Source organism: Pontibacter indicus (assembly GCF_900156345.1).
Taxonomy (GTDB): domain Bacteria; phylum Bacteroidota; class Bacteroidia; order Cytophagales; family Hymenobacteraceae; genus Pontibacter; species Pontibacter indicus.
On sequence record NZ_FTPP01000002.1, the window covers coordinates 1,032,901 to 1,090,571 of the forward strand.

Here is a 57,671-nt window from a genome sequence, read left to right on the forward strand (position 1 = left end):
AATCAGACAAAAAACATTTGAGAAGGCGTTTAGAGGGCTCGACAAGGACGAAGTAAATGCTTTTTTGCTGACTTTATCGCAGCAGTGGGAGAAGCTGCTCGATGAGAACAAAGACCTGCGCAACAAGCTGGAGGCGTCGCACCGCGAAACGCAAAAGCTGCGCGAGGTGGAATCTTCATTGTACAAAACCCTGAAAACAGCCGAGGACACGGGCAACTCCATTTTGGAGCAGGCCAACAAGTCGTCGGAGTTGAAGATACGCGAGGCACAGCTGCAGGCCGACCAATTGCTGAACACGGCCCGCAACCAGGCCCGTATGGTGCTGGAAGACAGCACCAAGCAGGCAGAGCGCGTGATGAGCGAGATGCAGCAGGAGATCAAAGCTCTGGAGCAGGATTACCAGCGCATGGAGTCGTACCTGGAGAGCATGGTGCGTGACCTGCGCAACCTGGCCAACGAGGCGTTGGAGAAGGCTGAAAAGGCAAAGTCAAAACCTAAAACCAGTACAGCCAGTATTCTTTCAAGAGCGGCCGAGCTTCGGGTAGAACAGCCCGAACTGCTGCGTAATCTGAAAGATATGGAAACGACAACAAACCGAACAATACAACTGCCAGCGGCTACGGCCACGGCTACAGCTACAGCAGCAACCGCTATACCTGTTACGGCCGGCAACGGCTACGAGCCACTTGGCGACCCGGCCCCGGACGTGACACAGCCGCATCCGGAAATTCCGAACCCGGTAACACCAGTGCCAAACGTGCCATCGCCAGAGATCGAGCAGCCTAAGCCAGACTATCCGGGCACCCCGAGCGGCCCTGAGATTGAGCAGCCTATACCTGAAATTCAGCCCATTAAGCCTGAGCAGCCCGAGATTCAGCCTCCGATGACGGAGCCATCGCGCAACAGCCTGGCCGACTGGGCACAGCGCCGTGAGCAGAAGCCTGCCGGTTCTTTCTTCGACGAGATAGGCTAGTTCGGACCAGATGGGACAGATTGCACTGGAGGGGATGGAGTTCTTCGCCTTCCACGGTTTTTACGACGAAGAGCAGAAGATCGGCAACAAGTACGGCATCGACCTGTTCATCGAAACCGACCTGCGGCGCGCCGCCGAAAGCGACGACCTGGATGAAACCGTGAACTACGAAGTGCTGTATGCGCTGGCGCTGGAAGAAATGAAAGTACCGGCCCGGCTGCTGGAGCACCTGGGGCACCGGATCATCGACAGGATCTACGAGCGGTTCCCGTTTGTGCAGTCCGTCAAAATAAATGTGTACAAGTTCAACCCTCCACTGGGAGGAATCTGCAAGTGGGCCAAAGTTACGTTAGCAGAAGCCCGATAAGTTTACTTATTGATTGAAGAGCAGCCGGTGCAGGAATGTGCCGGCTGTTTTTTTGTGGGCTATACCAACCTAAGCAGTTCAGCTGCCGCCGCAAAAGCCGACTTCCTTCCCGCCTTTACCTCGTCGGCTATACCTGCCAACTGGTCTTTCACCTGCTGGTGCGCATAGAAATTATCCTCCAGCCCCTGGCGGATGGCCTCGTACATCCACTGCAGGTTTTGGTCGTGCCGTTTTTTCTCGAAAAATCCGTTTTGATGCGTCAGCTCCAAATATGAGTCGATTGTTTGCCAGATCGTGTCGAGCCCAGTTTGTTCCATGGCGGAGCAGACGGAAACTTTGGGCAGCCAGCCAGAAGCGGCCACAGGGTATAGGTGCAGGGCATTCTGGTACTCGGCGCGGGCGGCTTTGGCTTTCATGGCATTTTCGCCGTCGGCTTTGGTAATGGCAATGGCATCGGCCATTTCCATGATGCCGCGCTTGATGCCTTGCAGTTCGTCGCCGGCGCCCGCCAGCATCAGCAACAGGAAAAAGTCGACCATGGCATGCACCGCTGTTTCGGATTGGCCCACGCCAACCGTTTCCACAATGATGGCATCAAAACCGGCTGCTTCGCAAAGGATGATCGACTCGCGGGTGCTGCGCGTCACACCACCTAGCGACTTGCCGGCAGGAGAAGGGCGAATGTAGGCCTGGGGATTAACGGAGAGCGATTCCATGCGCGTTTTGTCACCCAGGATGCTGCCGCCGGTGCGCTGTGAGGTTGGGTCGATGGCCAGCACGGCCAGTTTCTTGTTCTGCGCCTGAATCAGGTAATTGCCGAAGGCTTCAATAAATGTACTCTTGCCCACACCGGGTACGCCGGTTATACCTATCCGTACCGATTTGCCGGCATGTGGTAGCACCTGGTTAATGACGTCCTGTGCCAGATCCAAATCAGAGGCCAGCCGGCTTTCCACCAGCGTTATGGCCCGACTCAGCATGACACGGTCGCCTGCCAGAATGCCCTCTACATACTTATCAGCACTGAAACGTTTTGCCAAGGCAGTATAGCGTTAGGTATAACATCGATTGCCTTACAAATTTAGACTTTATGCGTTACCAAGCCACTATTCTTTTGCGTTTCACTCTTTTTGCGTAGCAAGTAGCAGGATGCCTTCAGTATGTAATTGACAAAGGACTATTGGACAAAAGAATCTTTAAACGCTCTTTCCGATTTGCAATCCGAAAGGATACTAGCTACGGATTTGCAATCCGCCTGGCATAGGCAGAAGCTACGGGCAAAAAGCAGATTGCGATTCCGTAACAGCAATCAGGTAGAACTTCTTTCCAAAAAATCTTTTGTCCTTTGTAAAGCCATCTTTTGTCATGTTCTTTCTGAAGGCATCGTGCTACGTGTGTCGTGCTACGTTAAAAGCCTACCTTACATTAGCAGACCTGCCTGCGCCAGATTGTATACCTTGCGGGAAGTTCGGCAAACCCAAATCACTCTTGCGGCCGCCTAAGTGAAAACCTGTGTCTACATAATTGCTGGCCTTGCCCAAAGCATTCGGGTTGTTGATGACGCCCAGATGAATATTGTCCTGACGGGCAACGTACATTTTACCGTTTGGCCCCATTTGTATTGCCCCGATTCGCGGACTGCCGGACATACCTACTACCTCAGCGGATTTAGCAATAGCCGCTTCGTCGCCCGCCTGTAAGTTGAACTGAATGATCTGTGCCTTACCGCCTCCTTTGCCATTTGCGGTGCCATAGAGCTTGGTGCCATCCGGCGAAAAGCACACGCCATACGCTTCTTCGTAGCCCTTCAGCAAAACAGGATCTGATACCTCGCCGGTACTGCGGTTGAAACGAAGGACTTCGAAGTTGCTCTCGCTATCCCACAGGGCGGCGGCCAGGCGGGTGCCGTCCGGAGAGGGAACGAGGTAGCCAATGGCTTTGCGGTGCGCGCCACCATGCACGGTGCCCACATTGCTCATCACTGGTTCTGTGCTTACGCCCTCAGCCGTCACCAGGTAGGCCATATAAGCGTTGCTATTCCAGCGGTGCGCGATCACCCACCAGTCGCGGTTGTTGCTGTGGCGTATGGCCGTGAGCTTTTCGGTGGCCGGTGCGATCATGAACACGTTACGGGCGGTAACGGCCCCGTTTCCCTCGTCTTTGTTCATGTTCACCACGCTGTAGCGCAACCCGTTGGACTGTGCCTGTATGTCGGTCGTGAAAATGTAGAAGACGCTATCTACAGTAGGCTTGGGGACAATTAGGGCGGACTGGGTGGAGGACTTCATGCCCATCAGGCCGTTCCCGTTCGGCATCACGCGGTGGTCTTTGTTCCAGACGGTGATCCCGTTGGTATAGAACAGCAGGTTGCCTGCCTTGTCGGAGATGGAGGCGCTGCCTTCTTCGGTATGCAGTCGGCTGTTGACCACTGCCGTTGCCGTATCGCCTCTAAAGATAATACCGGCTCCCTTACCGAAGTACCAGTTAGACGTTTCGCCCTGCGCAAATGCTGTGAGAGTGGACAGGAGTAAGGCCGTAGCCGCCACTATATGTTTAAACTGAATCATAGCCTGTTTTTCTGTATAACGCTCCTATTACAAACTGAGTGCCAGTTTCTGGAATTGCCCGCAGGTCAGGTAGAGCAGGCAGCTTCTATACCTGAACTGTAACGAAATAACCGCTTCCTATTATACAGCTATAGTGCAGGTATAGATTAGCGGTTTTGTAGCATGGCAGGCTGCCGCTCCGCAATGGGACGCAACTCAGGGTATAGCGAGAGCAGTTTGAGGAACACACCGTTTGTCCAGCCGAAGCCGTCCTGGTTGGGGTACTCGCCGCCGCCCGCTTCCAGCTCCAGGTTCTCCACATTATACTTCTCCACCATTTTGCCCGTGTTCTCGTGTACCTGTGTGCCCAGCGAAATCCAGCGGGTAGCAATGGTGCGCGCCAGTTCTTCGTGGTTGTAGTTGCGAAGTGCCTGTATGCTCATCCATTGCAGCGGCGCCCAGCCGTTCGGTGCGTCCCACTGCTGATCGGTTTGCACCAGCGTAGTTGCCAGTCCGCCAGCCTTCAGGAAGTCACGCTCCAGCCGTTCAGCTACTGCCGCCGCCTGGCCTCGCTTGGCCATGCAAAAGTAAAGCGGATAGACAGCAGCCAGTGTTGGGGTGTTGGTGGTAGTGCCCTGCACGAAATCGAAATCATAGAAAAAACCGTCCTCCTCGTGCCACATGTACTGGAGCACCGCTTTGCGGCGGGCTTTGGCTTTCTGGCGCATCAGTCGGGCCTCGGCAGGATTGCGCTCCAATTCAGCCATCTCAGCCAGCGTCAGTTCCATGTGGAAAAGCAGCGCGTTGAGGTCTACGGGTAGGATGTCGGTGGTATGGATGGTGCTCAGGTTTTGCTTGTCAGCGAACCAGCGGCTGCTAAAGTCCCAACCCGACTCGGCCGCCGCCCGGATGTGGCGGTATACCTCTTCCGGATTTCGGCCGGACTCCCGGGCAATGTGTACATCCTCTTTGTAGGCCTCCGGTCGGGGTGCCGGCTGGTCGTCCCAGTAGCGGTTGAGGATGCTGCCATCCGGCAACAGCACCACACGCCGGTGAGCCGGGTTGGCAGAGGTGAGCTGTTCGGCCCCATCCATCCAGAAGGCATACTCCTTGCGCAGGGCGGGCGCATACTTTACCAGCACATCGCGGCCCATCTCCTGGGTGAGCAGGTGCAGCATGAGCGCATAAAAGGGTGGCTGCGAGCGACTCAGGTAATAGCTGCGGTTGCCATTGGGTATATGACCGGTAGTGTGGATGAGATGCGTGAAGTTGTCGACCATGTGCTGGATCAGGGCTCTTTCTCCGCTTACCTGCAGGCCCAGCATGGTGAAGAAACTGTCCCAGTAGTAGATTTCCTGAAAGCGGCCGCCCGGCACCACATAAGCGTGTGGCAGTGGTAGCAGCGAACCACCACCCTCATCTGGCATGCGGGTGAGCACAGGCCAGAGCTGTCGTATATGCGCTGTTACCGAGAGGCTGGTGTCGGTCGTGAAATTGGAGGAAGGTTGTGTGGGCAGCAAAAAATGCTCCAGCACAAAAGATTTGAGATCGAAGCCGGGCTGCTGGCGCTGCTCCCGATAGGCCTGTAAAATATGTGCTGGCTCCTGTAGGGGCACGCAGTCTGCAAAGGTTTTGGAGTCCGGGAAAACGGGAAGCAGCTGCACATCATGAAAAAGCTCCTGCAAATCGGTTTCCGGTCGGTATTGTGCCTGTACTGGAAGGGCGAAAATATAAGATAAAAGCAAAAGAATCAGATTTAATAAGAAGTATGATTTTTTTGATTTGCCTTGCATCATGGTCAGCGCTTATTTATATGAATATGTATTCATACGAATGAAGGGAGCAAGGGGTCAAGTATACTATTATGCAGCCTCGTACACAAGCCATCTGTCCCTATAGTCCTCTTTTTCCCGAATACTTTTAGGAAATTCTTGAAATAATCAGGATCAACTGAAATTGGTGAAAGTGTTGCTAATGCGGTATAAACAGAAGAGGGAGCCTGGTTTTCAAGCTCCCTCTTCCGCTAAGATTACGTGTATAGGTAGCTCACAGCCACCTTGTTTGTTCATACCTGAGTTCTGTTCCGGAAATTAGTTACCCGTAGTGCTTCCCGTTGTAGAGCCTGTCGTAGTACCACCAGTGGTAGTCGTGCCTGTCGTTGTGCCGGTGCCCGTTGTTGTACCTGTCGTGGTTCCGGTGGTAGTACCAGTCGTTGTCCCGGTGGTAGTACCAGTCGTTGTACCTGTGGTAGTTCCTGTGGTAGTCCCGGTAGTAGTCCCGGTAGTGGTACCGGTTGTAGTGCCAGTAGTTGTTCCCGTCGTGGTGCCGGTTGTTGTACCAGTAGTCGTGCCGGTTGTTGTACCAGTAGTCGTGCCGGTTGTGGTCGTACCTCCGGTAGTAGTGCCTGTTGTGCCACCTGCTGTAGTGCCCTGCATATCCGTGGTGTCATCCATCATGTCGGTGTCTTCCATATCTGAATCCATCGTGTTGTCTTCCATGGTATCAGTTTCGGTATTCGTACCTTGCTCCCCGCTGCAGGAGGACAGTAAAAAGGCTGAACTTATAAAAAAAGAAGCTGCTGCTGTTTTCCAATTCATTTTCATAGCATATTGGTTTTTAGGTTTCACATCCTCTCTTTTACGAGAGATTAAAGGAAGAGCCTAAAAATTCAAGCCGCAATTATTGGGAGGCAACTACTTAATTATCAGTAAGTACTAATGTCGGGTAGACCTTAATAAGGCAGTGTTAGCGCTTGAAAGGATGTCGCATGAAGGATATCTGCCCCATGGCGTCTTTTTCGTAGCGGGCCAAGGTATAGGGTTCAAATTGAGAAGAGAAATTCTGCTGGCCGGGTTGCACCTCGTTTGGAGCAGGTTGGCTGTTCAGGAAGAAATAGACCCGTGTAGTGCCATACTTGGTGTGCGGCATGTAGTTGCCATATTGCTCCATCTCTTGCCACAGCGTATCAGATAATGTAACGGCATAGATCCGCACGATAGGCCCGGTATTATTTTCGTTGCGGTAAAAAGCCACTTCCTTAAAGTCGCCATCCAGGTCATCGACGCTGGGCAGTGAAAAAGAATCGTAAATGAAGTAGAGGATGAGAGCAGCCGTGAGGCCTATTAAGGTATACTTTGTTGGTTTTGATAACATGATGTAAAATATAATTTCACAAAGGTACGGCTTAAAAAGGGCTAAGGCAAAGTGCCGGCAAACCGTATACCTGTCAGAAGCGGGCGTTTGCCTGAAATCACGATCTCCCGAAAAAGAAAAAGCTGCAGCCGACCCACGCCGACTGCAGCTTTCAACTCTTCACATGTAACTATTCCTCCACTCGCTTGATCAGCTTCTCCAAGATGTTCTGAGCGGCTACCGAAATAATCGTTCCCGGACCGAACACGCCTTCGGCACCTGCTTTAAAGAGGAAGTCATAGTCCTGGGCAGGTATAACGCCGCCCACGATCACCATGATGTCGGCACGGTCGAGCTTGCGGAGCTCCTCTATGAGCTGCGGCACCAGCGTTTTGTGGCCTGCTGCCAGCGACGATACGCCCACGACGTGCACGTCGTTTTCGGCGGCCTGCATAGCTACTTCCGCCGGCGTCTGGAACAGCGGCCCGATGTCCACGTCGAAGCCGAGGTCGGCGAAGGAGGTAGCGATGACTTTGGAACCGCGGTCATGCCCGTCCTGCCCCATCTTAGCGACCATGATGCGTGGCCGGCGGCCTTCCAGTTCCTCGAACTGATCGGCCAGCACCTTTGCCCGCTCGAAATTCTCATCGTCGGAGAGCTCGGCAGAATAGATGCCTGATATGGATCGTATCACAGCTTTGTGTCTTCCGTAAATTTTTTCAAGTGCGTCAGAGATCTCACCTAAGGTGGCGCGCACGCGGGCAGCATTCACAGCCAGCTCCAATAGGTTGCCCTCGTTGTATTCGGCAGCTTTTGTCAAGGCAAGAAGCGCTTCCTGCACTGCCTGGTCGTCTCGGCTTTCCTTTACCTGTGCCAGACGGCGCAGCTGCGACTCACGCACCACGGTATTGTCAATGTCCAGAATCTCAATTTCCTGTTCCTGCTCCGGCTTATACCGGTTCACGCCTACGATCACATCCTTGCCCGAGTCGATGCGGGCCTGCTTGCGGGCAGCCGCCTCCTCGATGCGCATTTTCGGCAGACCGGTTTCGATGGCTTTGGCCATACCGCCGAGCTCTTCCACTTCTTCGATCAATGCCCAGGCTTTGTGCGCGATCTCGTGCGTGAGTGCCTCCACGTAATAAGAGCCTCCCCACGGATCGACCACTTTGGTGATGTTGGTTTCCTGCTGCAGGTAAATCTGCGTGTTGCGGGCAATGCGGGCCGAGAAGTCGGTTGGCAGGGCAATGGCTTCGTCCAGGGCGTTGGTGTGCAAACTTTGGGTGCCGCCCAGGGCAGCAGCCAGGGCCTCCACACAGGTGCGGGCCACGTTATTGAAGGGGTCCTGCTCGGTGAGGCTCCAGCCGGATGTCTGGCAGTGCGTGCGCAGCGCCAGCGATTTGGGGTTTTTCGGGTTGAACTGCTGGATCAGCTTGGCCCACAGCATACGGGCCGCGCGCATCTTGGCGATCTCCATGAAGTGGTTCATGCCGATGGCCCAGAAGAAAGACAGGCGCGGGGCGAAATCATCGATGTCCATACCTGCCTGCAGACCGGTGCGAACATACTCCAGGCCGTCGGCCAAGGTATAGGCCAGCTCGATATCGGCGGTAGCGCCGGCCTCCTGCATGTGGTAGCCCGAAATGGAGATGGAGTTGAAGCGCGGCATCTTCTGCGAGGTATAGGCAAAGATATCGGCGATGATCTTCATGCTCGGCTCCGGCGGGTAGATGTAGGTGTTGCGCACCATAAACTCCTTCAGGATGTCGTTTTGGATGGTGCCGCTCAGCTGCTCCGGCTTCACGCCCTGCTCTTCAGCCGCCACTATGTAAAAGGCCATGATCGGTAGCACAGCCCCGTTCATGGTCATGGAAACCGACATCTGGTCCAGCGGAATCTGATCGAAGAGGATCTTCATGTCCTCCACAGAGTCGATAGCCACACCGGCTTTGCCCACGTCGCCCACCACCCGCGGGTGATCAGAGTCGTAGCCACGGTGCGTGGCCAGGTCAAAGGCTACCGAAAGGCCCTTTTGTCCGCCTGCCAGGTTGCGGCGGTAAAAGGCGTTACTTTCCTCGGCTGTGGAGAAGCCGGCGTACTGGCGGATGGTCCAGGGCTTCTGTACATACATGGTGCTGTAGGGACCGCGCAGGTAGGGCGGCAGACCGGCGGCAAAATCTAGGTGCTCAAAAGACCTGGCGTCTTCCAAGGTATAGTAGCTTTTTACCTTTATCTGCTCCGGCGTTTTCCAGGTTTTAGGCGGCATCAGGTTCTGTGGCCCTTTCTCCGCTTTGGCTACCTTGTTGATGTCTATATTAGAAAAGTCAGGCTTCATATTTTATTTTTGAATGAGTGAATGAGTGATTGTGTTAATGAATCCAATTATAAATCATCTCCTCTCTCTTTGATATTAACTTCTTGTAATGGGTAAGCACGGTTAGGAGACCAAATCATACCGTTGTTCTGTCAATGCTTTGCCAAAGGCAGTGGAAGGCTTTTCTTCCGTTAGCTGAAAGCCATAGCGCTTGTATAGAGCGATGGCGGGTTCCTGTTCGTGAGTGGTCCAGAGGTAACAAGAGGTATAGCCCTTTTCCCTGTAGAAATCCATGAACAGGTCCATGAGCTTTCTGCCCAGCCCAATGCCCCTGAATTCCGGCTCTATCAGGAAGCACCTTAACTGAGCCGCATTTCCGGGGCGGTGCATCAGTATGAGCGATCCGGCAATCCTGCCTTCATACTCTGCTAGCCATACCCGGTCTTTGCCTGCGTCGTACTGGCTGAAAAATTCGTGCAGCCCCTGGGCAACGTAGCTTTCAAACTCAATTCCGTACTGGCACTCGTTACTGTAAAGGGCACCGTGGCGATACGTGATATAGCCCAGGTCTCCTGGTTTTAATTCTGTTCTGATAATAAGGTCACTCAGTTGCATTGGTTGATTTTTGAATGAGTGATTGAGTGAATGAGTGATTAGGTATAAGTTGGTGAATTCTGCTTTAATAAACGGTGGTATGAACTATTTACAATTTGTGCCAGCCATTTGGGCTAAAAGGCTAAATCAACAAACCAAATGATAATTCACACAATCAAAAATAAAAAATCACTAACTCACTCAATCACTCAACCACTAAACTCATTAACTCGCGTGTTCAGAAGTAATCACCCAGCGGCCGTTGAGTTTCTTCCAAAGCTGCGATGAAACGCCACCCATCAGCTTTTTGCCCTGCAGGTCGATTTTCCAGCGGTACACGTAGTATACGGTTTCCGGCCCCACCTGCTCGATGTGCAGCGGCTCGTAGGTATAGTCGCCCATTTTGCTGCGGTCGGTGAAGTCGTTCTGGAACATCTCCAGCACTTCCTGCCAGCCCTGCTCGGTGCCGTTGCGGCTGATCCACAACATCTCCGGCGACTCCCAGTAAAAGTCCATGGCCTTCTCCAGTTCGCCTTTGTTCCAGGCTGCTACCTGCCCGTCGAGGGCCTGCTTTACTTCGGTAATCGCGTCGTTCATGATCGCTGTTTTTGTCTTTTATGAATATGAAGAGGTTATTACAGGTAGCCCTATACCTGTTGGCAGGTATAGCACACGGTTCCTACTGCTTACCTCCGTTGTTTTCCTCCCGCTCCAGGCGTTTGTGCACCAGCTCCAGAATGGTCGACATGTCGCAGTCCTCGAAAATGAACTCGTCGTACCCGTGGGCAATCATGTCGTCTTTCATGTGCTGCGGATCGTCGGCCATGATCATGGTGGGTTTCGTTTCGTGCTGTCGGATCTTGGAGCCGAACTCGCGGGCATATGTGGCTTCTGAGGTCGATACTACCACCACCTCCGCGGCTGCGTGCAGCAGGCGGTCAGCTGCTGACTCTACGTCCTCGTACTGCTGCATTTCGGTTTCGAAACCGGCGCAGCTGAAAAACTCCTTCGCAAACGAAGCGTTGATGTGGCGCTTCGCCTCCTGACCGATTACGGCGATAATGGCTCGCGGACGGCGCTTGCGCTTACGCAAATGCAGTTCGGTGGCCATGCGCATCACCTCCGTTGGGTAGGCGGCGCGGGTTGTGTCGAACTCGGCTCGTTGGATCAGTTCCTCCGGGTCAAAGTCGATCTTTTCTTTCGGGTTCGGGAATTTGTTCGTGCCCACCAGCACCATGCGGCCTGTGGCAATGTCGCGGAACTTCTGGCGGCTCACTTCGGTGATCGAGCCCAGAATAAATCCATTTTCATAAGCGGCCTCAAAACCTCCCTGTGCCTCTACTTGCTTGAACAGTTCCCAGGCTTTGGCAGCCAGCTCGCTGGTAAGCGACTCCAGGTAGTAAGAGCCTGCGGCCGGGTCCACAGCCTTGTCCAAGTACGATTCCTCTTTCAGGATGATGGACACGTTGCGGGCGATGCGCTCCGAGAACTCGTCGGAGTCTTTGAACGTGCTGTCGAAAGGTAAAACGGTGAGCGAGTCAGCGCCGGAGATAACGGCCGACATGGCCTCGGTGGTGACGCGGAGCATGTTCACGTAGGGGTCGAGCGTGGTCTGGTACCAGCTGGAGGTGGTGCTGTGAATGCGCAGCCTGGCCGCCAGTGCCGGATCAGCCTGGTAAGCCTCTACCACCAGAGACCACAGCAGACGTAGGGCGCGCAGCTTGGCAATCTCGAAAAAGTAATTGGTGCCGGCCCCCATGCAGAACAGCATGTTGCGCAACACCGACTCCAGTGGCTGACCGGCTGAGGTAAGGCGGTCGGTATAAGCAACGGCAGCACTCAGGGTATAGGCTACTTCCTGCGTGAGCGAAGCCCCGATGCTGCTGAAGTTGGTGCCGCAAACCGTTACCCCATAAAAGTCAGGGCTTTCTTTGGTCAGATCAAGTATCTCGGCCATGGTCTTGATTTCGGCCTCGCTCAGCTGGCCTTTTCCTGACATCGGGTCGTAGTTCAGGAAACCCTTCAGGTTGCGGTGCGAGATGTTCTGCTCCGAGAGTAGGGTATAGAGTCCTTTGAGGAAATCGTGCGGACTGCTACCCAAGGTATAGCTGACAGACTGTGAGGTCAGGTCGATCTGCTCGACCAGGTAAGCCACGTCGAAAGCCTGCGGATCCTCTACGATAAAGAGCACGCCGTCAGCGCCTCTGCTCAGGGCGTCGGCCGCCTTGTCGATGGCCGGTTTGCCGTTGCCCAGGGCTTTTATTTTCTGGATGTTCTGCCAGTTGTTGTCACTGCCGTTGGTGCCGCGCAGAAAAGGAAACTCGCCTGGTTTCTGCTGCGCAAAGGGCAGGTGTTCCGTGTCTTCGCGGGTATAGTAGGGCTTGATCGTAATGCCTTCATAGGTATGCCTGTTCAGGCTTTCGAGTGGGGTTTCGCGCAGGTCTTTCTGTGCGCGTGTTGCCCAATCGCCTGCCGTGCCCGGCTTGAATTCTGAGAATAGCTTCTGCTCGTCAGTCATCGTGTAGGGGTGTTAATTCCGTGTAAATATATACTTTCTCGCGCAGCTTATAAAAAGCGGGGAGAAGCTCCGGCAGTTTTTTGGCCACTGCCTACTTAGTCTACGTGAAGCACAAAGTGCCGGTATAGCCAAAAACCGAGTAAGAGCCACACCAGGACGATGACAACCGCCATGATATAATTTGGTTTCCGCTGCAGGAGCTGTTGCCTGGCCTTTGCGCGGTACTCGGTCACTACCTCCGCAGGCAGAAGTTTAATGGATAGCCAGATGCCGAGCGGGAGCAGGAGCAGGTCGTCGAGGTAACCGAGCACAGGTATAAAATCCGGGATCAGGTCGATGGGGCTGAAGGCGTAGGCGACCGTGATGATGAGCACCACCTTGGCAAAGAAGGGCACGCGCGGGTCGCGGTAGGCCAGGTATAAGGTATAGATGTCCTCTTTGAGTTTCCGGACAGCAGCTTTCCACTTTTGCAGCATGGATTGTTGTACGGCAATCCCGAAAAATATGTAGCTTTAGAGGAAGTAAGCCCTTGAACTTTCTTTAGAATTACGGTTAGTTAGTTTTTCTACATCTCGTACTATATTGATTAGTTCTATGTAGTTCATATGTGATGTTATACTAAGTTTTATCCGTTTGCTTCAACTGTCACAAAAGCATTGCTTGTAACATCAATACTACGCAAGTATTCTCTTCTCTCGACGGCTTCACTTAGCTTCGCTAAACTATCCACTCTTTTCTTGCCAAGAACTTCTGTATTATGAATTTTGACAGCGGTACCTGTCATACATACCATCAGCATGCCTTTGTCACCTCCGACCTCAGCATAGTCAATATCAGCACCGATAACAGCATTTCCACCGAGCTGGATACACTTAAGCCGCAATTGAGCCAGGCAGAGATTTTCGCCATTACTAATTTTGCTACTATATGCTCCAGACTGCATACCGAAGAAATCAGTAAAGCTTGACTTAAGCTCTGATAGAACTCCTGTACCAGTCGTAGATTGCCCCGTTACCATGTCAAGCACATCGTATTCCCAACGATGCGGTGACTGAAGCGAGATTACAGGCACGCTATCAACTATAGACTCTATCAGCTTATCTAAAGAGTTACGTTCAGTGAAGAATTTTCCTTTGGCTACCTCATATAGCCTTTGAGCGCATTTCTCACAGTAGTAATCATGACTAGACCCTGAAAACTCTTTGATAATAGGTACAAACCTTCTGCTAATAAGTTTATTAGTGCCTATTAAACCACTTGTCTTTAGCTTCGAATCACAGTTTGGGCATTCGGTAAAAGTTGCTGTAGCCTGTTCCATTTGTAAAATTGGGAGATTAAGATTTCAAAATTGTTTTATAAAGTGAGTTAATAGGTAAGCTAGATTAGATGAAATAGATCCTGTTTCAATTATGGAATTCAATTACTAATTCACTTATGTTCCTTAAATAGTAGTGAAACTATCTAATTAGAGAATTAACAGTAGACATATAAATATTAGTTAGTAAATATATGTAAATTTTTATATAATATGTTAAATTTATAATTAGGTCAATTCTTAGGTACCTAAGTATTTGACTTCCTATGTAAGCATATTACAGGTTTCAAAAGTTGTATTGAATTTCCTCATGGAGTAACATAAGTTGATATATCATTTGTGAATAATATGTAGCTTTAAAGGAAGCAAACTCTTGAACCTAAATATGAAACGTTCCTCTACTCTTCTCCCTAAAGTACTGCCCCTCTGCCTGGGTATGCTGGTGTCCGTGCCCGGCCTTGCGCAGGACTCCAAACTACTGGCCCGGGCCAATACCATGGCTGACAAGCTCGAACCGAAAGTGATCGAATGGCGCCGCGACTTTCATCAGTACCCGGAGCTGGGCAACCGCGAAACCAAAACTGCTGAGAAGATCGCCGCGCATCTTCGCAAGCTAGGAATAGAAGTAGAGACCGGCGTGGCGCATACCGGTGTAGTGGGCGTGCTGAAAGGCGGGAAGCCTGGCCCGGTGGTGGCCCTACGCGCCGATATTGACGGTCTGCCGGTGACGGAGCGAACGGATGTGCCCTTTGCCTCGAGAGAGCGCAGCACCTACAATGGGCAGGAGGTAGGCGTGATGCATGCCTGCGGGCACGATACCCACATTGCCATGCTGATGGGAGCCGCCGAGATTCTGGCAGGTATGCAGAAAGACCTGAAAGGAACCGTGAAGTTTATCTTTCAGCCGGCTGAGGAAGGATCACCGATAGGCGAGGAGGGAGGCGCTGCCCTGATGGTAAAAGAAGGCGTGCTCGACAAAGGCCCGAAACCGGAAGTCATCTTCGGACTCCACATCAACTCGCAAACAGAGGTCGGCACCATCAAGTATACCCCCGGCGGCACCATGGCAAGCGCCGACATTTTCCGCATCAAGGTAAAGGGCAAACAGTCGCACGGTGCCTACCCCTGGTCAGGTATAGACCCGATCGTGACATCGGCTCAGATCATCAACGGCCTGCAAACCATCATCAGTCGCCAGACGCAGTTGCCGGAGGGCGCTGCTATCATCACGGTGGGCAGCATCCATGGGGGTGTGCGCAACAACATTATTCCGGAGGAGGTGCTGATGGAAGGCACCATCCGGGCACTGGATGTAGAGATGCAAAAGAAGCTGCACGAGAAGATTAAGCTGACCGCCACCAAAATCGCTGAGAGCAGCGGGGCCGTAGCCGAGGTAGAGATCATCCCGCAGACCCCTGTCACCTACAACGACCCAGCCCTGACCGAGCGCATGCTGCCTACGCTGCACACCGTAGCCGGACGCGACAAGGTGGTGCTGGCCAAAGCCGTGACCGGTGCCGAGGACTTTGCTTTCTACCAGGAGAAAATTCCGGGCCTATTCCTTTTTGTGGGCGGCATGTCCAAAGGCAAGAAGCCGGAGGAAGTAGCCCCACACCATACCCCTGATTTCCTTATCGATGAAAGCGGGCTGAAGCTGGGTGTGAAGACGTTGACCAGCCTTACTTTGAACTACATGGAAGGAAAAAGTAAGAAATAAACAGGTATAAAAAAGCCTCCCTCAATTTGTGCTGAGGGAGGCTTTTTGTTGTAAGGATTACTGCAGCACGAGTTTGCCTGTTTCGATGGGCGAGAGCTGGCTGGTTAAGGTATAGGTATAGAGCCCTGAGGCCAGTTTGGCTGGGCGGGCGAAGTCGTTTCTGCCTGGCCTTAAGGTATAGCTGGCCACCACCTTACCCGTTATATCGCGCACCAGCAGGTGGAGCGCTGGCAGGTCGGGCGCCTCGAAAGTAAATTCCCCGCGTGCCGGGTTCGGGTATAGCTTCGGCCTTTCGGGAGGGAGATCGTCACCGGAGGAAAGCGGACGGCGCTGCTCGCCTACGTAAATGTAAGCGAAGGCCCAGGCGAATTCCTTATTCCGCCCATACTGGTAGGCAGGCTGTTTGTTGTCTGCCCAGCTTCGCAAGCCAATCAGGTATGGCGTTGCCCGCTCCAGTGCCGGAGTTGGGGTGAAGGTATAGCTGATGGCGTAGCCGTTCGTTGTGTCCCTGAATTGCAGGGCAGTGTCTACCAGCTGCAGCGTGTCAATTTCTCCGGACTGGCGCGCAATAAGTGGTAAGATATCCTGGCCGGGAATGTTCCGCAAATAGAATTCTAGCTTGACCGGCTGCCCGGGCCACGTTTGTATAGAACCGTCTTCATTCACTGTCAGGCGATCCTTGTTGATCAGGCTGATTTCGGGCTGCTCCAGCCGCTCCTTCACAAATAGAGTCATTTCCACGACCGTAGAGCCTAATTGTGTGCCATCCCTGAACTCTGTAATGCGCACATTAAGAACATACAGGCCGCTTGCTTTAGGGTTTGGCCAGTGTAGTTCGCCAAACTCGTTTATCCTTAGCCCCTCAGGCTGTTGGTATCCAGGTGCAGCAACTATTCCATTCGAAGGGTTTCTATACTTAGGGATCACGAGGTCATACATCAGGTAATCACCATCGGCATCGTATGCCAGAAGGTTGTGTGTCCAGGGCTCACCTGAAAATACTTGTGCAACTCCCGTCCCGGCTAGTTTTGCGCTGTTCAGGTTTTTCAGTGGACTGCCTGCTTTCACATTGGTATAGATGTAAAGGAAGAGCTGATCCGTTGGGGCTGCCAGGTTCAGGATGCCGCCATACCTGTTCTCTCCGATCCAACTTACGGTGTAGTCACCTACCGAGGCATAGGTATGCGACCACCTGTAAACAGCAGTATAGAAACTTTTACTATACATGTTAAAGGCAGCTCTTATAACAGTCGTAACACTACCATCTCCCATATTCATAAAAACTCGTGGGTCATCAACTGTTGATCCAATGTAATTATAAGTCGTCATCTCAAAATTGAGCTTTAGCGGGTTCTGTGGGTCGGTAGTATAGCTGATGTAGCCACTGTAATTGTGTGTGGCCTGTACTAGCACAGGCGCCAGCAACAGAGCGAGTATACAAAGTAAAGGTTTGATATTCATAGGTATAGCCTTAAAGGTATAAAACAAAACAGTAAATCCTTAATACGCTATTTTTATAATAATATTACGTAATTATTGTATATATTTGCTGCTTCTGATTTTTAGCTATACCTGTTTGGCAGCCCTACTGCAGCACCAGCTTCCCGTTCTGGATCGGTTGCGCCTGGCTCGTCAAGGTATAGAAGTAGAGTCCCGGGCTTAGTGTAGCAGGTCTGCTGAGGAGATTCTGACCAGGCTGCAAGGTATAGCCGGCCACCTTTTTGCCATTCACATCATGCAGGTGCAGGTATAGGTCCGGTAGTTCAGGGGCCTCTATCATAAACTTGTCGGTAGCGGGGTTGGGGTAAAGCTTTATTTTGTCTGTTGCCAGTTCGTCTTCAATCGACAGAGGTATAGGTTCCGAGACGAATACCTGCAACACAAGTTCCTGGGTAGTAGAGGGAGAACTGTTGCTGGTACGCAACTGCATCGAAGTGCTGCTGATCGTGATGGTATAGGGCTTGCTGCTGACTTGCGCCTGCGAGGGGTTAAAAACAAGCTCTCCCACTTTACTGTCAGCCGAGTCGCGGGTAACGAAGCTGAAGTGCCCGGCCCCGGCTTTCAGGTTGCTGTCGATGGTTAAATTCACTGTGTTGCCCAAACCGTTGTAGGCAAACAACATCACTTTTGTGTCCTGCCCAGGTAGGCTACTGATATGGCCTTCCGGGGTGTATTTTAAGTTGCCTGACGCCAGCATACCCAGTTTTACCTCATCAGGTTGCCAGATTAGAAGGGAGACTGGGAGCGTCGCGATGTAAATTTGGGGTAAGTATGGTGTGCCAGGATTTCTGAATGCGAAGTTGAAATTGATCCCATAGGGTTGTCTTCGGCTGAGCGCCTCAGGGGCAGTGAAGGTGAACTCGGTTACAAAAGTGTTGATACTGCGAAGCGTAACATCCTGTAATCCCAGTCCCTGCAACTCACTGACCCAGGATTTCTCGGCTATCTGGGGGAAAAACAACCGAAGCGTCACCCGCTCTCCGGGCTTGACCAGCAGCCTGCCGTCTTTCAGGAAGGTGAGTTCTGCCCTGTTTTCTATTTTTATTTCCGGAAACGCGATTGGGTCGGCGAGTACCAGAAACTGCATGTCGAATATCGTATGGCCAATTTTTTTGCCTTTTCGGTACTCCGTAATCGCCACCGCGAAGGCGTATTCTCCCACTTTGTCAGGATTCTCCCAATACACCTCACCGAAACGGTTAATGGTGAATCCTTCCGGAACAGTGAATCCGGGCGCTGACTGAAGTACTCTCTGAGCATCAGCATGCAAAGGGGCGATCAGTTCATAGCCCAGGCTATCGCCATCCGGGTTATAGGCAAGCAGGTTAAATCGCATAGGATTTCCCCGGTACGCGGTAAAATGCGGCTCCGTTTTAATTTGCACACTATTCCGGTTGAGGTCAAGGGGGTTAACTCGTATCTCCGTTGCGATGCCCATTAGCAACTGATCGCTTGGAGGAGCCAGGTTCAGGATGCCGCCGTTCCTGTTTTCACCTATCCACGACACTGTGAAAGTGCCTGGGGCAGGAAAGGTGTACTCCCACTTAAAAATTTCTCTGTCCACATTTGTTCTGAGGTTCGTTACAGATTGCCGGTCTACTCTAATTGTATGACCGTCTCCCATCGAGATCATGACAAAGGGCTCATCCCCAGCAGACTCAGTGGCTGTATAGAGTGTAAAAGTAAAATGAGCCTTTCGAGGATTTTCCGCGTCCAGGGTGTGGGAAATGTAGCCGCCCCGCAAATGGGTTGCCTGGCTTGACGAAGTGAGGAAAAGAGTGAAAAGAAAGAAAAGGAAAGCGTAAAAGTTTATTTTCATACAGGATGTGTTATTTGGTGTCAGCAATATATGACAATTTGTATATAATTGGTCAAGAGTATCTAAAAGAGTCCCGTAGAAAATCTTCCTGTTTTATAGGCGGAACAGTTTTGCCAGGCCCCACAATGTTGATAACTTTGGGGATAATTACAGACTCACCTCATGAAGTGCCCTTATTTTAAATACCTCCCCGGCCTGGCCTTTCTGCTCAGCCTGGCGGCTTGTCAGCGGCCTATGCACCCTGCCACCAGCTTGGCCGACACGCGCCTGGCCGTAGACCATACCCAGGCGGTTGATCCGGCTGTAGAAGCGCTGGTTGCCCCCTACCGCGAGGAGGTGACCGTGAAAATGTCCGAAGTAGTGGGCTCGGCGCCTGTGGCGCTGGGCAAGGGCGACTATGAATCGCCGCTCGGCAACTTTGTGGTGGACCTGCAACTGGCCCAGAGCGAACCCATCTACGGCAAGCCCATCGACCTGTCCATCACCACCGAGGGCGGACTGCGCGTGCCTTTGCCTGCCGGCAACATTACCACAGGGCACATTTTCGAGCTGATGCCGTTTGAGAACGAGATGGTGGTGCTGACCCTGAGCGGGGAGGCCGTACAGCAGCTGTTCAACGATGCCGCCGCCCGCAAGATCACCTACATCGGCAACGCCACCTATACCGTGAACAAGGGCAAGGCGCAGGACATCAAGATCAAGGGCCAACCCCTGGACCTGCATAAGACCTATACCTTGCTTACTTCGGATTATCTGGCAGGCGGCGGCGATAAACTCGACATGCTCAAGAACCCGATCAAGTACGAAAAACTGGGCCTGCTGCTCCGCGACGCCATCCACCAGCACATCCAGCAGCTCACGGCGGCTGGCAAGCAGGTGACGGCACCAGCCGAAAAACGTGTGACCATTCTCCCCTAAGCTATACCTGAACCCATGAAGAGAAGAGACTTTTTGAAGCACACCGCCATTGGCGCGGCAGGTATCGGCATATTGGGACTGCCTTTTTCGGCAGAAGCTGCCCGCGAAGGTATACGCCTCACCATTCTGCACACCAACGACCAGCACTCGCGCATTGATCCTTTTCCGGACGATGGCCGCAAGTACGGCGGCATGGGCGGCATGGCCCGTCGTGCCTCGCTCATCAAAAGCATACGCCAGCAGGAGCCCAACGTGCTGCTGCTCGACTCCGGCGACATCTGGCAGGGCACGCCGTACTTCAACTTTTTTGAGGGCGAGCTCGAGTATAAACTCATGACCCAGATGGGCTACGACGCCGCCACGCTCGGCAATCACGACTTCGACATCGGGCTGGAAGGGCTGCAAAAGCAGCTGCCGCTGGCAGGTTTTCCGTTTCTCACGGCCAATTATGATTTCTCCAACACCATCCTCAAAGGCCGCTTTCAGCCCTACAAGGTGTTCGAAAAACAAGGTATACGGGTGGGCATATTCGGCCTAGGTATAGAGCTCGACGGACTGGTGAGCAAGAACATGTATGGTGAAACCCTATACCTGGACCCGGTGGAGGAAGCACGCAAAATGGTGCAGGCGCTGCGCGAAAAAGAAAAGTGCCACTATGTGATCTGCCTCTCGCACCTGGGGTATAGCTACGACACTGAAAAAATAGACGACCGCAAGCTGGCCACGCAGGTCAGCGGCATCGACCTGATCCTGGGCGGCCACACCCATACCTTCATGGAAAAGCCGGAAGTGCTGCGCCACGAAAACGGGCACGAGACCATGATTAACCAAGTGGGCTGGTCGGGCTTGTTTTTGGGCAGAATAGATGTTACATTCAGCAGAAAATCAAAGCGTAGGACCGACACCCGGACCGCTGTGTTGGCTGTGGATAACCCTGTATTAACTTCGTGAATAAATAATTTTTTGTTTAGAATAAATTGGTCAAATTTGTAACCCCCCCACCGTTAAGGAGAGGTTTGTTACACCCAACGGATCTTTTGTGTTTTGGAAAATTGGATGATAAAAGACTGTTCAACAGTATGGAGTAACTGTCTACAGGTAATTAAGGAAAATATTGGCGAGCAGAGCTTTAAGACTTGGTTCGAACCGATCAAGCCCTTATCCCTGCGTGACAACGTGCTGACCATACAAGTGCCCAGCCAGTTCTTTTATGAGTGGCTGGAGGAGCACTATGTAAGCCTGTTGAAGAAGGTGATCTACCAGGAACTGGGCAGTGAGGGGCGCCTGGAGTACTCCATTATCGTGGACCGTGGCAACGAGGCAAACAAGCCGCAAACGGTTAACATTCCGACCAAGAAAATTCCGCAAGCGGTAGTCAACTCTTACCGGCCGGAGCAGAACTTCATAAAGAGCCCGTTCGAGTCGAAGACCATCGACCGCAACTTCCTGAACTCACAGCTGAACGGCGCCTATACCTTTGAGAACTACATCGAGGGAGACTGTAACCGTTTGGCCCGCTCAGCTGGCTATGCCGTGGCTAACAAGCCGGGCACCACGTCTTTTAACCCGCTGATGGTATACGGCGGCGTGGGACTGGGCAAGACGCACCTGGTGCAGGCCATCGGTAACCACATCAAAAACAGCAATCCCGAGAAGTTTGTGCTCTACGTATCATCCGAGAAATTCGTGAACCAGTTCATCGAATCGCTCAAAACGAACAACGTACAGGACTTTGCCAACTTCTATTTGCTGGTAGATATCCTGATCATCGACGACGTGCAGTTTTTGAGCGGCAAGGAGAAAACGCAGGAAATGTTCTTCCACATCTTCAACCACCTGCACCAGTCCGGCAAGCAGATCGTGATGACTTCGGACTGTCCGCCGCGTGACCTGAAAGGTTTGGAGGAGCGTCTGCTGTCCCGTTTCAAGTGGGGTCTCACTGCCGACCTGCAGAGCCCGGATTTTGAAACGCGTATGGCCATCATCCAGAAAAAGATGCAGGGCGACGGCATCGACATACCCGACAACGTGGTGGAGTACCTGGCCTATAGCGTGGACACCAACGTGCGTGAGCTGGAAGGTGTACTGATCTCCCTGATCGCGCAGTCTTCACTCAACCGCAAAGAAATTGACCTGGAGCTTGCCAAGCAGGCCCTGAAGCATATTATTGAGGATGTGGAAACCGAGGTGAACCTCGACTTCATCCAGAAAACCGTGGCCGAGTACTTCCAGGTGAGCCTGGACTCGCTCAAAGCCAAAACCCGCAAGAAGGAGATCGTAACGGCGCGTCAGGTGGCCATGTACTTTGCCAAGGAGTTCACCAGCCACTCGCTCAAGTCCATCGGTTACCACTTCGGCGGCCGCGACCACAGTACGGTGATTCACTCGGTTCAAACCGTTTCTGACCTGATCGACACGGACAAGAAATTCAAGGTGAGCATTCAGGAACTGCAAAAGAAATTCAAATCGAAGGCAGGCTAAGCTATACCGGACCGAAGCGCTACATTAAAACAGAACCGCCGCTGCTATGCCTGAGTAGCGGCGGTTTTTGTTTAGCTATACCTGCTGATAATTCAGCCAAAAAAGAAGAAGGCTATACCTGCGCAGGTATAGCCTTCTTCTTTTTATTAGGTCGCTCTCCGGCCTATCGTGTTTTGGTTTTTTGCAAAACGCGCAGACCCATCATCAGCACAGGTATAGCGCCGAGCGCCAGCACAAAGTAGGCTTGCGGACTGGCGCTCATACTGAAGTTCAGGTATAGCGTGGCAGTCAGCAAAATAGCCAGACCCAGGCAAAAGCGAATCAGTTCGGACGATCGTTTCATCCAGCGTGTGCCTTAAGCCGGGTTGGCTTCCGTTACTTCGAAATTATGCACCGCTGCCAGTTCACGAATTCTGCTTTTCACCTTTTCGATGTCACGTCTTTTTCGGATCTGCTTCAGGTCGAGGTATACCTTGTTGCCGTCGCGCTGGGTGATGCGCAGGGCCATGAGCGAAACATGTACCGATTCGATGTCAGGTATAGCCGTGATCATTTTGGTGCGGAACACGCCGTTCTTTTGCACAATGTACTCTGGCGTCACTTCTATGTAGGACTGTATGCCAAACACAGAGGTGTTCTGCAGGACCACATAGCCCAGAAAAACGACCGCCAGGCCAAAGAAGATGTAGTACAGGTAGTTCTGGTCGCCAGTCGGGCTTTCGCTTACGAGCAGCATCGTGGCCCAGGACAACCAGAAAAGGGTGAGTACCAATTGCACTGTAAAAGAAAGCTTAGCATTGCGCGAAGGGCTTAACTGTACTAAAAGCGACGATCTTGCATTACCGGCTGTTGGCATAGAAGGATGTTAAAGTGAAACAAGCAAGCACAGTTTATGTGCAAGCTGCAATATAGCGAATTTATTTTTTCAGCGTAGCGGTTAATGTGATCTCGGGCACGGCACCCAGCGCCTTCGAAATAGGGCACTTGGCTTTTGCCTCTTCGGCCAGTTTCTGAAATTCATCTTCGCTTATACCTGCAGCGTTGGCCTCCGTGTTCAGTTCGATCTTCATTACGTGCGGTCCGCCGTCTTTTTCGCCCAAGTGCACGGTGGCGGTTGTCTGTACCGACTGCGGTTCGTAGTTGGCCTTCTCGAGCAGGGCGCTCAGAAACATGGAGTAGCAGCCTGCGTGCGCCGCCCCGATCAGTTCTTCGGGGTTGGTGGCCGAGGCGTCGTTCTCGAAGCGGGAGGCGAAGGTATAGCCTGCCTTAAAGTTGCCGGTGCCCGATTGAACCTCGCCGTTACCGTTTTTCAGACCTTTGTTCCATTGTGCTTTTGCTGTGCTCTTTTTCATAAGTTTTACCGTTAGTGTTGGTTCAAGATAAATCCAATACCTATAAACTACAGCAGGGCGTTTTTTGTTAACCCTAAAAAATAAGGAGGACGGTAAAACATGGCGAACGACTATGCCAAACCCGTTTATCTGGTTATATTTACCCCCTCTAAAAAATAGGAAAAACCATATGGGTGTGAAAGCATGGCTTAGTAAGCCCCTAGCCGCTTACGTGCATAAAAAACACCAGTCCTGGATTCAAAACCCGGTGGAGGCGCAGCAGGCTGTTTTTGAGGAGATTATCAAAAAAGCGCAGCAGACCGCCTTTGGCCGTGAACACCATTTTTCTGAGATAAAGACCCACGCCGACTTTGTAAAGGCCGTGCCCGTACGCGATTACGAGGGGCTGGCCAGCTACTTTAACCGCGTAAAAGAAGGGGAGCCCAACATCCTGTGGCCCGGCAAGCCGATCTACCTGGCCAAAACATCCGGCACTACTTCCGGCACCAAGTACATCCCGATCACCAAAGACTCCATACCCAACCACATCAACGGCGCCAAAGATGCGTTGCTCAACTACATCCACGAAACAGGCAACGCCAGCTTTCTGGATGGCAAGATGATTTTCCTGTCGGGCAGTCCGGTGCTGGATGAGATCGGCGGAATCCATACCGGACGCTTGTCGGGTATTGTGAACCACCACGTGCCGGGCTATCTGCGCACCAACCAGCTGCCGAGCTACGAGACCAACTGCATCGAAGACTGGGAAACCAAGCTCGACCAGATCATCGAAGAGACCATCGATCAGGACATGACGCTCATCTCAGGTATACCGCCCTGGGTGCAGATGTACTTCGACAAACTGATGCGGCAAACGGGCAAGCCGATCAAGGATATTTTCCCGAATTTCTCGCTGTTTGTGTATGGTGGCGTGAATTTTGAGCCTTACCGCAAAAAGCTGTTCGAATCCATTGGGCGTGAGGTGGACTCGGTCGAAACATTTCCGGCCTCTGAGGGGTTTTTCGCCTACCAGAACGAGCAGCACGACAAGGGACTTTTGCTGCTGCTGAACGCGGGTATTTTCTTTGAGTTTATACCTACCGACGAGTACTTCAACGAAAATCCGACCCGCCTCACCATTGGCGAAGTGGAGCCGGACGTGAACTACGCGCTGGTGGTGAGCAGCAACGCCGGCCTGTGGGCCTACTCCATTGGCGACACGGTGAAATTCACTTCCGTGAAGCCCTACAAACTGATCGTGAGCGGACGCATCAAGCATTTCATTTCGGCCTTTGGCGAGCACGTGATCGGCGAGGAGGTGGAGAAGGCGATGCAGCGCACCATGCAGAAGTACCCGATGGTGGAGCTGGTAGAGTTTACGGTGGCGCCTTACGTGAGCCAGGACAAGGGACAATCCTTCCACGAGTGGCTGGTGGAATTCTCGATGGGGCCGGCCAACCAGGAGGCGTTTGAAAAAGAGCTGAATGCGCAACTGCAGAAACTGAACACCTATTACGACGACCTGATCTCGGGTCATATTCTGGCCGACCTGAAGATCAGGGCGCTGCCGCAGGGCACGTTCCGCCACTACATGAAGTCGCAGGGCAAGCTGGGAGGGCAGAACAAAGTACCGCGTCTGAGCAACGACCGCAAACTGGCCGAAGGCCTGATCGAGTCGGCAGACGCGCTTAACGCAAACAAAAATTAATGAAACGAATTGCTATACTTGGCTCCACAGGCTCCATCGGCACACAGGCCCTGGAAGTGATTGGTGCCAACCCGGATAGTTTTGAGCTGGAGGTAATCACCGCCTACAACAACGCCGACCTGCTGATTGCGCAGGCACTGGCCTTTAAACCAAATGTGGTGGTGATCGCCAACGAGGACTTGTATGATAAGGTGCGCGACGCCCTGCAACACGAGGACATCAAGGTATACGCCGGTGCCAACGCGCTCAACGCGGTAGTGGAAATGGGCACCGTGGACATGGTGCTGACTGCCATGGTCGGCTATGCCGGTTTGCAGCCCACCATCCGCGCCATCAAAGCCGGCAAGGAGATCGCGCTCGCCAACAAGGAGACCCTGGTGGTAGCCGGACAACTGATCACCGACTTGGCCCGTCAGCAGGGCGTCAACATCTATCCGGTGGACTCGGAGCACAGCGCTATTTTCCAGTGCTTGGCCGGTGAGTTCCACAACCCGATCGAGAAAATCATCCTCACCGCTTCCGGTGGCCCTTTCCGCGGACGCAAAGCCGACGAGTTGCGCCATGTGACCCGGGCGCAGGCACTCAAACATCCCAACTGGGAAATGGGCGCCAAGATCACCATCGACTCGGCTTCCCTCATGAACAAAGGCCTGGAGGTGATCGAGGCGAAGTGGCTGTTTGGGCTGAAGAACGAGCAGATTGAGGTGGTGGTGCACCCGCAGTCCATCATTCACTCGCTGGTGCAGTTCGAGGACGGTTCCATCAAGGCGCAGCTTGGCCTGCCCGATATGAAACTGCCGATTCAGTACGCGCTGGGCTACCCAAACCGCCTCAAATCCAATTATCCGCGCTTCAATTTCATGGACTACCCGCAACTCACCTTCGAGCAGCCCGACCTGGGGACTTTCCGTAACCTGCAGCTGGCTTTTGATGCCATGGAGCGCGGCGGCAACATGCCCTGCATCCTCAATGCGGCCAACGAAGTGGCAGTGGCAGCGTTCCTGCGCGAGGAGGTAGGCTTCCTGGAGATGTCCGATATCATCGAAAGCAGTATGGCGAAAGTTGCGTATATTGCGAATCCTTCTTACGAAGACTATGTTACAACTGACAGGGAGGCACGCACTTACGCGGCAGAGGCGGTGAGCAAACTAAGTCTGTCCTAGTCGTAATCAGTACCATACCTTAACAATTTTCATCGATTCTAATTTATTTCTATTAAATGGATATTTTAATAATGGTGGGCCAGCTCCTTCTAGGCCTTACACTACTAGTAGGACTACACGAGCTGGGACACATGTTGACTGCCAAATGGTTTGGCATGCGTGTAGAGAAGTATGCGATCGGGTTTCCCCCAAAGATATTTAGCAAGAAAATAGGCGAAACAGAGTACATGCTGGGCGCTATTCCGCTGGGCGGCTTCGTGAAGATTACGGGTATGGTGGACGAGTCGCTGGACACCGAGGCGCTGAAGAAAGACCCTGAACCGTATGAATTCCGCGCCAAACCGGCCTGGCAGCGACTAATCGTGATGATGGGTGGCATTATCGTGAATGTGATCACGGGTATCGCCATCTTCATTGCCCTGAATTACTACTATGGCGAGAGCTACCTGCCTGCCAGCGAAGTGAAGTACGGCGTGCAGCCAAACGAAATAGGACAAGAACTGGGTTTTCAGCCGGGTGACCAGATTGTGGCGCTGAATGGCAAGCCGCTCGAGAAGTTTGAGGACGTGTACTCCATGGACGTGCTCCTGGGCCGTGACTCGTACTATACTGTAGAGCGCAATGGTGAGCAGGTGAAGATTCCGATTCCGGCAGACTTTATGGACCGCATGGCCGACAACAAAGACCGTATGCTGTTTGTGCAGCCGCGCGTGCCGTTTGTGGTGGGCGAAGTAGTGCCAAGCAGCGCAGCTTCCAAAGCGGGTCTGCAAACAGGCGACTATATCATGTCGGTGGATGGTGAGCCGACGCAGTTTTTCAGTGATTTTCAGGCCGCCATACAGAAGCACGCCGGCAAGCCGGTAGCCATCGAAGTGGAGCGTAATAACAAGGTGCTGACCCTGAACGCCGAAGTGAACGAAGACGGTACACTGGGCTTCTACCAGAAGCCGCTGCTTTCGTACGCTACCCGCGACTACAGCATCGGGGAAGCTGTTCCATTGGGAACCTCTCAGGCTTTTGCGGTCATCACCAACAACATCAAAGGTTTCGGGAAGATATTCAGAGGAGAGGCCTCCGCTTCCAAGTCCCTGAGCGGTCCGATCGGCATCGCGCAGATCTTCGGCGACACCTTTAACTGGTACAAGTTCTGGTCTATCACAGGCATGTTGTCGATGGTGCTGGCCTTTATGAACTTCCTGCCTATACCTGCACTGGATGGCGGCCACGTTGTGTTTTTGACTTATGAGATGATCAGCGGCCGCAAGCCGTCGGATAATTTTTTGGAGAACGCCCAAAAAGTGGGCATGGTTTTATTGTTGGGCTTAATGGCTTTTGCTATATTTAACGATGTATTCAAGATAATCTTCTAACCAAAGATTCCTTTATGAAAGCCATCGTGAAGAGCGCACTAACCCTTGCTATTCTTTTTGTTTTATTTGCATTTAACCAAGCCAATGCTGCGCCCGCGGCATTGGCTTTTTCTATACCTCCGTCCGCCGCACAAAGCGACACGACATACCTGGTGCAGCAAGGCGACACGTATTACAGCCTGTCGCGCCGCTTTAACATTCCGCTCGATTCGTTGCAGAAATGGAACGGCACGCAGCTAAACATGGGGCAGACGCTATACCTGACCAACCGTAAGGTAAAAGTGAAAACTGTTGCTGCCAAGCCGGCTGCCACTCCAGCAACGCAGGCAGCAACCGCCAGCCAGCACCCTAAAGCCGCAGCGCAGCCGGGTCGAAGCACTGCTGTAACACAGCCTAATCCGCAAGCAGGCAAGCCGACGACAGCTTCGCAGACCACGCCTCCATCCCAGACTGCCAAGCCAGCCGCCACACCGCCTGCACAGTCAGCTAGAGCAACTACCAAGAATAGCCCAACAGGCCCGGCCCGTACGCAGGCCAGTACCTCGGCTGCGGCTTCTACGCTGCCTACCCTCGAGAGCAAAGTGAAGCAGCGCATCCTGGTGGTACCTTTCGATCCATACCTGTACTTCTCTGACGCCGACGACGAAATAGCCCGTCATTCCAAAATACCACGCCAGAACGTGCGCCATGTGTTCCGTGGTCGCCTGAATGCCCTGCTGGCACCGGAAGGCTACGAAACCATCAACCTGCTGGGCGGCGTCTACCGTGATAGCGTGAGCGAACTTAGCACCCTATACCGATCGCTGAGTTACGGCTACCAAGACAACAAGCAGTCGCGCTACAACCACCAGCCTACCATTAAAGCAAAGGAGCGTGAGAATGCCCTGGAGTGGGTGAAACGAAAAAAAAACGACCTGAACATCAGAGGTGGGCAGCCTGCCACTGTGCCTGTGGCGCAGGACGAGAACAAGCACTTTGGCGTGAAGGTGAAGGACCCGAAATTCTTCTCGCACTTCAACGGCCAGTACGGCATCGACTATTACGTGTTCATCAACCAGTTCGAGGTGAAGACCAATTACGAAAACTGCCTCGACCGCGCCACCTGGAATTACGAACGCGACTTTCTGGTGCATTACTCCATCTACGACAGCAAGGGCGAGCTTGTGTCCGGCAACAAGGTGAAAGTGCCTTACCAGTCCAACATGAACGATGTGCAGCGCATTGTGAGCGACAACATGCCGAACATGGCCAAACGCGTACTAGCTGACCTGCCACAAGCCCAGAAATAAGATTTTTATACCTGTCGTTTGAGCCAGCTGAGTTTGAAAGCGCTGCTGATGGCAGTAATTCCCATCATGGAGCCAGTCAGAAACGAGACCACGATACCCATGGGTGAGCGCATGAAGACGCTGCTGTAAAGGGCGTAGCTCATAAAGGCTATACCTGCTATACCTATACCTGCCCAGAAATATAGCTTTTGCTGCCAACTCACCTTGTCAGGTATAGCCACGATTGGCAATCGCCAGGTATAGCGCAGGATAAGCAAACCACCCACCAAAGTGCTGCCGTGCTGTAAGATGCGGCAGAGCATGATCTCATGTCCCATCACATTCACCATGCTGGCAAGCACAGGCCATACCTGCACAAAATAGCCTGATTCGTGGGTGAAGGAATCCCAAAGGATGTGCGTAAAAGCACCCAGTATAGCTGAGAAGGCGAAAACCGCCCAACGCTCTTTTAGGTAGTCCAGCCAGTTGAACTGCGGCACAGCCAGGGCGCGGCTTTTAAACCAATCCGGAAGGTGGTCTATAGCGGGCCGGCGTACGATGAACTGAAAAATGCTTGCGATGACCAGCGCGACCGGCAGGTTAAAGTGTAGCAAGCCAGCCAAGGTATGGCCACTTTGATCGAGAAAAGGGAATAGCAGAAAATACTGGAAATCTGGGGCTACACTGCCTGTAACCAAGCCGGTAGCCGAGAACCTCCGCCTGTGGCGCAGCAGGGGCAATATAGCGGCAGGGTGGGCAGCTGTAAACGGCATTGGAAGGTATAAGTAGTCTTTTGTATTTTGTCAAAATTTCCTTTGTCCTGACAGTTTTAACTCTGTCCGGAGCAGGAACCTACCTTCCTGTACCTCGCCCTTGCAGCACTGGTTTTATCAAACGGAACTCTACGCGGCGGTTGATGCGGCGATCTTCTTCCGTTCTTTCATCGCGCAGGGGCTTGCTGCTTCCGTAGCCATAGGCATCAATGCGGCCATCCTCAAGGCGCACTTTGTGCTGAATATACTGCAGAATGGCATCGGCGCGGTCTTTTGATAGGATCTGGTTAAATTCTGGATCACCGGCGCTGTCGGTATGGCCCGCAATCTCTAACCGGAATCCCGGGTTCTCCACCAGAAAGTAAGCCACTTCGTCCAGTATGGGGTGCATCTCTTCCGTGATATTAGACTCGTTCGGCTCAAACTCGATGTTGCTGAACACGATCGGGATGTTATGGTCGATCACCTTGGTCATGATCTGCAGCGTCGTGTCCTGCTGCAGGGCCAGCTCCCGCTCAATCGTAAAGAAATCCGGGCTCTGGATGATCATCATGTACCGGGCATTGTCGATCAGGTTGAAGGCAAAGGAGCCGTCCGGCCGGATGTACTTTGACGAGATCTCGATGCCGTTGTCGAGGTCGATGATGGAGATGACACCCGAGAGTGGCTTGTTCGTAACAGAGTCGCGCAGCACGCCTTCTACTTTGGTCACGGCCAGCGGGTGTGCCTCCATCGGCAGCGGGAAAGAGTAGAGGTCGAGGTTTTTGAGGTCGCTTTCTTCGGAGCGGGCGTAGTACAGGTTCTGCGACTGCGAGTCGATGGTGAAGTAGTACTCGCTGCCCCGCCCATTCACGAGCGGACCGATGTTGCGCGGCTCCTGCCACTTGTTGCCCACCAGGTAGGTTTTGTAGATGTCGAAATCACCGAAATTGAACAGCTGCCCGCGCGAACTGAAGTAGAGCACCTTGTACTTGGGGTGGTAGAAAGGGCTCACCTCACTCTGACGCGTGTTGATGATCGGGCCCATGTTCTGCGCCTTGGCCCAAGTGCCATTTTTCAGTTTGTAAGTGAAGTAAATGTCCGACAACCCGAAGCCGCCCAGGCGGTCGGAGGCAAAGTAGAGCGTGTCCTCGTTCGGCGACAGCGTCGGCTGCGAGTCCCAGGAGGGGCTGTTCACGTTAGGGCCCAGGTTCTCGATCTCGTGCCAGCTGCCATCGGGCTGCAGACTTGCCTTGTACAGGTCGCAGTTGCCAAAGCCGTCCGGCGACTCGCAGCGGGCGAAGTAAAGCGTCTTGCCGTCACGGGTGAGCGTGGCAGAGCCTTCGTTGTAAATGCTGTTGATGGGCTTGCCGAAAGACTGCGCCTCGCTCCAGTAGCCGTTGCTGTTATGGGAGTAGTAGAGGTCTTCGTTTGGCTTACTTTCTATACCCTGGAAAGTGCGTTTCGAGGTAAAGATAAGCGTATTGTTGTCTTTGCTGAGGGTAGGGCCGTAATCTTCGTAAACAGAATTGATGGTGTTGCCCATGTTCAGGTATACCCCGCGCGGTGGCTGGTACGTCGAGATGGACTTACGGTATTCCACCAGCTCGTAATAATAGCTCAGCGGCACATAGTAGTCCTTGGTGTTCTGCTCCAGCGAGTCGTAGTAGGATTGCACCTGGCGCACATCTGAGCGGTGATGCTTAAGCACGAGGCGGTATACCTCCATGGCCTGGTTCATCATGCCTTGCCGCTCATACAACTGGCCCAGGCGCCAGAGCAGGTTGGTGTCTTTGTAGAAGTTCTGAATGCCAAAATTGCGCACGTAACCCTCGAGCAGTCTCAGGGCTTGCCCGTACTGCTTGCGTCGCTCCAGGCGTTGTATCTCTGAGAGTTTCTTAGAATCCTTGTAAAAGGCGATCCGGTTCAGGTTAGGGAAGTCCAGGTGCATTTCCTGGTTCGGTGCCTTTTTCTTCACCTTCACGTCAGGGCCGTCCTGCAAAGGCGTATGCTTCAGCTGCGCTATACCCAGGAGCGGGGCCAGCAACAGCAGCAGGAAGAAAACAGGGGTCTTAAGTCGTTTCATCGGCACAGGGCATGATACCTGAAACCAAAGATATTATTTTTTAGCCTATGTTCTGAAACGATTTATTAATATTCCCTTATATTTTCAGGATAGGTGCCAATGCCCCCGGCAGTTAAACAATTTAGGCAGGCAGGCCGCACTTGGCACAGCTCTTGACATTACTACACCCCAAAGGCATAAAGCGGATTTTCCGTTATCTTTATGTCAATTTGGCACTGATACAACCTATGAACTATACACTGAAGAATTTCCTTAACCAACTCTTAATCGGAAACATGTCGGTAGATGATAGCGACGATCTGATTCCGGTAATCACCACAGACCCTGACGAAGAAATGCTGCCGGAGGACATGCCGGACGAACTGCCTTTGCTGGCGGTGCGCAACACAGTATTGTTTCCGGGCGTGGTATTGCCTATTACCGTTAGCCGCAAAAAATCCGTGCGCCTCGTGCGCAAAGCTCATAAAGGCGACAAGATCGTGGGAGTGGTGGCGCAGCGCAATACCAACAGCGATGATCCGTCTGCCGAGGACCTGTACAGCATCGGCACCATGGCCAAGATCCTGAAAATGCTGGTACTGCCCGATGGCAACACCACCATCATCATCCAGGGCCAGAGCCGTTTCCAGATAGACGAAGTAACGCAGGAGGAACCCTACCTGTCGGCCAAGGTGAGCTATTGCAAGGATACCTTCCCCAACAAAAAGAGCAAAGAAGTAAAGGCATTGGTGCACTCGCTGAAAGATGCGGCCGCCAAGATGCTGAAGCTGAACCCTGAAATACCGCAGGAGGCCCAGGTGGCCCTCGATAATATCGACAGCCCAAGCTTCCTGACGCATTTCCTGTCGAGCAACCTGAACGTGGACGTGGCCCAGAAGCAAAAGCTGCTGGAAGTGAACGACGGCGTGGAGCGCGGCACGCAACTCCTCGAGATCATGCTGCGCGAGATCCAGTTGCTCGAACTGAAGCAGGAGATCCACACCAAGGTACACACCGACATCGATCAGCAGCAGCGCGACTATTTCCTGCGCCAGCAGATTAAGGTGCTGCAGGACGAGCTGGGGCAGGAGGGACCCGATCAGGAGATTGAGCGCTTCCGGGAGCGTGCCCTTAAGAAAAAATGGCCGGAGGCGGTTGCCAAGCATTTCAACAAAGAGATTGAGCGACTGGCCCGCCTCAACCCACAGGCAGCCGAGTACCCGGTGGCGGTCAACTACCTGGAGTTTTTGCTGGACCTGCCTTGGAACGAGACGACAAAAGACAACTTTAACCTAAAGCGCACCAAAAAGATACTGGACGCCGACCACTACGGTTTGGAGAAGGTAAAGGAGCGCATCATCGAGTACCTGGCAGTGCTCAAGCTGAAAAACGACATGAAGGCGCCGATTCTGTGCCTCTACGGACCTCCGGGCGTGGGTAAAACCTCGCTGGGTCGTTCCATCGCTACAGCCTTGGGACGTAAATATGTCAGAATGTCACTGGGCGGCGTGCGCGACGAAGCCGAGATCCGCGGGCACCGCCGTACCTATGTGGGCGCCATGCCGGGCAAAATCATCAGCCAGATCAAAAAAGTGGGTTCTTCCAACCCGGTCATCATCCTCGACGAGATCGACAAACTGGCCTCCGACTTCCGTGGCGACCCGTCTTCAGCTTTGCTGGAGGTGCTGGACCCGGAGCAGAACCATACCTTCATGGACAACTACCTGGACGTGGAGTACGACCTTTCGAAGGTGCTCTTCATTGCCACGGCTAACTCTCTGGAAACAATTCAGCCTGCCTTGCGCGACCGTATGGAGATCATCGAGCTGACCGGCTATACCTTAGAGGAGAAAACTGAGATTGCGAAGCGCCACCTCGTGCCGAAGCAGGTGAGTGAGCATGGCCTGGAGGAAGATGACGTGAAAATGTCGAAAGCTACACTGCAGAAAGTGATCGACGACTATACCCGTGAGTCGGGTGTGCGTAGCCTGGAGCGTAAGATTGGGCAGCTGGTGCGTAACACGGCCAAGCAAAAGGCGATGGAGGAAAAATATACGCCGTCCATCAAGCCGGAAGACGTAGTGAAGATTCTCGGACCGGAAACCTTCGACAAAGAAATCTACCAGGACATCGACACCGCTGGTGTAGTAACCGGCCTGGCCTGGACTTCTGTGGGCGGCGATATCCTGTTCATCGAGTCTATCCTGAGCAAAGGCAAGGGTAAGCTGACGCTATCAGGCCAGTTGGGCGATGTGATGAAAGAGTCTGCCATGACGGCCATCTCATACCTGAAAGCCCACGCCGATCTGCTCGACATCGACTACCGCCTCTTCGACCAGTACGATCTGCACATTCACTTCCCGGAAGGGGCCGTTCCGAAAGACGGTCCGTCGGCAGGTATAGCCATTTTCACGTCCATCGCCTCGGTGTTTACGCAGCGCAAAGTGAAGTCGCGCCTGGCCATGACGGGCGAGATCACGCTGCGTGGCAAGGTGCTGCCGGTGGGAGGTATAAAAGAGAAAATACTCGCAGCCAAGCGCGCAGGTATAACCGATGTAATCCTGTGTCAGAAAAATCGCAAGGACATCACCGAAATACCGGAGCAATACATCAAAGGTCTGCAGATTCATTACGTAGACAGAGTGGACGACGTGGTGCAGATTGCTTTGCTAAAGCAAAAAGTGAAGCATCCGCTCAAGTTGGTGGTGTCGGAGAATGGAAAGAGCGAGGAATAAAGATCGCTGGTTGACTTCGGCCACCAGATTTTTTTAATTTTTAAGCAGAGAAGATGTTAGAATCAATAGAGCATTTAACGCCAGCCCAGATTGTAGAGGAGCTGGATAAATATATTATTGGGCAGCAGGAGGCCAAACGAAACGTGGCCATTGCGCTCCGCAACCGCTGGCGCCGCATGAACGCCGACGAAAGCATCCGCCGTGAGATCGTGCCTAACAACATCCTGATGATCGGGGCAACCGGGGTGGGTAAAACCGAGATCGCCCGCCGCCTGGCCAAGATCGCCGATGCGCCTTTCACCAAGGTAGAAGCCTCGAAGTTTACGGAAGTGGGCTATGTGGGCCGCGACGTGGAGAGCATGGTCCGTGACCTGGTGGAGCAGTCGGTGAACATGGTAAAGACCAAGAAAAAGGAAGAAGTGAAGCAGAAAGCGGCTGAGGTGGTAGAAGACATCATCCTCGACGCCCTTATTCCGCCGATCCAGGGCCGCACATCGCCGGGTTACGCCACCACAACCGACCCGAACGCCATGCCCGATAACGACTACGAACTGAACGAGCGCACCCGCGAGAAATTCAGAGAGAAGATCCGCAACGGCGAGCTCGAGGACCGCAAGATCGAGATCCGGGTGCAGCAGAGCGCCATGCCTGGTATGGGTGTGATGGGGCCAGGTATGGACGAGGCTTCCATGATGAACATCCAGGAGATGATCAGCGGCATGATGCCCAAGAAGACCAAAAAACGCAAAGTGACCATTGCCGAAGCCCGCAAGATCTTGTTGGAAGAAGAAGCCGCGAAACTCATCGATATGGATGAGGTGAAGGAAGAAGCAATCTTCAAAGCGGAGAACTCCGGTGTGATCTTCATTGACGAGATTGACAAAGTGGCCAGCGCTAGCAACAAAGGCGGCGGCGGTCCCGACGTGAGCCGCGAAGGCGTGCAGCGCGACCTGTTGCCAATTGTAGAGGGCTCCACGGTGAACACCAAGTATGGCGTCATCAACACCGACCACATATTGTTCATCGCTGCCGGTGCCTTCCACGTGGCCAAACCGTCGGATCTTATACCTGAATTGCAGGGTCGTTTCCCGATCCGTGTGGAGCTGCAGAGCCTGACTAAGGAAGATTTCTACCAGATCCTGAAGTTCCCGAAAAACGCCCTGACCAAGCAGTACGAGGCTTTGTTGAAAGCGGAGAACGTGGAGCTGAGCTTTGCCGACGAAGCTCTGGACGAGATTGCCAGCCTGGCTTACGAAGTGAATGCCGAAGTCGAGAACATTGGTGCCCGTCGCCTGCAGACCATCATGAGCCGCCTGCTCAACGACATCCTCTTCGATGTGCCCGACAAAATCAGCGCCAATGCCCGTATCGTCATTACCCGCGACATGGTGCTCGAACGACTGTCGGACATGGTGAAGAACCGCGACCTGAGTCAGTATATCTTGTAAGTTTGGGAGTTTGAGAGTTTAAGAGCTGGGGAATTTAGGAATTCGAGGGATAAAGACGGTGTAAGGACAGGTCGCGACCTGTTCGAATCGTGCACAGGTTATACCTGTCCACTTGTTTCCCGCGCTTTCTAGGTTGTGTACATGCTTATTGAATAACTGGCACGGTAATCATTTCTGTGGCCTGCAGATAAAAGCGAGTCTGTGAACTCGCGAAATGGGAAAGCTGGTGCTTCTGTAGAGGCAGAGGCACCGGCTTTTTTGTTTATGAAAACCTCAGCCTTCAGGTATAGGTATAACCAAATCTTAAAACACATTCGTACTTTAGGTTAGTATAGATCACTCTTAAACTCCTACATTCTCAAACTCCTAAACTTCCATGAACTACTACTTCATCACCGGGACGAGCAAAGGTATAGGCAAAGCCATTGCGGAGGAACTGCTGCAGGACGAGAACAACTTTGTGATCGGCGTTTGCCGCAACAGCACGATCCAGCACAAAAACTACCGCCACCAACCGCTCGATTTTTCAGATATACCTGCCGTGGAGCATAACCTGCACAAGGTATTTGTGCCTTACCAGGACGCCGAAAAGCTAGTACTGATCAACAACGCGGGTGTGCTGGGCGACATTGGCTATGTGGGCGAAGGCATGCCGAACGAGCGCTTCGAGTTTGTGTTCGACGTGAACGTAATCGTGCCGGCCATGCTGATGAACAGTTTCCTGCAGGTATACCAGCCGCTGCAAGTGCCCAAGGTAATCGTGAACGTCAGCTCTTGGGCAGGGAAGTATCCCATCGACGGGTGGGCCAGTTACTGCGCCTCCAAAGCAGCAATTGACATGCTGTCGCAGACAATACAGCAGGAACAGAATGTACGTGCCTCCGGCGTGCGGGTCTTTGCGCTGTCGCCGGGCGTGGTGGACACTGCCATGCAGGAGCACATCCGGGAAAGTGATGAGAACAAGTTCAGCAACGTGCAGCGGTTCAGGGATTACAAGGAGCAAGGCGAGCTGGCTTCACCGGAAGAGGTGGGTCAAAAGATCGTCTGGTTCCTGAACAACACCGACAACTTTAACGAGGTCATCGTATCTGTGCGGGATATGTAGTTTAGTCCATTGTTCATAATGACGACAAAGCCTTGCCCCTGTGGCAGGGCTTTTTTTGTGAAGAGATGTTACCTGCGATCAATGTTTATACACGCATAACCCATTGATTCCTAGGGGAAATAGTTTTAAGGGGATTGTTGCTAATTTAATATAGTTATGCTAAATTTCTATACCTGATCGAAGCCCCTATAGCTGAGCCTCTATGAAGAACCCCATCTGTCCCAAATGCAGTGCCACAGAAGTCGTGAAGAGCGGTATTATCAACGACCGGCAACGCTATCGTTGCAAGAAATGCGGCTATTACTTCACGGTAAATAAGCTCGGGAAAGGGATTGACAGCTATTATGTGACCAAGGCGCTGCAACTCTACATTGAAGGCATCAGCTACCGGGAGATCGAGCGGATTCTGGGTGTGAGTCACGTCTCGATCATGAACTGGGTGCGCAAGTATAAAATCAAGGCGCCGGAGCAAACCGAATACCATCCTACTTACAAAATACTGAACCACACCGAACTGGTCGAGCACATGAAGAACAGCGCCAACCTCAAAGGCGCCGGCATGATGATCACCGAGCTTGGCGACAAGTACATGATGATCAAGTGGAAGCGGTTTAAAGATTGATGTATACCAACTTACCAAAAATATACAGCACTTTATCCTTTCTCCTGAATCTTCCTTAAAATAGTCTAAAGAATTCGGGGAAACAGCTGACCTCTCTTCACCTTAACATTTAGTATCCCATATGAAAAAACTGTTACTATATGTAGCGGCAGGGCTGGTGCTTTGCTGTGCAGGAAGGAGTGCGTCCGCTCAAGGCTCTACCGAGTATGGTGCGGGCATCAAGCTGCCCATCAACGAAGACGGGTCAAAGTACATTCGTTTTATCACCTGGCACCAGGTATGGATGCGCTACAACGAGCATAACTCGGGTACGATCCGCAACGGGGAGCCGGTGGACAACACCCTGGACTTCGGCCTGCGCCGCTCCCGATTCCTCACCTACTCCCAGATCTCGCCCCGCTTTTTAGTATTGCTGCACTTTGGTATCAATAATCAGAATGCTGTCAGTGGGGGTGTGAATCCTACGCAGGATGGGAAGAAGCCCCAGATCTTTATTCACGATGCCTGGACAGAGTATAAGGTGTTTGACAACGCTCTGTCGGTTGGGGCTGGCCTGCACTACTGGAACGGCATCTCGCGCAGTACCAATGCCAGCACGCTCAACTTCATGGCCATCGACGCACCGATCTTCAACTGGGCCACCATCGATGCTGCCGACCAGTTCGGGCGTATGCTGGGCGTGTACGCCAAAGGCAAGCTCGGCAAACTGGACTACCGCATGGCCGTGAATGATCCTTTTCTGACCAACACGGCGGAGACGATCGGTCCAAATGCTAACTACAATCCACGGAACAACAATAAGGTATACCAAGGCTATTTCAACTGGCAGTTTCTGGAGCAGGAGTCGAACCTGTTGCCGTATATGGTGGGCACTTACCTGGGCTCTAAACGCGTGTTCAACATCGGCGCGGGCTTCTTACACAACAAAGACGGCATGTGGCGCGAGCAGAATACCATCAATGGCTCCATAGTAGAAGAAGAAAACATCAACCTGTTTGGCGTGGATGCTTTCCTGGACCTGCCGCTTAACACCGAAACCAACACCGCCCTGACCGCCTACGGCGTGTACTACAACTACGACTTTGGCAAAGACAATGTGCGCAACATTGGTATTATGAACCCCGCGCAGGGCGGAGGCGCACTACGCGGCAATGCTTTCCCGACCATCGGTACCGGCGATATCCTGTATGGGCAGGCAGGCTACCTGCTTCCCAAAGATTTGATTACCGAAAAAGCCCGCCTCCAACCCTATGCCGCCTACAGCTATGGCAGTTTAGACGGCGTGCAGAACAGCCGCGGTGAGAAAGTGCCTGTGAAAGTGCTCGACCTGGGTGCTAACCTCTTTCTGGAAGGGCATCATTCCAAACTCACGCTCAACTACCGCAACCGCCCTGATTTCACGAACCCCGATAACCTGAAGTACCGCCCCGAGATAACACTGCAGGCCATGATTTACTTGTAAGAACCTTAAAAAACTAAACTATATATCCATGGAAAATAACAAGAACAGAATGCAGGAGTACTGGCAGCGCAACGTGCGCATCCTCCTGACGCTTTTGGGCCTTTGGTTCGTCGTGTCCTACGTCTTCGGCATTTTGCTCGTCGACGAACTGAACCAGTTCCGGCTGGGCGGCTTCAAACTGGGCTTCTGGTTTGCGCAGCAGGGCTCCATCTATGCTTTTGTGCTGATCATCTTCATCTATGTGTGGCTGATGAACAAGCTCGACCGCGAATTTGACGTGCACGAAGATTAATCTCTCACCACAAAACACCTTAAGACAATGGACATCTTAACCTGGACATACATCATCGTGGGCATGACCTTCGCCCTCTACATCGGCATTGCGATCTGGTCGCGGGCGGGCTCTACGAAAGAATTTTACGTGGCAGGCGGCGGCGTGAGCCCGTTGGCCAACGGTATGGCAACAGCCGCTGACTGGATGTCGGCCGCCTCGTTCATTTCCATGGCAGGCCTGATCTCGTTTATGGGCTACGACGGCTCGGTATACCTGATGGGCTGGACCGGCGGCTACGTGCTCCTGGCGCTTTTGCTAGCGCCCTACCTGCGCAAGTTCGGCAAGTTCACCGTGCCCGATTTTGTGGGCGACCGCTACTACTCCAAAACCGCCCGCCTTGTGGCCGTGGTGTGTGCCATCTTTATCTCGTTCACTTATGTGGCTGGCCAGATGCGCGGCGTGGGCATTGTGTTCTCGCGCTTCTTGGAGGTACAGATTGAGACAGGCGTAATCATCGGTATGATCATCGTGTTGTTCTACGCTGTGCTGGGCGGCATGAAAGGCATCACCTATACCCAGGTGGCGCAGTACTGCGTGCTGATCTTCGCCTACATGGTGCCCGCTATTTTTATTTCGATGATGTTGACCGGCAACCCGATTCCGCAGTTGGGGATGGGCAGTACGCTGTCAGACGGCACCTATCTGCTGGATAAACTCGATGGCCTGCTACCGGAGCTCGGCTTCACGGCCTACACCGACGGCAGCAAAGCCACCATTGACGTGTTCTTCATCACGGCCGCCCTGATGGTGGGCACGGCCGGTCTGCCGCACGTGATCGTGCGCTTCTTTACGGTGCCCAAAGTAAAAGACGCCCGCAAATCGGCTGGTTTTGCGCTGGTGTTCATCGCCATCCTGTACACAGCGGCCCCTGCGGTAGGTGCTTTTGGGATGTACAACATGCTGCAGACGACCAGCAACCAGCCAATTGCGGATATGCCCCAATGGGTGAGCAACTGGCAGAAAACAAAACTGATTGGCGTGGATGACAAGAACGGAGACGGCCGCATACAGTATGTGAAAGACCCCGCTGTAAACGAACTGACCATTGACAAAGACATCATGGTGCTGGCCAGCCCGGAGATTGCGCAGCTTCCGAACTGGGTGATTGCCTTGATAGCGGCGGGTGGTCTGGCAGCGGCTCTTTCCACAGCGGCCGGTCTGTTGCTGGTTATCTCCACCTCCATTTCGCATGACTTACTCAAGAAATCCGTGATGCCCGATATATCTGAAAAAAAGGAGCTGATTGCGGCCCGTTTGGCGGCAACGTTTGCGGTAGTGGTGGCGGGTTATTTCGGTATCAATCCTCCGGGCTTTGTGGCTGAGGTGGTGGCCTTCGCCTTTGGTCTGGCTGCGGCTTCGTTCTTCCCCATCATCATCATGGGTATTTTCTCGAAGCGCATGAACAAACAGGGCGCCATCTGGGGTATGATCTCAGGCCTGCTATTCACGATCAGCTACATCTCTTACTTCAAGTTCATCAACCCGGCTGCGAACCTGCCAGAGAACTGGTTCATGGAGATCTCCCCGGAAGGCATTGGTACAGTAGGTATGCTGGTTAACTTCATCGTGTCCTTCCTTGTGTCGCGCTTCACCCCAGCCCCTCCAGCCCACATTCAGGACCTGGTAGAGGATATCCGTATCCCAAGAGGCGCCGGAGAGGCCGTGGCGCATTAAGATTGGATGGTTACATTGTTAAATGGCTAAATTGTTGGATGGTTGATTCGGTGCTTTTCGCTGGTCAGCCCTCCGGCAGTTAGCTGGGGAGTGAGGATAGTTCGCAGAGAATAGTTATGTCTATACCCCCTACAGAGCTGTAGGGCCGTCAAGTTCTAGCAAATTCTACCCTTGAGGACAAGCGAAAACGTGAGTTTGAAGCTTGCGAGCGAAGCTCTTAGAGAGGTGTTTACAAGTAAGTGAGAATATCGCAAACAGGTGATTGTTGACTTTTCATCACCTCCTTCACACCCCTATAATCCCCTCAAGGGGATAGTTCTCGACAGAACCTCAATGGCCTGCCTTTAAAGTGGCGAAGTGATGACAATCATGCCCAAGCGGATGTAGTCCGCCAAAACAACTTTCTAACTTCTAAACTTTCTAACTTAGAACATGCGTGACACAGCAAAAGGCCGGCGACTCTTTTTCATCAGTGCCCTGTTCATGGTGCTGTTGAACTTTCCGGTGCTCTCGATCTTCAGTTCGGGGGCGACGGTGAGCGGTGTGCCGGTGCTATACCTGTACATCACGGCGGTGTGGCTTTTGTGCATTGGGGCGATCGGCTTTTACATCAATCGGCAGGATCCGAGAAAACAGAAAAAATAAGGCATGAACTACTGGCTCGTCATCGGTGCGTCGTTTTTCTACCTGGCTTTGCTCTTTGGGCTGGCTTCGTGGGCAGAGAGGCGTTCGGCTGCAGGCAAAAGCTTCGTAGGCAATCCCTACATCTATGCGCTTTCGATTGCGGTATACTGCACTGCCTGGACCTATTACGGTTCGGTAGGAAGAGCCGCTACTACAGGCCTGGGCTACCTGGCGATCTACATCGGGCCGACGCTGATGGCGCCGCTCTGGTGGGTGGTGCTCCGCAAGATCATCCGCATCTGCAAGGTGCAGCGTATTACCACTATTGCCGATTTCATCTCGTCGCGCTACGGCAAGAATGTTACGTTGGGGAGCATCGTCACTATCATATGCGTGCTGGGCATTATTCCTTACATCTCCATCCAGCTCAAGGCAATTGCCAGCAGCCTGGATATACTCACCGGCGCCAACGAGTTAGGCCGTAGCCCGCTATTCGGCGATACGTCCTTCTTCATCGCTTTGGGCCTGGGTTTGTTTACCATTGTGTATGGCACGCGGCACGTGGAGGCGACCGAACGCCACGAAGGGATGGTAACGGCCATCGCCTTTGAGTCGCTCTTCAAACTGGTGATCTTCCTTGTGGCGGGGGTGTTTGTGACCTATGGCGTCTTCAATGGCTTTGGCGACATCATGCAGCAGGCATCGCAGCTGCCCGATTTTGAGCGGCTGATGACCTTCGACAATGAGAGTGGTTTTTCGCAGTGGTTCTGGATGGTGGTGCTGTCGATGCTGGCGATTCTGTTTTTGCCGCGCCAGTTTCAGGTGGCCGTGGTGGAGAACGTGAACGAACAGCACCTCAACAAAGCCATGTGGCTGTTTCCGCTTTACCTGTTTGCCATCAACATCTTTGTGCTGCCCATTGCCTTTGGCGGCGACCTGCTGTTTGGAACCACAGGTATAGACGCCGACATGTTTGTGTTGGCCATCCCTTTGAGCGAGGGCAAATCGATCCTGGCCTTGCTGATATACCTGGGTGGGTTTTCGGCGGCTACCAGTATGATGATTGTGGCTACTATCGCCCTGAGTGTGATGGTGAGCAACAACATCGTGATGCCGCTCCTGGTGGCTATACCTGCCATCAAAAACACCTACCAGAACCAGCTCACGAAAATCCTCTTGTTCAGCCGTCGACTCGGTATACTCGCGATCTTGTTACTGGTCTACCTGTATTACAAGGGCGTGGCCGAGTTCTATTCCCTCGTGGAGGTGGGGCTGGTGTCGTTTGCGGCGGTGGCGCAGTTTGCTCCGGCTATTATCGGCGGCATCTTCTGGAAAGAGGGTACTAAAAACGGGGCGCTGGCAGGCATCGTGGTCGGCTCTGTCATTTGGTTCTATACCTTGGTCGTGCCCTCGATGGTGGGCGTGGGCATGCTGCCGGCTTCTATTCTGAATGATGGTCCGCTAGGTATAGCGCTACTCAAACCCTTTGCGCTATTCGGGCTGCAGGGAATGGACTACATTTCGCATGCCATGTTCTGGAGCATGTTCCTGAACGTGGGGCTCTACATCGGGGTATCGCTTCTGAGCAGGCAAAGCTCACAGGAGCGCAACCAGGCCGAGGTGTTTGTCGACATCTTCAAGTACTCCACTGTGTTCGAGAGCTCCATCGTCTGGAAAGGCACGGCCTACATACCGGACATCAAATCTTTGCTTGTGAACTTCCTGGGTGAGAAAAAAGCGGAGGTGGCCATGAAAGCCTACAAACGCAAATACCCCGAACCCGAAGACGCAACCGGAAAGGCAGATCCGAAACTGGTGACCTATGCCGAGAAGCTACTGGCGGGTGTGATCGGTTCTTCCTCGGCCCGCATCATGGTGGCGTCGGTGGTGAAGGAGGAGGAGATCAGCATCGACGAGGTGCTCAACATCCTGAAAGAATCACAGCAACTGATCTCGATCAACAACGAGCTCCGTCGCAAGTCCCTGGAGTTGCGACGCGCTACCGAGCAGCTTCGCAGTGCCAACGAACGGCTCAAGCAACTCGACGAGCTCAAGGACGAATTCCTGTCGACGGTCACGCACGAGCTGCGCACACCACTGACTTCGATCCGGGCCCTGTCTGAGATCCTGTATGATAATCCGGAGATGGAGCGCGAGGATCAGGAGCATTTCCTGCAGACGATCGTGAAGGAGTCGGAGCGGCTGACTCGCCTGATTACGCAGGTGCTGGATTTGGAACGCTTCGAGTCGGGCAAACAAAAACTGAACCTGGGGCCGGTGCAGATCGAGGAGGTGATTCGCGAGTCGGTGCAGGCTTTGGAGCGGTTGGTGGGGGAGAAGCACATCGATCTGGTGGTGGACGTGCAGCACAACCTGCCCACTATCAACGGCGACAAAGACCGCCTGATGCAGGTGATGGTGAATTTGGTGTCCAATGCCATCAAATTCTGCAACCCTGAGCAAGGCCGCATCATCGTGTCGGGCTACTACATCGACGGCGACATCAAAGTGAACGTGGTGGATAATGGCAAGGGCATTGCCCCGGAGCTCCACAAACAGATATTCGACAAGTTTTACCAGGCCCAGAACCAGAACATCCGCAAGCCGGAGGGCAGTGGGCTGGGACTGGCCATCAGCAAAAAGATAATTGAATCGCACCAGGGGCGCATTTGGGTGGAAAGTGAGCCGGGCAAAGGTTCCCGGTTTTCGTTCGTGCTGCCTGTGAGAGTAAATGTGCCCGCAAACGTATAAAACTATGAGTACCAAAGTAAAATTGAAGGTGTTGGTCGTGGATGATGAACCGGGTATCCTGATGCCGCTGGAGTTTTTGATGCGCAAGAACGGCTACCAGGTATACATTGCCCGCAACGGCACCGAGGCCATGGAGAGTGTGGACAAGGAGCGGCCGAACGTGGTGCTGCTCGACATCATGATGCCTGATGTGGACGGCTACGAAGTGTGCCGGCACATCCGGCAGAGTGAGTCCATGGACGGGGCCAAGGTGATCTTCATGAGTGCCAAAACCAAAGACGCCGACATCAAGAAAGGCTACGAGGTAGGAGCCGACCTCTACATCCCGAAGCCTTTCTCGACCCGCTTCCTGATGGAGAAGATAAAGGAGCTTACCAAGAGTTAATCGCAATAAAAGACGCAGGAGATATGGAAACAGTGACCCAAACCTACAGTTCGTATGCCGAGGCCTACGAAAGAAGTATCAGCGACCCGGAAGGATTCTGGGGGGATCAGGCGCGGCAGATTGCGTGGTACGAGGCGCCGAAGCAAGTCCTGACTACCGACGAGAACGGCTTCTACCGCTGGTTTGCTGGTGGCAAGCTTAACACAGCCTACCTGGCGCTGGACTACCACGTGGAAAATGGCCGCGCCGACCAGACTGCCCTAATCTACGACTCTCCGGTGACCAACACCATCCGCAAGTACAGTTATCGCGAGTTCCGCGACATGGTGGCCCGCTTCGCCGGTGCGCTCCGTGGTTTGGGTATGGGTAAAGGCGATACCGTGGTGATTTACATGCCCGTTATACCTGAAGCCGTGGTCGCCATGCTGGCCTGCGCCAGGTTAGGTGCCATCCACTCGGTGGTGTTCGGTGGCTTCGCGCCACACGAGCTCACGGTGCGCATCGACGATGCCCGTCCCAAAGTGGTCATCTCCGCCTCCTGCGGCATCGAGTTCGACAAGCACATTCCCTACAAGCCGCTCCTCGACAAGGCGCTGAACGATAGCCAGCACAAGCCAAAGCACACCATCATCCTGCAGCGCCCTTACGTGGAAGCCGATATGCAGCCCGGCCGCGACCTGGATTATGTAGATGTGCTGCAGAAGGCGCAACCCGTTGATCCGGTTCCGGTAGACGCCCACGACCCACTCTACATCCTCTATACCTCCGGCACTACCGGTAAACCCAAAGGCATTGTGCGCGACAACGGCGGCCATGCCGTGGCGCTCAAGTTCAGCATGAAAGCTGTGTACGGTGTGGACCCAGGCGACGTGTTTTGGGCCGCATCGGACGTGGGCTGGGCTGTTGGGCACTCGTACCTGGTATACGCTCCGCTGATCCACGGCTGCACCACGGTGCTATTTGAAGGCAAACCGGTTCGTACCCCTGATGCCGGTACGTTCTGGCGCATCATCATGCAGCACGACGTGAAGGTGCTTTTTACCGCCCCGACCGCCATCCGCGCAATCAAGAAAGAAGATCCGGATGGTATCGAGAAGATCAAATACGACCTGCCTTCGCTCAAATTCCTGTTCCTGGCAGGCGAGCGCTGCGATCCTGCCACTTACTACTGGGCTAAAGACTTGTTGCGCATACCTGTCGTCGATCACTGGTGGCAAACGGAATCGGGCTGGCCGATGGTGGCCAACATGGTAGGCTATGGCCTGAAGCCTGCCAAGCCGGGCTCGGCAGGTCTGCCGGTGTGCGGGTATAAGGTAGAGATACTGGGCGAAGAAGGGCAGGAGCTGATACCGGCACAGGAAGGCTATGTAGCGGTGAGGCTGCCTTTGCCTCCCGGTTGCCTGCCTACCTTGTGGGAAGACAACGATCGCTTCTACAAATCCTATCTCGACCGCTTCCCGGGCTATTATATGACCGGAGATGGGGGCTATATGGATGAAGATGGCTATATTTATATCATGGGTCGCATAGACGATGTGATCAACGTGTCCGGTCACCGCCTTTCTACCGGTGAGATGGAAGAGATGGTCGCCTCGCACCCTGCCGTAGCCGAATGCGCTGTGGTAGGTATAGCCGACGATCTTCGCGGCCAGCGCCCCATTGGGCTGGTGGTGCTCAAAGACGGGCAGACCATCAGTGAGGCGCAACTGGAGCAGGAACTGATTACCCTGATCCGGGAGAAGATCGGCGCCGTGGCTTACTTCCGCAATGCGCTTATCGTGAAGCGTCTGCCCAAAACCCGCTCCGGGAAGATTCTCCGCAAGATACTCCGCAACATTGCCGACGGTGTGCACTACGCCATACCTTCGACTATCGACGATCCGGCTATCCTGACAGAGATTCACAATGACCTGAGAGAGCGAAAGATTGGGAATGCTTTTATCTAGCCCCTGGACTGGCTGCGACCTGTCCGAATCGTGCACCACTAACAACTGAACGAAACCTTAGAACACCATAACTAAACCGAAATCATGTCTAACATTCAAATTAAAACTTTTGAAGAATACCAACAGGCTTACAAGCGCAGCGTGGAAGACCCGGAGGGATTCTGGTCTGATATAGCCAGTACTTTCAACTGGCACAAGAAGTGGAACACCACACTGGAGTGGAACTTTGAGGAGCCAAACGTGCAGTGGTTCAAGGGAGGTAAGCTCAACATCACGGAGAACTGTCTCGACCGTCACCTCAAAACCCGTGGCAACAAACTGGCCCTGATCTGGGAGCCCAATGACCCTAAGGAAAGATTTGTACGCTATACCTACCGCGAACTGCATGAGAAGGTATGTCAGTTTGCCAACGTGCTCAAAAAGAATGGCGTGAAGAAAGGCGACCGGGTGTGCATTTACATGCCGATGATTCCAGAGCTCGCCTTCGCGACACTGGCATGCGCCCGTATTGGCGCCATCCACTCGGTTATTTTCGCCGGTTTCTCGGCTGTGGCCATGGCCGACCGCATCAACGATGCACAGGCCAGTATCGTGCTGACCTCTGATGGCCTGAACCGCGGTACCAAACAGATTCCGGTGAAGCGTGTAGTGGACGAGGCGCTGGAGCGTTGTGATTCTGTAAAGAAAGTGATTGTGGTAGAGCGCCTGGGCTGGGCCGTGAATATGGTCGAAGGCCGTGATGTGTGGTTCCATGATGAAGTGCAGGGCGTGAGCAAAGACTGTCCTGCTGAGGTAATGGATGCGGAAGACATGCTCTTCATCCTCTATACCTCCGGCTCAACGGGTAAACCAAAAGGCGTTGTGCATACCTGCGGCGGCTACATGGTATATGCCCAGTACAGCTTCTGCAACGTGTTTCAGGTAGAAGAGAATGACATCTATTGGTGTACCGCCGACATCGGTTGGATCACGGGCCATACCTACCTGTTGTACGGTCCGCTGCTGGCAGGCGCTACCACGTTGATGTTCGAGGGCGTACCAACCTTCCCGGATATGGGCCGCTTCTGGCAGGTGGTCGATAAGTTCGGCGTGAACATCTTCTACACTGCTCCAACTGCTATCCGTTCCCTGATGAGCGGCGATATAGATGATGTGCTCTCTTACAGCCTCGACTCGCTCAAAGTACTGGGTTCGGTGGGCGAACCGATCAACGAGGAAGCCTGGCACTGGTACCATACCCACGTCGGCAAAGAGCGCTGTCCGCTGGTAGACACCTGGTGGCAGACCGAAACCGGCGGCATCATGATCTCGACCATTGCCGGCGTTACCCCGATGAAGCCAAGCCACGCCGCCCTGCCGCTGCCAGGTATACAGCCGATCCTGGTAGACAGCGACGGTAATGAGATCACCGAGAACGAGGTGGAAGGACACCTGTGCATGAAGTTCCCGTGGCCGAGCATCATACGTACTACCTATGGCGACCACGAGCGCTGTCGTCTGAGCTACTTCTCTACCTACAAAGGCCTGTACTTCACCGGCGACGGTGCCAAGCGCGACAAAGACGGCCTGTACCGCATCATCGGCCGGGTAGACGACGTGATCAACGTGTCCGGTCACCGCTTCGGAACAGCTGAGATCGAGGAGGCCATCAACCACAACAACCACGTGGTGGAGTCTGCGGTAGTAGGCTATCCGCATGACGTGAAGGGGCAGGGTATTTATGCCTTCGTTATTTGCAAAGACATGCCTGAGAAAGAAGAGTACCTGCGTGCCGAGATCATTGAGACGGTAGTGGAGAAGATCGGCAAGATCGCCAAGCCAGATAAGATCCAGATTGTGAGCGGCCTGCCGAAGACCCGTTCCGGCAAGATCATGCGCCGTATCCTGCGCAAAGTAGCGGAGGGCGATACCTCGAATCTGGGCGATACCTCTACTTTGCTTGATCCGGATGTAGTGGATGAGATCAAGGCCGGTGCTTTGTAAGTACTGTTTGATTAATAAGTTTTTTGAATGCCTAAAGTCCTGCAGCGTTTGTTGCAGGACTTTTGCGTTTCAGTCTATTGCAAACCTCTCCCCAAACCCGTATCTTCCATATGTATAACCCGCAGCTATGAAACCCTCCAATGTCATCCAGGAACGCGTGCACGAGTTTCTGAATACCTACCCACCTTTCAACCTGATTGACACGGAAAAGCTGCGGGCTTTGGCGCGGCAGGTGCGGGTTATGTACCTGGAGCCGGAGCAGGTGCTCCTTGCGCAGGGCGATACCGCGCATGACCATTTTTATGTGGTGCGGCAGGGCTCAGTACGGCTGGAGCAAAAAACGGAGGAGGGAAGGCAGAAGCTGTTGGATGTCTGTGACGAGGGGGATGTGTTCGGGGTACGGGCGCTTATCGCCAAAAAGAACTATGCTTCCACGGCCACTGCTGCCGAAGAGTCTCTGGTGTATGCCATGCCGATTGCTACTTTTGAACCGATCCTGACCGAAAACCCGCAGGTGGCCCTCTACTTTGCAGCAGGCTTTGCGGCGGGGCAGCCGGTGCGTAACCCGACGCTACGCGATGCCAACAAGGCACGGGTTGGCCTGAGCACCATGGCGCCTTCGGCTATACCCATGCACCTAGAGGATGCGCTCCGGATCGATACTTCTAAGAATCTGATCGCTTGTCCGCCCGATACCTCCATTCGGCTGGCCGCCCAGATGATGAGCGACAAAGACTCCAGCTTCATGATGGTGGTGGACGGGGAGCAGCGGCCGCTGGGCATCATCACCGATACCGACCTGCGACGGCAGGTGGTGGCGGGGCATGTGGCCATTGACGACCCGGTGGAGGTGATCATGTCGGCGCCTGTTATTACGATTGTGCCTAATCCAGCGATGGCCGACGCGCTGATCCACATGATCCGGCACAGGGTGAAGCACCTCTGCGTGACCATAGATGGTACCGTTCACTCGCGGGCGCTGGGCGTACTGACGGAGCACGACCTGCTGCTGGCGCAGGGCAACAACCCGGCCGTGCTTATCTCTGAGGTTCGCCAAACCCGCGACATCACCTCACTGCCAGGTATACGCGATAGAGCTGAGGAGCTTTTGCTCAAGTACCTGGAGCAGGAGGTGAGCATTTCGTTCATTGCCAACATCATCACCGAGGTAAACGACGCCATTATTGTGCGGGCGCTGCAGCACGCCGAGCAGGAGTTGGGGGAGCCGCCGGTGCGCTATTGCTGGCTCTCGCTGGGCAGCGAAGGGCGCGAGGAACAGCTCTTGCGTACCGATCAGGACAATGCCCTTGTGTTCGAAGACAAGAACGTGGCGCTGGAGAAGGAGCACCAGGCTTACTTTCTGAAGTTGGCTGCGACCGTGCGCGACATATTGGAGACGTGTGGCTTTGAGAAGTGCCCGGCTGATATGATGGCCAGTAACCCGCAGTGGTGCCAGCCGCTGCATACCTGGAAACAGTATTTCTACAACTGGATACACGAGCCTACTGAAGAGGCGTTGATGCATACCTCTATTTTCTACGACTACCGCCCCGTGTATGGCGACTTCAGCCTGAGCCGTCAGCTGACTGATTACATTTATGAGAACATACAGCGGGAGCGCATCTTTCTGCCTTTTCTGGCCAAGCATGCCCTGCAGAGTCCGCCGCCGCTGAGCTTTTTCCGCAACTTCATTGTGGAGCGGGGCGGGGAGCACAAAGATCAGTTCGACATCAAGCTCCGGGCCATGACACCGCTTGTGGATGCCGCCCGGGTGCTCACGCTCGACAACCGCATTGCCGGCGAGAACAACACCTTTAAGCGCTTTGCCAGGCTGGCCGAGCTGGAGCCGCAGAACGCCGAGCTATACCGGGAGGCTGCTATGGCCTATGAGATCATGATGCGTTTCCGGGCGCTCAACGGCCTGCGCAACAAAAACTCCGGCCGCTACCTCAACCCCAACCAACTCAACAAGCTCGAGCGGCAAACGCTGCGCAGCACCTTCAAACCGATCAGCGACATACAGGAGCTCCTGCAGGTGCGCTTTCAACTAAACTACCTGGGCTAATGGAGTGGCTGAAAGAACTGATACAGCAGCTAAAACCGACTGATCAGGATGCCCCGGCGTTCTGGCAAAGGTATAGCGCACTGTTTAAGGAGCAGCTCCCGAAGCACACGCCACTAAACCAGATCGACTTTGTCGTGTTCGATACCGAAACGACCGGCCTGGACAAGCGAACCGACAAGGTGCTGTCGATTGGGGCCGTGCGGGTAAAAGGGTTACAGGTGCTGGTGTCGGATACCTTTGAGTGCCTGGTGCAGCAGGAGGGGGCTGGTCTTACCAGAAGTGCCGAGGTGCATGGTTTGCTTTCGAAACAGTTGGAACAAGGAATAACTGAGCGGGAAGCGGTAGAGGGCTTTGTGAACTTCAGCGGCAATGCTGTGCTGGTGGGACAGCACGTAGCTTTCGACATTGCTATGGTGAACCAGATGCTCCGGCGGCAAGGTATAAAAGGCAAACTCCGCAACCGTTCCATCGACACAGCCCAACTGGCCATCCGCCTGGAGCGCCGCCACGCTGACAGCCATACCCTGAAGCCCGCCGAATACAGCCTCGATGCCCTCTGCGAGAAATATAACCTACCCACTGAGGACCGCCATACTGCCTCCGGCGACGCCTTTGCAACTGCTTTGCTGTTGTTGAAATTACTGTCAATTGCCAGGCAGCGTGGGATTGTGACGGTAGGAGATTTGATGCGGGGGTGAATTTTCTAAAGGTAATGATTAGCTTAAGCCAACAAATGAAAAAGGAATTACTTTATACATTTTTGCTCCTCTTCCTACTGAGCGCATGCACCGGGAATCCGGAACCAGCGTCGGGTCTGCTCTGGAAAATCACAGCGGATGACGGCAGGGAAGCTTTCCTGTTTGGGACCATGCACGAGTATCCTTCCGATCAGATCGAAATAAGTGGTGATGCCATCGCTGCTCTTGAAACGTGCAGCGTGCTGGCCACAGAACTGAACCTGCGGGATAAAGAGGACCAAGCACTGTTTAGGAAACACAATAAGTTTCAGACGGGAGCAAAGACCCGTCAGGTGCTGCTCAAAAAATACGGTGCAAGCCTCAAAAGCATGGAAGGCACATTGATGCAGGTAGCTGACAGGCACCACATCCGAATAACCGGACTCGAAACGGCTATGGAAGTACTGGGAGTTTTGGAGCAGATTCCATTGCCAACAGAGGGCCTGACGGATGAGCAGATTCTGACCCAGGCCCAACAACTGATCGAACTTTACAGAGGCGGTGAAATTGACATAGTAGCAAACGAAATGCTGGATAAAGAAATAGGATCTGAGGCCAGGAGCCTGCTGGTAGACCAGCGGAACCTCAATTGGCTGGATGATATTGAAAACCTGATCAGACAGGAGCGTCCTTTCATCGCCGTCGGGATGGGGCATTTGGGTGGCGAGAAAGGACTCATCCATCTGCTCAGGCAAAAAGGCTACACGGTAGAACCCTTCAGGAACTAAACAGCAAGGCGCTTCCTGACGTTGATGGGAAAGTGATTGATGTATTAGTACGAAACCTAACTGGTATGAAAACACTCCTACTAAGCCTACTTCTATACCTTGCTTTTGCATCCGGAGCCAGCGCCCAGGAAATAATTCCGCTGAAGGAGTACTTTCGGGATCTAAAACAGGTGGAGGTGACGATACAGGGGCGAACGTATAATTTTCTGTTCGACACCGGCGGGGGTGAGACCTTCATTTCGCCGGAAGTGTCCCGGCAGCTGGGCCGCACGGTGTATGGCCGTAGCACCGCCTACCGGATGAAAGGGGAGCGTTTCAGCTACCAGAAGATGGATTCAGTTGCGATCAGAGCAGGGAAATCCGCTCTCTCGCCTGCAACAGTGGGTGTTTGGGATGTGATGGGCATATTGCCGGAAGGGCTGCCCAAAGTGGACGGAGTGCTCTCGCTCAAATCCTTTCAGGATAAAGTGCTCACCGTCGACCTGGCGGCCAATCAGCTTACGCTGGAGACACCCGCCTCCCTCCGAAGACTGCGCAACAGACTGACGCCGCTCAGGAGCCGCTTTGCCAATGGACTGGAGGGCAACGAACTAAGCGTTTTCCTGGAAATCCCACGGCAGGGGCGCTCATACTGGTTCCTGCTCGACTCAGGTAACATCAGCGAACTGCTCCTCTCGCACCATACCGCCGCCGAATGGGGACTACAGGACGACACCACCTCCCAGCGCATTGCGCTCAACCCCATTGCGATACAGTTAGGAAACCGAAAACTGGTGAGCCAGGCAGCAGCCGAGAACATCCTCTACGACGGTGTGCTTAATTACAGTCTCCTCAAACAGGCACGGCTAACGATCGATTTTGTGGGCAGGGAGGTATGGCTACACTAAAAGTGCTGCTTCCTGGGTCTTGCCAGAAGTCTATTGTGTATATTGACTTATCGCTGTAACCTCTGCATCCGTTTAACTCTGAATAAATAAAACTGATCTTATGAAAAAACACCTTCTCGTCTTCGCCCTTGGCGCTTTCCTGCTGGCAGGCTGCAACAGCACGCCCGACACCGAGGAAACAACGGTCACCAAACCCGAACCAGATACAGCGCCCGCCGACACAGCAGGAGCGGAAATAGATAACACCCGGGTTGAGATTGAAGAGGCTGCTGCCGAAGTAGACTCCTTGTTGAATGATATTTAGCAGATCCTATGAAAAAGCACGTCATCAGAACCATCGGACTAGGCCTTGCATTCGGCCTGACAATAGCCCTTACGGATTCGGCAGTGGCCCAACAAGGCAAAGGCAACAAACAGGCTGCTGAGGCCACCGAAGCGCAGGAAGCCCGTGAAAAAAACCAGCAAGCCAGAGGCAACAAGGACAACACAAAAGCCGACCAGAAAGAAAACAAGAAGGAGGAAAAGCAGGAGAGAGTCCAGCGTGACCGCGCTCAGGCGCAAGGGAAACAGGACCGGCAACAAGCCGATGATGCAGGCGAAGGCAATGCCTACGGCCGCGAGAAAGGCGGCATGAGCGGTCGTGAGTTCGGCCAGAACAGAGCAGCGGAGGCGCGCCTGACGGGTGAGCAACGAAAGGCCCAACTGGTTACAGCAGTTGATGAAGGAGACAGCAAGGTGAAGGAAGCCAGAGACCGAATTGCGAAGGCAAAAGACGAACTGGAAAAGAACAGAAGGTCCGGCGGAATCTCGGATGCTGAGGTCGATGAAAGAAGGGCTGCCATTGAGCGCGCGGAGAATGCCGTACGCGTACTCGAGGAGCGCGTAAATGCCGGCAGAGCCAGATTGCAGCGATAACATAAACACAGCTATACCTGTCCGGCCTGCAGCAGCTGCGCATCTAGAGCCTGGCTGTGGCAGGCTTTTTTGTCGGCGCGGCCGATTGTTTGTAAATTGATTTTCCTATACCTTAACTTTGCCTGGAATCAGCGTTTATTTAGTACAAGCCTATGTCTAGAAAAGCTATTAATGCCGAAGGAGCAGTAGCCGTTGGCCCTTATTCTCACGCGGTGGAGTCCGGTGAGCTGGTTTTCTTGTCTGGCCAGACACCGATCGACGCCAGTACCGGAAAACTGGTGCAGGGCGACATTGCCGCGCAAACGGAGCAATGCTTTCTAAATCTGTTTCAGGTGCTGAGCGCTGCCGGCCTGAGCCCCGACGATGTGGTGAAAGTAAACGTCTTTCTGACCGATATGTCCAATTTTGAGGTAATGAACAAGGTATACGCGACGAAGTTTACCTCGCCATACCCTGCCCGTACCACCATTGGCGTGGCCTCGCTGCCGCTGGGTGCGCAGGTAGAGATAGAGATGATTGCCAAAAGGAAATAGCATGATGGTCGACGAAAAACACAACCCCTGGACCACCCTCTCCAGTAAAGAAATTTACCAGAATCCCTGGATAAAAGTGCGCGAAGATCAAGTGCTGAACCCGAAAGGGGGCGAAGGAATCTACGGCGTGGTCAGCTTTAAGAACAAAGCCATCGGCATTATACCGGTCGACGATGAGGGCTATACCTACCTGGTGGGGCAGTACCGCTATGCGCTCAACGAGTACAGCTGGGAAATACCGATGGGCGGTGGTCTGATCGAGAACGACATTCTGGCCTCGGCCAAGCGCGAACTGCAGGAAGAAACCGGCTTCACGGCCGAAAAATGGACCAACATTGCCCGCCTGCATACCTCCAACTCAGTGACCGACGAGGAGGGTTTTGTTTTTCTGGCGCAGGAACTAAAGGCCGGCGAAACCGCTTTTGAAGAGACGGAGGAGCTTCACATCCGGCGCGTTCCCTTTGAGGAGGCCGTGCGCATGGTGATGGACAACGAAATTACCGACGCCATCAGCGTGGCAGGTATACTCAAAGCGGCCATTTTGCTGCAGCAGGAAAAGTAAGCTGCAAAGCCCGTTTGCCGGAGCGCCTTTGATTGATAACTGGTGGATTATTCTTACATTTGAAGGCATGAAAGCGCTCAAATACTTGTCCCATCGCCTTTATACAACCTGGTGTGTCACCTGGTTTGTGATGCCGTTTGTGGTCACGTATCCGTTTCAGGCAGTGCTTATCCGCAAGCAGCGCTGGTACCCGCGGGTGCATACCATCAACCGTTTCTGGTCCTCGTCGGCCCTGCGCATGTTCCTGGCGCCGCTGCAGGTGGAGTGGCGCATGCGCTTTGACCAAAGCAAGCAGTATATTTTCACGCCCAACCACAGCTCATACCTCGACATCCCGCTGTTGCTGCATGCCATTCCGGGTTTTCTTAACTTTGTCGGCAAAAGCTCGCTTACCAAAGTGCCACTGTGGGGAAAGGTATACGAAAAGCTCTACATACCTGTAGACCGCAAAAGTGCCATCAGCAGTGCCAAAAGCTACATCCAGTCGGTGCGCACGCTGGAGCAAGGGCGCAACCTGGTGATCTTCCCGGAGGGCACCATACCGCCCACAGCCGGAGAAGAGCTGCTGGCGTTTAAAGACGGGCCCTTCCGGCTGGCGATAGAAAAGCAGCTGCCCGTGGTGCCGGTTACCATGCCCTACAACCACAAGTTTCTGCCCGACCTGGACGGTAAGCTGAAGGTGCGCTGGCATCCGCTCAAGATCATCATCCACGAGCCGATTGAGACCAAAGGCATGACCCTGCAGGACCTGCCGACCCTGAAAGAGAGCGTATTTAACATCATTCAAGAAGAACTAAAGAAACACAACCCGATAGATGTCAACCGATATACAAACCATTAGAAAGATCGCCCACCTGGCCCGTCTGGAGTTTAACGAAGAGAAAGAGCAGGAGATGCTGCAGGACCTGAACAAAATCCTGAACTGGGTAGACCAGCTGCGCGAGCTCGACACCGAAAGCGTAGAGCCGCTTATCCACATGTCAGAAGAAGTGAACGTGATGCGCGAGGACCTGGCGCAGAACACGGTATCGCACGACGAAGCGCTGAAAAACGCCCCAAGAAAAGACTCCGATTATTTCAGAGTGCCGAAAGTGCTCGAGTAATCTGACAGGTTGTCTATGAACAAAATCAAGTTTTGGAACAGTTGGGATGCGGACACCAGGTATCCCTTTCTGTTTTTACTGGTCGTGGCTACGCTGGCGCTCATGCTGGGGGTATACCATTACTTCACTGGCGAGAACAATTTCCTGGCCTGGGATAAGCTGCCTGAGCTGCAGGTGGTGCAGGTGCCCGTGCACGAGTTTTCGCGATTGCTGGAGACGTTCACCCTCAATGCCGACGGTTATCTGCTCACCGAGCAGTACGACGTAGCCATACCTTCCCTGAACAAATTCGCTGCCGTGGCGCTGGTGCTCTTATTGGCCCTTTGCCTCGCTTTCTATGCAGCGGCGATCTCCACTATGAAGCGCATCCCTTACTTTGCAGGTATGCTGTTGCTCATGATGCTGCTCGCCTCCTTCAACCTCGATTTGCTGGGCATCATTGGTAACAACACCGGTCAGAGCACGCTGCTGGTGTCGATCGTGCTTTTTGCCCTGGCAACCTATGCTTTTCAGGCTTTTTATCAGCAGGTTTCTTTTACAGTGCGGGTGATGGTGATGATCGCACTGGTCAGTGTGCTGGGTGCTTTCATCTACACAGAGTCCGACTTTACGCCACTGATGACCACGCTTCACCTGGCCAACTACAGCTCGCTGGCGCTTATGGTGGCTTCCCTGCTCTTTATGATCTGGGTAGGCTACGAGAACATCAACGCCCTGCTCTGGGTCAACACGCAGGCCGCCAGACCGGAGCGTCGTTTCAGTGTATGGCAGTTTGTGCTGGTGAGCGTGCTATACCTGGTCAACCTGGGTCTGCTATACCTGCGCCATGTTGGCTACGTGAAGGGCGACTTTTTCTACATCAACGCTTTCGTTATCCTGTTGTTTTCGGCCATAGCAGGCTTCTGGGGGATGCGCCAGCGCGAGGTCCTGTACGGCAGACTCTTTCCTTTTAAGCCCACAGGTGCCATTATCTACCTGGTGTTTGCCACTATCACATTCCTGAGCGTCGGCTACGCCTATGCCACGGCCAACGACTCTGCTATTTCTGTCTTCCATAACCTGATTGTGTACACGCACCTGGCCTTCGGAGCCTTCTTCTTTGTGTATGTGATCGTGAACTTCGGGGAGTTGATCAGCCAGCGACTGGCCGTTTACAAGGTGGTATACCAACCCAAAAAGTTGCCGGTGTATACCATCTATACCATGGGCGCCATTCTGCTC

Annotated in this window: 52 protein-coding genes (3 of these 52 cut by a window edge); 34 read left to right on the forward strand and 18 right to left on the reverse strand. The window is 53.3% G+C overall.

The annotated features are described in order from the left end of the window. Positions 1-21, forward strand: the 3' end of a protein-coding gene (locus B0B12_RS13365) for a WD40 repeat domain-containing protein (protein WP_076669547.1). It extends 948 nt beyond the left edge of the window; 21 of the gene's 969 nt are visible here — the last part of the coding sequence; its start codon lies beyond the left edge, outside the window; the stop codon is at positions 19-21. After that, positions 1-973, forward strand: the 3' portion of a protein-coding gene (locus tag B0B12_RS13370) for a DivIVA domain-containing protein (RefSeq protein ID WP_076669548.1). The gene continues 20 nt to the left of window position 1, outside the view; 973 of the gene's 993 nt are visible here — the last part of the coding sequence; its start codon lies off the left edge, out of view; the stop codon is at positions 971-973. Before B0B12_RS13365 ends, B0B12_RS13370 begins: the two co-directional genes overlap by 41 nt. A gap of 10 nt (positions 974-983) precedes the next feature. Beyond that, positions 984-1,340 carry a dihydroneopterin aldolase gene (gene folB / locus B0B12_RS13375; RefSeq protein WP_076669549.1) on the forward strand — a complete coding sequence of 119 codons (357 nt, stop codon included), beginning with the start codon at positions 984-986 and terminating at the stop codon, positions 1,338-1,340. Positions 1,341-1,399: 59 nt separating this feature from the next. Here the strand turns inward: folB and meaB are convergent, their stop codons facing one another. The 11 genes from meaB to B0B12_RS20750 all read right to left on the reverse strand — a co-directional run bounded on the left by meaB (position 1,400) and on the right by B0B12_RS20750 (position 13,762). Beyond that, a complete protein-coding gene (gene meaB, locus B0B12_RS13380; protein WP_076669550.1) occupies positions 1,400-2,380 on the reverse strand; it encodes a methylmalonyl Co-A mutase-associated GTPase MeaB in 981 nt (326 codons plus the stop codon). Positions 2,381-2,755: 375 nt separating this feature from the next. Continuing rightward, positions 2,756-3,907, reverse strand: coding sequence for a TolB-like translocation protein (locus B0B12_RS13385; RefSeq protein ID WP_076669552.1), 1,152 nt, complete (start codon positions 3,905-3,907; stop codon positions 2,756-2,758). A gap of 146 nt (positions 3,908-4,053) precedes the next feature. Beyond that, complete coding sequence (gene treF / locus B0B12_RS13390) at positions 4,054-5,631, reverse strand: alpha,alpha-trehalase TreF (protein WP_342039369.1); 1,578 nt, start codon at positions 5,629-5,631, stop codon at positions 4,054-4,056. Positions 5,632-5,976: 345 nt separating this feature from the next. After that, complete coding sequence (locus B0B12_RS13395) at positions 5,977-6,384, reverse strand: hypothetical protein (RefSeq protein ID WP_244554707.1); 408 nt, start codon at positions 6,382-6,384, stop codon at positions 5,977-5,979. 247 nt (positions 6,385-6,631) lie between these two features. Further along, on the reverse strand, positions 6,632-7,039 hold the full coding sequence (locus B0B12_RS13400; RefSeq protein WP_076669557.1) for a hypothetical protein: 408 nt from the start codon (positions 7,037-7,039) through the stop codon (positions 6,632-6,634). A gap of 169 nt (positions 7,040-7,208) precedes the next feature. Continuing rightward, entirely contained in the window at positions 7,209-9,353 is a 2,145-nt protein-coding gene (scpA, locus tag B0B12_RS13405; protein WP_076669558.1) for a methylmalonyl-CoA mutase, read from the reverse strand. 102 nt (positions 9,354-9,455) lie between these two features. Further along, entirely contained in the window at positions 9,456-9,947 is a 492-nt protein-coding gene (locus B0B12_RS13410) for a GNAT family N-acetyltransferase (protein WP_076669560.1), read from the reverse strand. 204 nt (positions 9,948-10,151) lie between these two features. After that, on the reverse strand, positions 10,152-10,523 hold the full coding sequence (locus B0B12_RS13415) for a YybH family protein (RefSeq protein ID WP_083704208.1): 372 nt from the start codon (positions 10,521-10,523) through the stop codon (positions 10,152-10,154). A gap of 82 nt (positions 10,524-10,605) precedes the next feature. Further along, a complete protein-coding gene (locus B0B12_RS13420; RefSeq protein WP_076669562.1) occupies positions 10,606-12,444 on the reverse strand; it encodes a methylmalonyl-CoA mutase family protein in 1,839 nt (612 codons plus the stop codon). Positions 12,445-12,539: 95 nt separating this feature from the next. Then, a complete protein-coding gene (locus B0B12_RS13425; protein WP_076669563.1) occupies positions 12,540-12,920 on the reverse strand; it encodes a YkvA family protein in 381 nt (126 codons plus the stop codon). A 149-nt stretch (positions 12,921-13,069) separates the two neighbouring features. Then, positions 13,070-13,762 (reverse strand): YbjQ family protein, encoded by a 693-nt coding sequence (locus B0B12_RS20750; protein WP_076669565.1) that lies wholly within the window; start codon positions 13,760-13,762, stop codon positions 13,070-13,072. Between the two features lie 382 nt (positions 13,763-14,144). On the opposite strand from B0B12_RS20750, the gene B0B12_RS13435 reads away from it, so the two are divergent. Then, positions 14,145-15,476, forward strand: a complete 1,332-nt coding sequence (locus tag B0B12_RS13435) for an amidohydrolase (RefSeq protein ID WP_076669567.1) — start codon at positions 14,145-14,147, stop codon at positions 15,474-15,476. Positions 15,477-15,533: 57 nt separating this feature from the next. Here B0B12_RS13435 and B0B12_RS13440 read toward each other — a convergent pair whose 3' ends face one another. Continuing rightward, positions 15,534-16,937, reverse strand: a complete 1,404-nt coding sequence (locus B0B12_RS13440; protein ID WP_076669568.1) for a T9SS type A sorting domain-containing protein — start codon at positions 16,935-16,937, stop codon at positions 15,534-15,536. 124 nt (positions 16,938-17,061) lie between these two features. Continuing rightward, positions 17,062-18,540, reverse strand: a complete 1,479-nt coding sequence (locus B0B12_RS13445) for a T9SS type A sorting domain-containing protein (RefSeq protein ID WP_170871865.1) — start codon at positions 18,538-18,540, stop codon at positions 17,062-17,064. Positions 18,541-18,957: 417 nt separating this feature from the next. Here B0B12_RS13445 and B0B12_RS13450 point away from each other — a divergent pair, with 417 nt between their 5' ends. The 3 genes from B0B12_RS13450 (at position 18,958) to dnaA (ending at position 22,194) form a co-directional block, all read left to right on the forward strand. After that, complete coding sequence (locus B0B12_RS13450) at positions 18,958-19,713, forward strand: 5'-nucleotidase C-terminal domain-containing protein (RefSeq protein WP_076669572.1); 756 nt, start codon at positions 18,958-18,960, stop codon at positions 19,711-19,713. A gap of 15 nt (positions 19,714-19,728) precedes the next feature. Next, positions 19,729-20,664: a metallophosphoesterase gene (locus B0B12_RS13455; RefSeq protein WP_076669574.1), complete on the forward strand. Its 936-nt coding sequence runs from the start codon at positions 19,729-19,731 to the stop codon at positions 20,662-20,664. Positions 20,665-20,769: 105 nt separating this feature from the next. Further along, positions 20,770-22,194, forward strand: coding sequence for a chromosomal replication initiator protein DnaA (gene dnaA, locus B0B12_RS13460; RefSeq protein WP_076669575.1), 1,425 nt, complete (start codon positions 20,770-20,772; stop codon positions 22,192-22,194). Positions 22,195-22,357: 163 nt separating this feature from the next. Here the strand turns inward: dnaA and B0B12_RS13465 are convergent, their stop codons facing one another. The 3 genes from B0B12_RS13465 to B0B12_RS13475 form a co-directional block, all read right to left on the reverse strand. Beyond that, a complete protein-coding gene (locus B0B12_RS13465) occupies positions 22,358-22,537 on the reverse strand; it encodes a hypothetical protein (RefSeq protein ID WP_076669577.1) in 180 nt (59 codons plus the stop codon). Positions 22,538-22,549: 12 nt separating this feature from the next. After that, a complete protein-coding gene (locus B0B12_RS13470) occupies positions 22,550-22,972 on the reverse strand; it encodes a hypothetical protein (RefSeq protein WP_076669578.1) in 423 nt (140 codons plus the stop codon). Positions 22,973-23,111: 139 nt separating this feature from the next. Next, positions 23,112-23,546, reverse strand: coding sequence for an OsmC family peroxiredoxin (locus B0B12_RS13475; RefSeq protein ID WP_076669580.1), 435 nt, complete (start codon positions 23,544-23,546; stop codon positions 23,112-23,114). Positions 23,547-23,715: 169 nt separating this feature from the next. Between B0B12_RS13475 and B0B12_RS13480 the strand changes: the two genes are divergently transcribed. Genes B0B12_RS13480 through B0B12_RS13495 form a run of 4 tightly spaced genes read left to right on the forward strand, consistent with a single transcriptional unit; the run spans position 23,716 to position 29,055 of the window. Continuing rightward, positions 23,716-25,233: a GH3 auxin-responsive promoter family protein gene (locus B0B12_RS13480; RefSeq protein WP_076669581.1), complete on the forward strand. Its 1,518-nt coding sequence runs from the start codon at positions 23,716-23,718 to the stop codon at positions 25,231-25,233. After that, complete coding sequence (locus tag B0B12_RS13485) at positions 25,233-26,396, forward strand: 1-deoxy-D-xylulose-5-phosphate reductoisomerase (RefSeq protein WP_076669582.1); 1,164 nt, start codon at positions 25,233-25,235, stop codon at positions 26,394-26,396. The genes B0B12_RS13480 and B0B12_RS13485 overlap by 1 nt, the downstream gene beginning before the upstream one ends. A gap of 56 nt (positions 26,397-26,452) precedes the next feature. Continuing rightward, complete coding sequence (gene rseP / locus B0B12_RS13490; protein WP_076669583.1) at positions 26,453-27,766, forward strand: RIP metalloprotease RseP; 1,314 nt, start codon at positions 26,453-26,455, stop codon at positions 27,764-27,766. Between the two features lie 14 nt (positions 27,767-27,780). Continuing rightward, the gene (locus tag B0B12_RS13495) at positions 27,781-29,055 is read left to right on the forward strand and encodes a LysM peptidoglycan-binding domain-containing protein (RefSeq protein ID WP_076669584.1); all 1,275 of its coding nucleotides are present in this window, start codon (positions 27,781-27,783) and stop codon (positions 29,053-29,055) included. A 5-nt stretch (positions 29,056-29,060) separates the two neighbouring features. Here B0B12_RS13495 and B0B12_RS13500 read toward each other — a convergent pair whose 3' ends face one another. Continuing rightward, positions 29,061-29,807 (reverse strand): DUF4184 family protein, encoded by a 747-nt coding sequence (locus tag B0B12_RS13500; protein WP_076669585.1) that lies wholly within the window; start codon positions 29,805-29,807, stop codon positions 29,061-29,063. Positions 29,808-29,886: 79 nt separating this feature from the next. Beyond that, positions 29,887-31,872, reverse strand: a complete 1,986-nt coding sequence (locus tag B0B12_RS13505; RefSeq protein WP_076670354.1) for an OmpA family protein — start codon at positions 31,870-31,872, stop codon at positions 29,887-29,889. Positions 31,873-32,099: 227 nt separating this feature from the next. Here B0B12_RS13505 and lon point away from each other — a divergent pair, with 227 nt between their 5' ends. The 23 genes from lon to B0B12_RS13620 all read left to right on the forward strand — a co-directional run. After that, on the forward strand, positions 32,100-34,586 hold the full coding sequence (gene lon / locus B0B12_RS13510) for an endopeptidase La (RefSeq protein WP_076669586.1): 2,487 nt from the start codon (positions 32,100-32,102) through the stop codon (positions 34,584-34,586). A gap of 53 nt (positions 34,587-34,639) precedes the next feature. Next, positions 34,640-36,034 carry an ATP-dependent protease ATPase subunit HslU gene (gene hslU / locus B0B12_RS13515; protein WP_076669587.1) on the forward strand — a complete coding sequence of 465 codons (1,395 nt, stop codon included), beginning with the start codon at positions 34,640-34,642 and terminating at the stop codon, positions 36,032-36,034. A 376-nt stretch (positions 36,035-36,410) separates the two neighbouring features. Further along, positions 36,411-37,139 carry an SDR family NAD(P)-dependent oxidoreductase gene (locus B0B12_RS13520; RefSeq protein WP_076669589.1) on the forward strand — a complete coding sequence of 243 codons (729 nt, stop codon included), beginning with the start codon at positions 36,411-36,413 and terminating at the stop codon, positions 37,137-37,139. 202 nt (positions 37,140-37,341) lie between these two features. Continuing rightward, on the forward strand, positions 37,342-37,761 hold the full coding sequence (locus B0B12_RS13525) for an IS1/IS1595 family N-terminal zinc-binding domain-containing protein (protein ID WP_076669590.1): 420 nt from the start codon (positions 37,342-37,344) through the stop codon (positions 37,759-37,761). Positions 37,762-37,882: 121 nt separating this feature from the next. After that, on the forward strand, positions 37,883-39,223 hold the full coding sequence (locus B0B12_RS13530) for a hypothetical protein (protein WP_076669592.1): 1,341 nt from the start codon (positions 37,883-37,885) through the stop codon (positions 39,221-39,223). A 28-nt stretch (positions 39,224-39,251) separates the two neighbouring features. After that, positions 39,252-39,515, forward strand: a complete 264-nt coding sequence (locus tag B0B12_RS13535) for a DUF4212 domain-containing protein (RefSeq protein ID WP_076669594.1) — start codon at positions 39,252-39,254, stop codon at positions 39,513-39,515. A gap of 27 nt (positions 39,516-39,542) precedes the next feature. Continuing rightward, positions 39,543-41,231 (forward strand): sodium:solute symporter family protein, encoded by a 1,689-nt coding sequence (locus B0B12_RS13540; RefSeq protein ID WP_076669595.1) that lies wholly within the window; start codon positions 39,543-39,545, stop codon positions 41,229-41,231. A gap of 432 nt (positions 41,232-41,663) precedes the next feature. After that, a complete protein-coding gene (locus B0B12_RS13545; protein ID WP_076669602.1) occupies positions 41,664-41,876 on the forward strand; it encodes a hypothetical protein in 213 nt (70 codons plus the stop codon). 3 nt (positions 41,877-41,879) lie between these two features. Further along, positions 41,880-44,606 (forward strand): ATP-binding protein, encoded by a 2,727-nt coding sequence (locus B0B12_RS13550; RefSeq protein WP_076669604.1) that lies wholly within the window; start codon positions 41,880-41,882, stop codon positions 44,604-44,606. A 4-nt stretch (positions 44,607-44,610) separates the two neighbouring features. After that, positions 44,611-44,991 carry a response regulator transcription factor gene (locus tag B0B12_RS13555; RefSeq protein ID WP_076669605.1) on the forward strand — a complete coding sequence of 127 codons (381 nt, stop codon included), beginning with the start codon at positions 44,611-44,613 and terminating at the stop codon, positions 44,989-44,991. Between the two features lie 23 nt (positions 44,992-45,014). Then, on the forward strand, positions 45,015-46,937 hold the full coding sequence (locus B0B12_RS13560) for a propionyl-CoA synthetase (protein WP_076669611.1): 1,923 nt from the start codon (positions 45,015-45,017) through the stop codon (positions 46,935-46,937). A gap of 84 nt (positions 46,938-47,021) precedes the next feature. After that, complete coding sequence (gene acs / locus B0B12_RS13565; protein ID WP_076669613.1) at positions 47,022-48,920, forward strand: acetate--CoA ligase; 1,899 nt, start codon at positions 47,022-47,024, stop codon at positions 48,918-48,920. A gap of 127 nt (positions 48,921-49,047) precedes the next feature. Beyond that, on the forward strand, positions 49,048-50,985 hold the full coding sequence (locus tag B0B12_RS13570; protein ID WP_076669615.1) for a DUF294 nucleotidyltransferase-like domain-containing protein: 1,938 nt from the start codon (positions 49,048-49,050) through the stop codon (positions 50,983-50,985). Then, positions 50,985-51,683, forward strand: a complete 699-nt coding sequence (locus B0B12_RS13575) for a 3'-5' exonuclease (protein ID WP_076669616.1) — start codon at positions 50,985-50,987, stop codon at positions 51,681-51,683. The genes B0B12_RS13570 and B0B12_RS13575 overlap by 1 nt, the downstream gene beginning before the upstream one ends. A gap of 35 nt (positions 51,684-51,718) precedes the next feature. Then, positions 51,719-52,450 (forward strand): TraB/GumN family protein, encoded by a 732-nt coding sequence (locus tag B0B12_RS13580; RefSeq protein WP_076669618.1) that lies wholly within the window; start codon positions 51,719-51,721, stop codon positions 52,448-52,450. Between the two features lie 65 nt (positions 52,451-52,515). Continuing rightward, positions 52,516-53,337, forward strand: a complete 822-nt coding sequence (locus B0B12_RS13585) for a retropepsin-like aspartic protease (protein ID WP_083704210.1) — start codon at positions 52,516-52,518, stop codon at positions 53,335-53,337. 100 nt (positions 53,338-53,437) lie between these two features. Further along, positions 53,438-53,641, forward strand: a complete 204-nt coding sequence (locus B0B12_RS13590) for a hypothetical protein (RefSeq protein WP_076669620.1) — start codon at positions 53,438-53,440, stop codon at positions 53,639-53,641. An 8-nt stretch (positions 53,642-53,649) separates the two neighbouring features. Beyond that, entirely contained in the window at positions 53,650-54,252 is a 603-nt protein-coding gene (locus B0B12_RS13595) for a hypothetical protein (protein ID WP_076669621.1), read from the forward strand. 152 nt (positions 54,253-54,404) lie between these two features. After that, positions 54,405-54,785: a RidA family protein gene (locus B0B12_RS13600; RefSeq protein ID WP_076669622.1), complete on the forward strand. Its 381-nt coding sequence runs from the start codon at positions 54,405-54,407 to the stop codon at positions 54,783-54,785. A gap of 1 nt (position 54,786) precedes the next feature. Then, entirely contained in the window at positions 54,787-55,347 is a 561-nt protein-coding gene (locus B0B12_RS13605) for an NUDIX domain-containing protein (RefSeq protein ID WP_076669623.1), read from the forward strand. A 67-nt stretch (positions 55,348-55,414) separates the two neighbouring features. Next, entirely contained in the window at positions 55,415-56,188 is a 774-nt protein-coding gene (locus tag B0B12_RS13610; protein ID WP_244554708.1) for a lysophospholipid acyltransferase family protein, read from the forward strand. Then, positions 56,163-56,450 (forward strand): Asp-tRNA(Asn)/Glu-tRNA(Gln) amidotransferase subunit GatC, encoded by a 288-nt coding sequence (gene gatC, locus B0B12_RS13615; RefSeq protein WP_007653720.1) that lies wholly within the window; start codon positions 56,163-56,165, stop codon positions 56,448-56,450. The genes B0B12_RS13610 and gatC overlap by 26 nt, the downstream gene beginning before the upstream one ends. Positions 56,451-56,465: 15 nt before the next feature. Continuing rightward, positions 56,466-57,671, forward strand: partial view of a tetratricopeptide repeat protein gene (locus B0B12_RS13620; protein WP_076669625.1) — the start only. It continues 1,839 nt past the right edge of the window; the window shows 1,206 of its 3,045 coding nt (coding positions 1-1,206); the start codon lies at positions 56,466-56,468; its stop codon lies off the right edge, out of view.

Coding starts and splice junctions, on each gene's coding strand:
- B0B12_RS13580 (WP_076669618.1), top strand. CDS start 51,719: ATGAAAAAGGAATTACTTTATACATTTTTGCTCCTCTTCCTACTGAGC.
- B0B12_RS13455 (WP_076669574.1), top strand. CDS start 19,729: ATGAAGAGAAGAGACTTTTTGAAGCACACCGCCATTGGCGCGGCAGGT.
- B0B12_RS13385 (WP_076669552.1), bottom strand. CDS start 3,907: ATGATTCAGTTTAAACATATAGTGGCGGCTACGGCCTTACTCCTGTCC.
- B0B12_RS13530 (WP_076669592.1), top strand. CDS start 37,883: ATGAAAAAACTGTTACTATATGTAGCGGCAGGGCTGGTGCTTTGCTGT.
- B0B12_RS13440 (WP_076669568.1), bottom strand. CDS start 16,937: ATGAATATCAAACCTTTACTTTGTATACTCGCTCTGTTGCTGGCGCCT.
- B0B12_RS13590 (WP_076669620.1), top strand. CDS start 53,438: ATGAAAAAACACCTTCTCGTCTTCGCCCTTGGCGCTTTCCTGCTGGCA.
- dnaA (WP_076669575.1), top strand. CDS start 20,770: ATGATAAAAGACTGTTCAACAGTATGGAGTAACTGTCTACAGGTAATT.
- B0B12_RS13475 (WP_076669580.1), bottom strand. CDS start 23,546: ATGAAAAAGAGCACAGCAAAAGCACAATGGAACAAAGGTCTGAAAAAC.
- acs (WP_076669613.1), top strand. CDS start 47,022: ATGTCTAACATTCAAATTAAAACTTTTGAAGAATACCAACAGGCTTAC.
- B0B12_RS13550 (WP_076669604.1), top strand. CDS start 41,880: ATGAACTACTGGCTCGTCATCGGTGCGTCGTTTTTCTACCTGGCTTTG.
- B0B12_RS13480 (WP_076669581.1), top strand. CDS start 23,716: ATGGGTGTGAAAGCATGGCTTAGTAAGCCCCTAGCCGCTTACGTGCAT.
- B0B12_RS13535 (WP_076669594.1), top strand. CDS start 39,252: ATGGAAAATAACAAGAACAGAATGCAGGAGTACTGGCAGCGCAACGTG.
- B0B12_RS13465 (WP_076669577.1), bottom strand. CDS start 22,537: ATGAAACGATCGTCCGAACTGATTCGCTTTTGCCTGGGTCTGGCTATT.
- B0B12_RS13495 (WP_076669584.1), top strand. CDS start 27,781: ATGAAAGCCATCGTGAAGAGCGCACTAACCCTTGCTATTCTTTTTGTT.
- B0B12_RS13555 (WP_076669605.1), top strand. CDS start 44,611: ATGAGTACCAAAGTAAAATTGAAGGTGTTGGTCGTGGATGATGAACCG.
- B0B12_RS13560 (WP_076669611.1), top strand. CDS start 45,015: ATGGAAACAGTGACCCAAACCTACAGTTCGTATGCCGAGGCCTACGAA.
- B0B12_RS20750 (WP_076669565.1), bottom strand. CDS start 13,762: ATGGAACAGGCTACAGCAACTTTTACCGAATGCCCAAACTGTGATTCG.
- B0B12_RS13485 (WP_076669582.1), top strand. CDS start 25,233: ATGAAACGAATTGCTATACTTGGCTCCACAGGCTCCATCGGCACACAG.
- B0B12_RS13570 (WP_076669615.1), top strand. CDS start 49,048: ATGAAACCCTCCAATGTCATCCAGGAACGCGTGCACGAGTTTCTGAAT.
- B0B12_RS13595 (WP_076669621.1), top strand. CDS start 53,650: ATGAAAAAGCACGTCATCAGAACCATCGGACTAGGCCTTGCATTCGGC.
- lon (WP_076669586.1), top strand. CDS start 32,100: ATGAACTATACACTGAAGAATTTCCTTAACCAACTCTTAATCGGAAAC.
- B0B12_RS13525 (WP_076669590.1), top strand. CDS start 37,342: ATGAAGAACCCCATCTGTCCCAAATGCAGTGCCACAGAAGTCGTGAAG.
- folB (WP_076669549.1), top strand. CDS start 984: ATGGGACAGATTGCACTGGAGGGGATGGAGTTCTTCGCCTTCCACGGT.
- B0B12_RS13435 (WP_076669567.1), top strand. CDS start 14,145: ATGAAACGTTCCTCTACTCTTCTCCCTAAAGTACTGCCCCTCTGCCTG.
- gatC (WP_007653720.1), top strand. CDS start 56,163: ATGTCAACCGATATACAAACCATTAGAAAGATCGCCCACCTGGCCCGT.
- B0B12_RS13410 (WP_076669560.1), bottom strand. CDS start 9,947: ATGCAACTGAGTGACCTTATTATCAGAACAGAATTAAAACCAGGAGAC.
- B0B12_RS13400 (WP_076669557.1), bottom strand. CDS start 7,039: ATGTTATCAAAACCAACAAAGTATACCTTAATAGGCCTCACGGCTGCT.
- B0B12_RS13395 (WP_244554707.1), bottom strand. CDS start 6,384: ATGGAAGACAACACGATGGATTCAGATATGGAAGACACCGACATGATG.
- B0B12_RS13585 (WP_083704210.1), top strand. CDS start 52,516: ATGAAAACACTCCTACTAAGCCTACTTCTATACCTTGCTTTTGCATCC.
- scpA (WP_076669558.1), bottom strand. CDS start 9,353: ATGAAGCCTGACTTTTCTAATATAGACATCAACAAGGTAGCCAAAGCG.
- B0B12_RS13425 (WP_076669563.1), bottom strand. CDS start 12,920: ATGCTGCAAAAGTGGAAAGCTGCTGTCCGGAAACTCAAAGAGGACATC.
- B0B12_RS13545 (WP_076669602.1), top strand. CDS start 41,664: ATGCGTGACACAGCAAAAGGCCGGCGACTCTTTTTCATCAGTGCCCTG.
- B0B12_RS13575 (WP_076669616.1), top strand. CDS start 50,985: ATGGAGTGGCTGAAAGAACTGATACAGCAGCTAAAACCGACTGATCAG.
- hslU (WP_076669587.1), top strand. CDS start 34,640: ATGTTAGAATCAATAGAGCATTTAACGCCAGCCCAGATTGTAGAGGAG.
- B0B12_RS13605 (WP_076669623.1), top strand. CDS start 54,787: ATGATGGTCGACGAAAAACACAACCCCTGGACCACCCTCTCCAGTAAA.
- B0B12_RS13540 (WP_076669595.1), top strand. CDS start 39,543: ATGGACATCTTAACCTGGACATACATCATCGTGGGCATGACCTTCGCC.
- B0B12_RS13450 (WP_076669572.1), top strand. CDS start 18,958: ATGAAGTGCCCTTATTTTAAATACCTCCCCGGCCTGGCCTTTCTGCTC.
- B0B12_RS13415 (WP_083704208.1), bottom strand. CDS start 10,523: ATGAACGACGCGATTACCGAAGTAAAGCAGGCCCTCGACGGGCAGGTA.
- B0B12_RS13505 (WP_076670354.1), bottom strand. CDS start 31,872: ATGAAACGACTTAAGACCCCTGTTTTCTTCCTGCTGCTGTTGCTGGCC.
- rseP (WP_076669583.1), top strand. CDS start 26,453: ATGGATATTTTAATAATGGTGGGCCAGCTCCTTCTAGGCCTTACACTA.
- B0B12_RS13500 (WP_076669585.1), bottom strand. CDS start 29,807: ATGCCGTTTACAGCTGCCCACCCTGCCGCTATATTGCCCCTGCTGCGC.
- B0B12_RS13420 (WP_076669562.1), bottom strand. CDS start 12,444: ATGACTGACGAGCAGAAGCTATTCTCAGAATTCAAGCCGGGCACGGCA.
- B0B12_RS13520 (WP_076669589.1), top strand. CDS start 36,411: ATGAACTACTACTTCATCACCGGGACGAGCAAAGGTATAGGCAAAGCC.
- B0B12_RS13610 (WP_244554708.1), top strand. CDS start 55,415: ATGAAAGCGCTCAAATACTTGTCCCATCGCCTTTATACAACCTGGTGT.
- B0B12_RS13600 (WP_076669622.1), top strand. CDS start 54,405: ATGTCTAGAAAAGCTATTAATGCCGAAGGAGCAGTAGCCGTTGGCCCT.